Origin of the sequence: Psychrobacter sp. LV10R520-6, assembly GCF_900182925.1 — a bacterium.
Taxonomy (GTDB): Bacteria; Pseudomonadota; Gammaproteobacteria; order Pseudomonadales; family Moraxellaceae; genus Psychrobacter.
The window spans coordinates 3170760-3218993 of record NZ_LT900024.1; the positions used below are offsets into that span (position 1 = coordinate 3170760).

General features: G+C 44.3%; 39 protein-coding genes, 1 other RNA gene and 2 pseudogenes (1 of these 42 cut by a window edge). 34 read left to right on the forward strand and 8 right to left on the reverse strand.

What is annotated here, in order from left to right; all coding sequences use genetic code 11:
* The 7 genes from U1P77_RS13285 to U1P77_RS13315 all read left to right on the forward strand — a co-directional run.
* Nucleotides 1-301 carry the 3' end of a transporter substrate-binding domain-containing protein gene (locus U1P77_RS13285; protein ID WP_321155427.1) on the forward strand. It extends 644 nt beyond the left edge of the window, so the window shows 301 of its 945 coding nt (coding positions 645-945); its start codon lies beyond the left edge, outside the window; it ends in the stop codon at nucleotides 299-301.
* 144 nt (nucleotides 302-445) lie between these two features.
* Nucleotides 446-1273, forward strand: a complete 828-nt coding sequence (locus U1P77_RS13290; RefSeq protein WP_414479097.1) for an ABC transporter substrate-binding protein — start codon at nucleotides 446-448, stop codon at nucleotides 1271-1273.
* Nucleotides 1274-1654: 381 nt separating this feature from the next.
* Complete coding sequence (locus U1P77_RS13295; RefSeq protein ID WP_321155428.1) at nucleotides 1655-2374, forward strand: ABC transporter permease; 720 nt, start codon at nucleotides 1655-1657, stop codon at nucleotides 2372-2374.
* A 13-nt stretch (nucleotides 2375-2387) separates the two neighbouring features.
* Nucleotides 2388-3113 (forward strand): ABC transporter permease, encoded by a 726-nt coding sequence (locus U1P77_RS13300; RefSeq protein ID WP_321155429.1) that lies wholly within the window; start codon nucleotides 2388-2390, stop codon nucleotides 3111-3113.
* A 66-nt stretch (nucleotides 3114-3179) separates the two neighbouring features.
* Nucleotides 3180-3896: a fumarylacetoacetate hydrolase family protein gene (locus tag U1P77_RS13305; protein ID WP_321155430.1), complete on the forward strand. Its 717-nt coding sequence runs from the start codon at nucleotides 3180-3182 to the stop codon at nucleotides 3894-3896.
* Nucleotides 3897-4186: 290 nt separating this feature from the next.
* Nucleotides 4187-6394 carry a PhoX family protein gene (locus U1P77_RS13310; RefSeq protein ID WP_321155431.1) on the forward strand — a complete coding sequence of 736 codons (2208 nt, stop codon included), beginning with the start codon at nucleotides 4187-4189 and terminating at the stop codon, nucleotides 6392-6394.
* Nucleotides 6395-6559: 165 nt separating this feature from the next.
* A complete protein-coding gene (locus tag U1P77_RS13315) occupies nucleotides 6560-8074 on the forward strand; it encodes an alpha/beta fold hydrolase (RefSeq protein WP_321155432.1) in 1515 nt (504 codons plus the stop codon).
* Between the two features lie 137 nt (nucleotides 8075-8211).
* Here the strand turns inward: U1P77_RS13315 and U1P77_RS13320 are convergent, their stop codons facing one another.
* Nucleotides 8212-9183 (reverse strand): Hsp33 family molecular chaperone HslO, encoded by a 972-nt coding sequence (locus tag U1P77_RS13320; RefSeq protein ID WP_321155433.1) that lies wholly within the window; start codon nucleotides 9181-9183, stop codon nucleotides 8212-8214.
* A 397-nt stretch (nucleotides 9184-9580) separates the two neighbouring features.
* Between U1P77_RS13320 and U1P77_RS13325 the strand changes: the two genes are divergently transcribed.
* From U1P77_RS13325 to U1P77_RS13380, 12 genes are all read left to right on the forward strand, one after another.
* Entirely contained in the window at nucleotides 9581-10561 is a 981-nt protein-coding gene (locus U1P77_RS13325; protein ID WP_321155434.1) for a glutamate/aspartate ABC transporter substrate-binding protein, read from the forward strand.
* A gap of 100 nt (nucleotides 10562-10661) precedes the next feature.
* Nucleotides 10662-11408: an amino acid ABC transporter permease gene (locus U1P77_RS13330; protein ID WP_201556788.1), complete on the forward strand. Its 747-nt coding sequence runs from the start codon at nucleotides 10662-10664 to the stop codon at nucleotides 11406-11408.
* Nucleotides 11405-12076, forward strand: a complete 672-nt coding sequence (locus U1P77_RS13335; protein ID WP_321155435.1) for an ABC transporter permease subunit — start codon at nucleotides 11405-11407, stop codon at nucleotides 12074-12076. Before U1P77_RS13330 ends, U1P77_RS13335 begins: the two co-directional genes overlap by 4 nt.
* A gap of 141 nt (nucleotides 12077-12217) precedes the next feature.
* Nucleotides 12218-12937 (forward strand): amino acid ABC transporter ATP-binding protein, encoded by a 720-nt coding sequence (locus U1P77_RS13340; RefSeq protein WP_321156711.1) that lies wholly within the window; start codon nucleotides 12218-12220, stop codon nucleotides 12935-12937.
* 189 nt (nucleotides 12938-13126) lie between these two features.
* Entirely contained in the window at nucleotides 13127-14335 is a 1209-nt protein-coding gene (locus tag U1P77_RS13345; protein ID WP_321155436.1) for an FAD-dependent oxidoreductase, read from the forward strand.
* Nucleotides 14336-14709: 374 nt separating this feature from the next.
* Nucleotides 14710-16467: an AMP-binding protein gene (locus tag U1P77_RS13350; RefSeq protein WP_321155437.1), complete on the forward strand. Its 1758-nt coding sequence runs from the start codon at nucleotides 14710-14712 to the stop codon at nucleotides 16465-16467.
* A 344-nt stretch (nucleotides 16468-16811) separates the two neighbouring features.
* Entirely contained in the window at nucleotides 16812-18569 is a 1758-nt protein-coding gene (locus tag U1P77_RS13355) for an AMP-binding protein (protein WP_321155438.1), read from the forward strand.
* Between the two features lie 80 nt (nucleotides 18570-18649).
* On the forward strand, nucleotides 18650-20260 hold the full coding sequence (locus U1P77_RS13360) for a carboxyl transferase domain-containing protein (protein WP_321155439.1): 1611 nt from the start codon (nucleotides 18650-18652) through the stop codon (nucleotides 20258-20260).
* A gap of 76 nt (nucleotides 20261-20336) precedes the next feature.
* Nucleotides 20337-21155 carry an enoyl-CoA hydratase/isomerase family protein gene (locus tag U1P77_RS13365; protein WP_321155440.1) on the forward strand — a complete coding sequence of 273 codons (819 nt, stop codon included), beginning with the start codon at nucleotides 20337-20339 and terminating at the stop codon, nucleotides 21153-21155.
* Between the two features lie 126 nt (nucleotides 21156-21281).
* Nucleotides 21282-23417 carry an acetyl/propionyl/methylcrotonyl-CoA carboxylase subunit alpha gene (locus tag U1P77_RS13370; RefSeq protein ID WP_321155441.1) on the forward strand — a complete coding sequence of 712 codons (2136 nt, stop codon included), beginning with the start codon at nucleotides 21282-21284 and terminating at the stop codon, nucleotides 23415-23417.
* A 149-nt stretch (nucleotides 23418-23566) separates the two neighbouring features.
* Entirely contained in the window at nucleotides 23567-24487 is a 921-nt protein-coding gene (locus U1P77_RS13375; protein WP_321155442.1) for a hydroxymethylglutaryl-CoA lyase, read from the forward strand.
* 82 nt (nucleotides 24488-24569) lie between these two features.
* On the forward strand, nucleotides 24570-25757 hold the full coding sequence (locus U1P77_RS13380; RefSeq protein WP_321155443.1) for an isovaleryl-CoA dehydrogenase: 1188 nt from the start codon (nucleotides 24570-24572) through the stop codon (nucleotides 25755-25757).
* A 162-nt stretch (nucleotides 25758-25919) separates the two neighbouring features.
* Here U1P77_RS13380 and U1P77_RS13385 read toward each other — a convergent pair whose 3' ends face one another.
* Both U1P77_RS13385 and U1P77_RS13390 read right to left on the reverse strand, forming a co-directional pair.
* Nucleotides 25920-26648, reverse strand: a complete 729-nt coding sequence (locus U1P77_RS13385) for a pantothenate kinase (protein WP_321155444.1) — start codon at nucleotides 26646-26648, stop codon at nucleotides 25920-25922.
* A 36-nt stretch (nucleotides 26649-26684) separates the two neighbouring features.
* On the reverse strand, nucleotides 26685-27677 hold the full coding sequence (locus U1P77_RS13390) for a biotin--[acetyl-CoA-carboxylase] ligase (RefSeq protein ID WP_321155445.1): 993 nt from the start codon (nucleotides 27675-27677) through the stop codon (nucleotides 26685-26687).
* Between the two features lie 213 nt (nucleotides 27678-27890).
* Between U1P77_RS13390 and U1P77_RS13395 the strand changes: the two genes are divergently transcribed.
* From U1P77_RS13395 to U1P77_RS13415, 5 genes are all read left to right on the forward strand, one after another.
* The gene (locus U1P77_RS13395; protein ID WP_321156712.1) at nucleotides 27891-28694 is read left to right on the forward strand and encodes a sulfite exporter TauE/SafE family protein; all 804 of its coding nucleotides are present in this window, start codon (nucleotides 27891-27893) and stop codon (nucleotides 28692-28694) included.
* A gap of 109 nt (nucleotides 28695-28803) precedes the next feature.
* A complete protein-coding gene (locus tag U1P77_RS13400; RefSeq protein ID WP_321155446.1) occupies nucleotides 28804-32754 on the forward strand; it encodes an AAA family ATPase in 3951 nt (1316 codons plus the stop codon).
* A gap of 201 nt (nucleotides 32755-32955) precedes the next feature.
* The gene (locus tag U1P77_RS13405; RefSeq protein ID WP_321155447.1) at nucleotides 32956-33975 is read left to right on the forward strand and encodes a cell division protein ZipA; all 1020 of its coding nucleotides are present in this window, start codon (nucleotides 32956-32958) and stop codon (nucleotides 33973-33975) included.
* A 276-nt stretch (nucleotides 33976-34251) separates the two neighbouring features.
* A complete protein-coding gene (gene ligA / locus U1P77_RS13410) occupies nucleotides 34252-36243 on the forward strand; it encodes an NAD-dependent DNA ligase LigA (protein ID WP_414479098.1) in 1992 nt (663 codons plus the stop codon).
* A gap of 3 nt (nucleotides 36244-36246) precedes the next feature.
* Nucleotides 36247-37971: a tetratricopeptide repeat protein gene (locus tag U1P77_RS13415; protein ID WP_321155449.1), complete on the forward strand. Its 1725-nt coding sequence runs from the start codon at nucleotides 36247-36249 to the stop codon at nucleotides 37969-37971.
* A 74-nt stretch (nucleotides 37972-38045) separates the two neighbouring features.
* Here the strand turns inward: U1P77_RS13415 and U1P77_RS13420 are convergent, their stop codons facing one another.
* The 3 genes and pseudogenes from U1P77_RS13420 to U1P77_RS13430 all read right to left on the reverse strand — a co-directional run.
* A complete protein-coding gene (locus U1P77_RS13420) occupies nucleotides 38046-38627 on the reverse strand; it encodes a hypothetical protein (protein ID WP_321155450.1) in 582 nt (193 codons plus the stop codon).
* Nucleotides 38628-38899: 272 nt separating this feature from the next.
* Nucleotides 38900-39307: a hypothetical protein gene (locus U1P77_RS13425; protein ID WP_321155451.1), complete on the reverse strand. Its 408-nt coding sequence runs from the start codon at nucleotides 39305-39307 to the stop codon at nucleotides 38900-38902.
* A 278-nt stretch (nucleotides 39308-39585) separates the two neighbouring features.
* Nucleotides 39586-40791, reverse strand: a pseudogene (locus U1P77_RS13430) (DUF3362 domain-containing protein); the annotation flags it as partial.
* Between the two features lie 168 nt (nucleotides 40792-40959).
* Between U1P77_RS13430 and U1P77_RS13435 the strand changes: the two are divergent.
* Nucleotides 40960-41346: a hypothetical protein gene (locus U1P77_RS13435; RefSeq protein ID WP_321155452.1), complete on the forward strand. Its 387-nt coding sequence runs from the start codon at nucleotides 40960-40962 to the stop codon at nucleotides 41344-41346.
* 36 nt (nucleotides 41347-41382) lie between these two features.
* Here U1P77_RS13435 and U1P77_RS13440 read toward each other — a convergent pair whose 3' ends face one another.
* Nucleotides 41383-41850: an Lrp/AsnC family transcriptional regulator gene (locus U1P77_RS13440; protein ID WP_321155453.1), complete on the reverse strand. Its 468-nt coding sequence runs from the start codon at nucleotides 41848-41850 to the stop codon at nucleotides 41383-41385.
* A 280-nt stretch (nucleotides 41851-42130) separates the two neighbouring features.
* On the opposite strand from U1P77_RS13440, the gene rarD reads away from it, so the two are divergent.
* Nucleotides 42131-43141 carry an EamA family transporter RarD gene (gene rarD / locus U1P77_RS13445; RefSeq protein ID WP_321155454.1) on the forward strand — a complete coding sequence of 337 codons (1011 nt, stop codon included), beginning with the start codon at nucleotides 42131-42133 and terminating at the stop codon, nucleotides 43139-43141.
* A 168-nt stretch (nucleotides 43142-43309) separates the two neighbouring features.
* Here rarD and smpB read toward each other — a convergent pair whose 3' ends face one another.
* Nucleotides 43310-43786 (reverse strand): SsrA-binding protein SmpB, encoded by a 477-nt coding sequence (smpB, locus tag U1P77_RS13450; protein WP_321155455.1) that lies wholly within the window; start codon nucleotides 43784-43786, stop codon nucleotides 43310-43312.
* Nucleotides 43787-44167: 381 nt separating this feature from the next.
* On the opposite strand from smpB, the gene coaD reads away from it, so the two are divergent.
* From coaD to rnpB, 8 genes and pseudogenes are all read left to right on the forward strand, one after another.
* Nucleotides 44168-44677: a pantetheine-phosphate adenylyltransferase gene (coaD, locus tag U1P77_RS13455; protein ID WP_321155456.1), complete on the forward strand. Its 510-nt coding sequence runs from the start codon at nucleotides 44168-44170 to the stop codon at nucleotides 44675-44677.
* 190 nt (nucleotides 44678-44867) lie between these two features.
* Nucleotides 44868-45116 carry a YfhL family 4Fe-4S dicluster ferredoxin gene (locus U1P77_RS13460; protein ID WP_201556718.1) on the forward strand — a complete coding sequence of 83 codons (249 nt, stop codon included), beginning with the start codon at nucleotides 44868-44870 and terminating at the stop codon, nucleotides 45114-45116.
* A 226-nt stretch (nucleotides 45117-45342) separates the two neighbouring features.
* Nucleotides 45343-45492: a hypothetical protein gene (locus U1P77_RS13600; RefSeq protein WP_414479020.1), complete on the forward strand. Its 150-nt coding sequence runs from the start codon at nucleotides 45343-45345 to the stop codon at nucleotides 45490-45492.
* A 5-nt stretch (nucleotides 45493-45497) separates the two neighbouring features.
* Complete coding sequence (locus U1P77_RS13605; protein WP_414479021.1) at nucleotides 45498-45971, forward strand: aminotransferase class III-fold pyridoxal phosphate-dependent enzyme; 474 nt, start codon at nucleotides 45498-45500, stop codon at nucleotides 45969-45971.
* Nucleotides 45972-45994: 23 nt separating this feature from the next.
* Nucleotides 45995-46333: an aminotransferase class III-fold pyridoxal phosphate-dependent enzyme gene (locus U1P77_RS13610; protein WP_414479099.1), complete on the forward strand. Its 339-nt coding sequence runs from the start codon at nucleotides 45995-45997 to the stop codon at nucleotides 46331-46333.
* A gap of 34 nt (nucleotides 46334-46367) precedes the next feature.
* The gene (locus tag U1P77_RS13615) at nucleotides 46368-46667 is read left to right on the forward strand and encodes an aminotransferase class III-fold pyridoxal phosphate-dependent enzyme (protein ID WP_414479022.1); all 300 of its coding nucleotides are present in this window, start codon (nucleotides 46368-46370) and stop codon (nucleotides 46665-46667) included.
* Between the two features lie 213 nt (nucleotides 46668-46880).
* Nucleotides 46881-47617, forward strand: a pseudogene (bioD, locus tag U1P77_RS13470) (dethiobiotin synthase).
* Between the two features lie 99 nt (nucleotides 47618-47716).
* Nucleotides 47717-48094: RNase P RNA component class A (gene rnpB / locus U1P77_RS13475), an RNA gene on the forward strand.
* Nucleotides 48095-48234 lie beyond the last annotated feature (140 nt).

Genomic DNA, 48234 nt, shown 5'->3' on the forward strand with positions numbered 1-48234 from the left:
CAAAGACTATGAAGTTAAAGGTCAAGAGATCAGTACTGACGAAGACGCGATGGGTATTGCTTTCCGTAAAGGCGATCCTTTAGTTGCCAAATTTAATAAAGCGTTGGCTGAGCTAAAAGACAACGGCACGTATGATCAAATCACTGGCAGCTACTTTGGTACCAGTTCAACTGCTGCCGCGCAAAAAGCCGTTGCAACAGGTGGTGTGGAAAAGGTACTGGTCATCGAAGGTGATAACGTCGACGTTGATGCTAATGCTACCATTGCTGCAGAAGAGCAAGCAGAAGCAGCTGCTAACTAAGTGGCTGCTAGCTGATACCGGTAAGCGGCATTTTTACTAAGTTTATTAAGGAAGTCAAAGATGACCATGAGCAAAAATCTGGCCCCGAACATAGCAATCACTCCTGTCATAACGAGACGTCGTTTATTAACGCCCTTGCTAGCGATGGCTGCTGTATTCACATTAGCAGGTTGTAGCAATGGTCAAGAAAGTGCCAATGATGCTGCCAGTACAGACGCCGCGACTACAGCTGTAGCAACGGATAATGTGCTACGTATCGGTACAGAAGGGGCATATGCGCCCTTTAATTATACCAATGCTGATGGCACGCTTGGCGGCTTTGATGTCGATATGGCCAACGCCATCTGTGCGGACATGCAAGTTACTTGTGAGATTACCGCCCAAGATTGGGACGGTATCATTCCCGGTCTCAAAGCCGGTAAATACGATGCCATCGTGGCGGCCATGTCAGTGACACCTGAGCGGGCACAACAAGTCAGCTTCACTGACCCATACTTTAGTAACAGCTTAATATTTTTGGCCAAAAAAGACAGCCCTTTTGATCCTAGTAATAGCGGCGATATCAACGCACATTCTATCGCCGCCCAGCGCTCTACGGTTTCTTCACAGTGGTTGGAAGGCGCGTATCCAAAAGCGAACATGAAGTTATATGACACCTTGAGTAATGCCTTTTTGGACTTAGGATCAGGTCGCGTTGATGCCATGATATCTGATAAACTTCCTGCTATAGAATGGCTCAGTTCACCATCAGGTAGTGATTACGTGCTCAAAGGTGATGAGATTGACATCAACGATAATTTTGCAATAGCAGTACGTCCTGGTGATGCGCTGCAAGCCAAAATTAATCAGTCGTTGGCCAATCTAAAAGCCAATGGCACTTATGATAAAATTAATCAAAAGTACTTTGCAGTTCCAGTAGCCAGTACCACGGTAGTGACCACTGACCCTGTAAAAGAGGCTGCCACGCAGTAGTTGTCTGTCGTTAGACAATCGTATTAATAATAAAAAGGATGTCACCAGCGAGGTGGTGTCCTTTTTGCTGTTCTGATAAAAAACAAACTATTCTTATCAGCGTTTGACTGGCCAATGTTGCCAAACCTATCTGCTTTGTGTCGTTATTTGATAAATAGAGACTCATTTAGACCCAGCTTTTATAGGCAGTAACATAGTTCGCACCGATTATGATAAAATCACGGGTTATTTTTACCGAGTTAATCGGCTGTGGTCTACACGTGGCTTTCTTATATGAGAATAACGTGCAGCGCTATGATAAATGGCATAAGACTACGGATACTGATTCTTGCAACCGATATTTTGCTAACTGGCTAATATAAAGAGACTGAGTGAACCATTGTGTTTGATTTACAAGGATTTGGCGCGCTATTACTGAGCGGCGCAACCGTCACCATCAAGCTTGCCGTGACTAGCCTAATTATAGGTATGATCTTGGGGCTACTCGGTGCTACTGCTAAGCTGTCGAATATTTGGCTGCTGCGTAAGATTGCGACTTTATATACGGCGACGATGCGCGGTATTCCTGAACTGTTACTGGTACTGTTCATTTATTATGGCGGCTCTATCCTGCTGATGAGTATCCTCAAAAAGTTCGGCTACAACGACTACGTCGAAATTAGCGCATTTTGGGGCGGGGTAATGGCATTGTCTATTGCTTTCGGAGCCTATGCGACCGAAATCTTTCGGATGTCGATTCAAGAGATTCCGATAGGACAAAGCGAAGCGGCGCAAGCGATTGGCATGCGTCCCTTACAGACTTTTTATCGCATCACGTTACCGCAAGTGTGGCAAATTGCGCTGCCGGGTCTGGGTAATTTGTTCTTAGTGCTGCTTAAAGATACTGCCTTAGTCTCAGTCATTGGTCTTAAAGACATCATGTATCAATCATCGCGCGCCGCGCAGTCAACCCAGCAGCCGTTTACCTTTTATATGGCAGCGGCTGTTATTTATTTAGGGCTAACGATGTTGATCACTGGTTTTATGATATGGCTTGAATGGCGTGCCAACCCAGCAGCGCGCTATGCCAAAAAACTAACCCGTCAATCGACCACAGGGTAAAGGAGAGATACTCATGGATTGGAATTGGCAGGTTATCTTTGATCATATCCCAGACTTATTAGGCGGTGCAGTATTGACCGTACAGTTGGTGGTCATCTCCGGTATCATCGGACTGTTTCTGGGCTTAATTTTAGCGCAACTGCGCTTGTCTAAAAGCTGGGTGGTACAAACACTACCTTTTCTCTATATTTTCTTTTTCCGTGGTACGCCGCTGTTAGTACAGATATTTTTGATTTATTATGGACTGGGGCAGTTTGAAGCCGTACGTAACTCATTCTTATGGGAACCGATACTCAGTCAGGCCTATTGGTGTGCCATCATTGCCTTCACTATGAACACCAGTGCTTATTTAGCTGAGATTATTCGCGGCGCTATTCAGACCATTCCGGTCGGTGAACTTGAGGCTGCCGACGCTATTGGCATGTCAAAGTGGCAGAAGCTCACACGCATTACCTTGCCGCGAGCTTTTGGCATTGTGATTCCTGCTTATAGTAATGAAGTTATCTTTATGCTCAAAGGCAGTGCACTGGCCTCAACCATCGCGTTGATGGATATCACTGGTGTGGCACGTACGATCAGTGCGCGGACTTATACCCTAATGGAGTTGTTCTTCGCGGCTGGTATCGTCTATTTGCTATTATCGTGGGTTATTCTATTCAGCTTTAGACTGTTTGAAAAAAGAATGAACCGTTATATGACTTATGTACCGCCAGATGTGGTCACGCACACCATTACCTAGCTACTTATTGCTAAATACTGTTCTATGTATTATCAAAACTAATAACCTTCACTGTGAAAGCTTACTATGAGTCAATCGCCACATATGTCGTTAGTTAGTCCCCTTGCTGCTAGCGTCAATAAAAATGAAAGCGATAAAAATTCTAATCGCACTGCACGTGAGTCTATTGGTAAAATAGTATGCGTTGGACGCAATTACGCCGCTCATGCTCGTGAGTTGGGTAATGACGTACCAACCTCACCAATATTATTTATGAAGCCAGCGTCATCTATTGTGAGCGTAGGTAATGACATTGTCCGTCCAGACCCAACCCGCTATGGCGATACTCACTATGAAGCGGAGCTTTGCATTCAGCTATCAGCTGATTTGAGCAATGCCACTATCGAACAGGCACAGCAAGCGATTGGCAGGGTTACTTTAGGGTTAGATTTGACCTTACGCGACTTGCAGAGTCAGCTCAAGGACAAAGGCCAACCGTGGGAACGCGCCAAGTGCTTTGATGGCGCTTGTGTATTGGCTAATTGGATTGATCCGCAGGCGTTTGGTGACTTTAGCCAAGTGCAATATCAGCTAACTATTAATGATGAGCTTAAGCAAGATGGCGATAGTGGTTTGATGCTATTTCCAGTGTATGAGTTACTCGCTGAGATTAGCCATGCCTTCAGTCTACAAGCGGGTGATGTCATCATGACCGGCACGCCAAGTGGTGTTGGTGTACTGCAGGCTGGTGATCGGTTAAGGCTTAAACTCGGTGAGCACGAATGGCAGGCACAGGTACAGTAAACACGCTGAGTTAATGAGCCCGCTTCAAAAAATCCCAAGCTTCGGCTTGGGATTTTTTTGTTTAATAAGCCACCTCTACAACAAAGCCTTCATTGCAAAAAATTCATGTCTACAAAAAAGCCTTGTCAATTTGTCACAATAAAGCCTTGTCATCAAACGGTCATCTGTTTTTCAACGTACTGTCATAAATGCTCAGTACACTCAAGCATGTTTACGATTTAAGGGCTTCATAAGCCTAGATACCAGAACGCCCTTTATGATAATCCAGCCTAACAGCAAGGTGACCGATAATGACATTAAGCAATAAGAAACAAAACCTCGCCCATGAAGTCGTTGAAGACTCCAACCCTACCAATAATATCGACTTTCAGACCATTATTAGTCGCCGCCTGAATCGCCGTAGTATCTTAAAAGGCGGTACAGGATTGACCGCCGCTGCCTTCTTTGGCGCTTTGCCATTAGTGGGGCGTACTGAGGATGACAATGGTAGCTCTATCGTTAATAATGACAGTAATGCGGCTATCCCAGCAACGGGTGAATTAAAACGGCCTGAGAGCTTAAAGTTCACTGCCGTCCCACACTCGACTTCTGATGAGATGAGCGTGGCTGCAGGTTATAAAGCCGAGATGATATTACCACTGGGCACACCGCTGATTTCTGGTATTGATGAGTGGAAAGACAACCGTGAGCAGTCTGCTGAGTCGTTCGAACGGCGCATGGGTGACAACCATGATGGCATGTGGTTCTTTGGTAAAAAGGGCAGAGCATATGATGCTAAAGCCTCAGAAAATGGCCTGCTGGTCATGAATCATGAGTACGTCAATAGTGCCGAGCTAAGTCCTTTTGGCTATGATGTGACAGAAGATAAGAATGCTGCGCCTATATTTCAAAACTGCCGCCGCGCCAGCGACGTACGCCGTGAAGTCAACTGCCATGGGGTTGCTGTGGTAGAGATGAAACGCCGTACGGATGGTATGGGCTATGAGATGGTACGCAACTCAAAATACAATCGCCGCATCACTAGCAGCACGACCGCGCAATTGACCGGCCCTGTTGCTGGTTCTGATTTGGTTAAGACCAAGTTTGACCCGACAGGCTTTCAGACCCGTGGTATTAATAATAACTGCGGCGCAGGACTGTCGCCTTGGGGCACGTATCTGACCACAGAAGAGAATTTCCTCGGGGTCTTTGCCCGTGGTCAAGATGCCAGCCAATTGAGTGCCGCGGAGAACTACGGTCGTGATCGTTATGGCGCAACAGAGGATCATGCCAGCTGGGGCTATCTATGGCACACGCCTGCAGCCACAGACGCCAAGATTGCTGATGAATTCTCACGCTGGGACATGACCGCAGTTGGTGCAACGGCGGCTGATGACTATCGTAATGGCTTCAATACCTTTGGTTATATCACCGAAATCGACCCTTTTGACCAAAAATCTATGCCACAAAAGCGTACGGCACTGGGTCGTTTTGCCCATGAAAACTGCGCCTTTGCACCCGTTGAACAAGGTAAGCCAGTGGTCTTTTATATGGGTGATGATTCACGCGGCGAATATATCTATAAGTTTGTCTCCAACGCCATGTGGTCAAATAGTGATATCGGTGGCGGCCTAAAAGCCGGTGACAAGTATATGAATAAGGGCACACTATACGTCGCTATCTTCAATGAAGATGGTAGCGGTAAGTGGAAGCCCTTGATTCACGGTCAAAACGGATTGGACGCCTCTAATAGCGTGCTGCCCTTTAGTGGACAAGATGAGGTCTTGGTTTTTGCCCGCGCCGCGGCTGACGTGGTAGGTGCGACCAAGATGGATCGCCCTGAATGGGTGTCGGTCAGTCCTCTGACTGGCGAAGTCTATGTGACCTTGACCAATAATAAATATCGCGGTGTGCGTGATGATCAGCCAGTCTCAGCGCCCAACCCACGCAGCTATGACGCTGATGGCAAAGCGAGCGGCAATGACAATGGCCATATCATTCGCTGGGCAGAAACAGACGGCGACCATGCCGCAACAAGTTTTGAGTGGGATATTTATTTGTTTGCCGCGCCGAGTGATTTGTCCGCAGAGAACCTATCAGAATTGAATGACAGCAATGACTTGTCATCGCCAGATGGGCTATACTTCGATCCACGCGGCGTGTTGTGGATTCAGACTGACGATGGCGCATACACGGATACCACCAACTGCATGTTACTGGCAGCACTGCCGGGTGATGTGAGTGACGGCGCGTCCACAGTAACCTCGGCAAGGCAGCAGACTCGAGTCGGTATGTCCGCCAGTAATGATAATATCAAACGCTTTTTTGTCGGTCCTGAGGGCTGCGAGGTCACAGGCATTACTATGACCCCAGACTTTAAAACACTGTTTATTAATATTCAGCATCCCGGTAATACTTGGGGTGCAGTCGCTGGCGGCAGTACTCCGCGCTCAGCAACGGTCATGATTACCAAGGAAGATGGTGATGTGATACTGGCAGAGTCATTTGTACCGGCATAAATAAAAGGCCATATGTTTTTCTTTGGTTAAATTAAAAATAAATATAAAAAATCCCAAGCTACGGCTTGGGATTTTTGTTTTTAATAAGTTAAATCCTTCTCTTCTGTTTATCCCATTTACGAGATAGTATATAAAACTATCTTTATTGCTGAACACATCAAAATTATGCTTAGTCCAAAGTCGTTCGATACCATCCATGACCTGTTCGCCACTACTCGGCGTGACCCTGATGCTAGCTCTGATGCTAGCTCTGATGCTAGCCCGCAATTTCAGGGTGACGTGTATGAACAGCTGGCTCAGCTTGAATATATTTACGTGGATGAACTAACTCGGTTAAATGTGGATGACAGCGACGCTATGACCAATCGCGAGCCTATCTCTCTGGTTGATTTCTTTGAAGGATTGGCTCAGCTTGCGACTATGGGTGTGGTTGAAGTTACCGATATTGTAGAAGCCGTCCACCGTGAGATTATTTTACGTCCATTAGGACGGTTCAATGAAGGCAATGTAACGAGATGGCAACGCGGTATCACTGGACGAATCTATAGCACGGTACGCCAGGTGATGTTATTGGTAGGCAATAATCTCGCATCAGGGCTGCAAATGTATAACAATATGCGCAATCCAAAAGAAGTTCAACCGCTACCTATAAATTTGCGACGGCTAGTCAATATCTTAAATGGCGTGATGGGTGATCACCTTATTAATCATCATAATCCATTGGCTGTCTCGATGGTTCTATATGATAGCTCTTTACACAATAGCTCCTTATATAACAGGCATGGTCATTTACAACGTGATGCGCTATCAGGGCGCATTATTATTTTATGTCATGGGCTTTGTATGAGTCATTTAAGCTGGCAGTTATCCAAGAGTAACAATCTAGGTGAACAGCTTATCCGCAGTCAGCCAACTTCCACCGTTTTGTACCTCAATTATAATACGGGACGACGCATTTCAAGTAACGGTCGCAACTTCTCTAAAGTATTACAGGAGCTAGTAGATAATAATCCAGACATCACTCAGATTGATTTAGTTGGTCATAGCATGGGCGGTTTGATCGCTCGTAGCGCGCTGTTTTATAGTAAAGAACAAGGCTTCGACTGGGTGAAGCGAGTGGGTAATCTCATCACTCTAGGCTCACCACATCATGGTGCCAGTCTTGAACGTATTGGCAATTTTGTGCAAGATAGGATCGCGAAACTTCCTTTTGCGGGCTCATTAGCCAAACTAGGCGATTTACGTAGTGCGGGTATTATTGATCTACGTTATGGCAGTATTCGTGATGCTGACTGGAAGTCTCTAGAGGGTCGAGGTGTACTCCCAGCAGACTTTCACCATCCTGCTCGTCTGCCTTTGCATGTTCGTACCTACTTTATAGCGGCCACATTGGTCGAGACTCATTACGATTCTAAGGCAACCAGCTTGTTGGGTGATGGTCTGGTCACGATAGACTCTGCGCTAGGGGAGCATACTGGTGAGCGGGCGTTGTCTGTACCGGAAGGACATAAGGCTGTTTTTTATGGGGTAAGTCATTACAACTTACTGTACAACGAAAGGGTACATAAGAAAGTGGTCGCATGGTTATTAGATAACGGGCAGAGTGAATTGAATCAAGAAGGTCAGGAGCTTAGCTCTCGTGTATATTCCTATCCTGATGATTTAAATTTGATGGTTTGAGGGTTATAAAGTTTAGCTTTTGAGTAATAGTAGGCTGAGTCTGTAGTCCGGATTTTAATTTTCCAAAAAAACCCTCAAGCATTACACTCAAGGGTTTTAGATAACTTATAAGGCTTGATTGAACTAATTAGCAGAAGCTACTCAGCAAATAACGCCGTGATATCCTGTTTATTAAACTTATACACCGAAGCGCAAAAGCCGCAGTCCATCTCAAATTGACCGCCTTGCTCTTCACAGACTTCCAGCATCTCATCTTGACCGATCTGCATTATTGCCGTCTCACATTTCTCAGTTGAGCAGGTACAGCCAAATTCTAGCGCTTTTGCTTCAGGCAATACCACTTCTTCTTCATTATATAAGCGATATAAAAGTTCAGTGGCGGGTAGGGACGTTAGCTCTTTAGATTTAATGGTGCGCGTTAGCACAGACAGACGTGGCCATAGATCGTTATCGACATGCTCTTGTTCTTCATCGTCACGGCGCGGTAATAACTGTACCAATATGCCGCCCGCTTGTAGACCATCCGAGGCTAAGTTAATCAACGTTGGAATTTGTGCCGATTGTTTTTGATAATGTGCCAAGCAATCTGCTAAATTATCATGGCTACGCTCGACGATACTTTGATAAGGATCGCCGTCTTCGGGTTGTATATTAATAAACAATAAGCCTTGACCGGCAGCACCAAGCTCAGCAAAGGCGTCATTGGCGCTAGCCATATTTTCCCACGCTTGTACTTGCTCATCGCTATCGGCTTTCCAGCTGGCAAGCCCGCGGATGATACCGTTATGGTCGCATTCGGCCATTGCCCAATTGAGTAGGCTATCGCTATCGGATGATTGCAATTGGATGGACAGACGACCATCAATCTTGACCGTACCAATTAATAAACTTGCGGCAGTGAGCATCTCACCAAGTAAGCGTTTGATAGCTTCAGGATAAGGTCTTTGAGCGATAGCAGTCGCATAGCTGCGCGATAAACGAACGACGTCGCCCCGCACGGGTGAGCCTTGAATAAAAAAGCGTTGACGCACATCGTTATCAATAGTGTTGGTGTTCGGCTGATGATTATCAGTATTTGGCGTTTGGTTTTTTTGATTTGCTTGAGTCATAAGTCATTTATAGTGTTAAGAAGTTATTAGCTTTATGGGGATTATTTGCAGTTTATCAATAATAAGGCGGGCAGTATTGTCTAATAAATCACCGGTTTAACTGCTAGTTGAGTCTTAGGTTAACAAATGAAGTGCGGTCTTAAACCAGTAAGGATTAAGTAAACTATTAATATGAAAGAACTTCACTAAATACTGATAATAAAGGATATAGAGCGTATTAATAAAAACTAAATATTTACTCTTTGTAAAAAACATTACTAACGCCGATAAAAGTGTTGTACAGTAACATTAAGTTGCATTATGATTACTGAAGGTAACAGAAAAATATATGGCAGTGATGCGAATCGCGCCTAGACTTTTCTCAATTTCGTAATGATGTTATAAAAGGATGTATTTCATGGCTTACTCACTCTCCAAACCTTTAACTTTCGCCGCTTTCATGGCACTAGGTCTCGCAGGCTGTAACAATAGCAGTGAGACGGCCGCTGATGCTACGCCAGCAGATGGCGCGACCACCGAGGCAGCTGCCAACGCTAATGGCACGCTACAAAAAATCAAAGACTCCGGCACCATTGTTGTCGGTTATCGTGACTCCTCTATTCCGTTTTCTTATATCGCTGACGATCCCAATCAGCCTATGGGCTATGCGCACGATTTAGAAATGAAAGTGGTTGAAGCCGTTAAACAAAAGTTAAATATGCCAGATCTGAACGTTCGTTATAACCTGATTACCTCGCAAACCCGTATCCCCTTAGTACAAAACGGTACCGTAGATTTTGAGTGTGGTTCGACTACTAATAACGTAGAACGCCAAAAACAAGTGGCTTTCTCGAACGGATTTTTTGAGATTGGTACGCGTCTATTGACCAAAGTAGACTCCGGTATCAATGACTTTGAAGACCTAAAAGGTAAAAATCTAGTTACGACAGCGGGTACCACCTCAGAGCGTTATATTCGTCAATACAACGACGAGAACAAGATGGATATCGATATCATCTCGGCAAAAGATCATGGTGAAGGCTTCTTGATGTTAGAGAAAGGTCGCGCTGCTGCCTTTATGATGGATGATGTCTTGCTTGCTGGCGAAAAAGCCAAAGCGAAAAATCCTGATGAATGGGTCATTGTAGGTGAACCGCAATCGTTTGAGATTTATGGCTGTATGATGCGTAAAAATGATCCTGAATTTAAGGCCGTTGTCGACGAAGCGCTCGCTAATGTCTTTAGTTCAGGCGATATCAATAGCATTTATGACAAGTGGTTCTTAAATCCAATTCCACCTAAGAATGTCAATATGAACTTTGAGATGTCAGACAACTTAAAAACACTCCTTGCTGCTCCACACGATAGTGCCGAGCCTAAAGCAGCTGTTGCTCAGTAACGGTATTTTGTCCCTCAATATAGCTCGCTCATGCGTCTAGGCAAGTGTTTAAAATTGACCTGACGTATGAGCCTATCAATCGCTGCTCGGAGAGACAATAATGAACTATAGCTGGAACTGGGGTGTGCTGTTCGAGCATACCGGCATCGGTAATGAGCTGTATATTCACTGGATGATTACAGGTCTTGGCTGGCTGCTATTGATCGGTAGTATCGCGTGGGCAATCGCTATGGTCATTGGTACCATTTTTGGTATCATGCGCACCTTACCGAACAAATTTGCCCGCGGTATCGGTACCGCTTATGTGACATTTTTTCGTAATATTCCTCTGCTCGTTCAGCTATTCTTTTGGTTTTATATCGCCCCTGGCTGGTTGACGCCTGCCGTACAAGACTGGTGGTATAAGGAATTGTCTCCAAATACTTCAGCTATGCTTTCAGCGAGTATAGGCTTAGGTCTATTTACCGCTGCGCGTATCGTCGAGCAGGTGCGTACCGGCATTGAATCGCTACCTGAAGGACAAATCAATGCAGCTTACGCCTTAGGTTTTAGTATTCCACAAGCTTATAAAGAAGTACTGCTGCCGCAAGCCTTCCGTATTATTCTACCGCCACTTAGCTCTGAGCTGACCAACTGCTTTAAAAACGCATCGGTAGCTTCTCTAGTGGGGGTGATGGAGCTGATTAGCCAAACCAAAACCATCAGCGAGTATACCCAAAATAGCATTGAGATTTATACTTATGCGACCATCATTTATTTGGTGTTTAATCTGTCGCTAATTGCCATTATGGGGCTGATTGAGCGCAAACTACGCGTACCAGGGCTTATTGCAGGGGGTCAGAAATGAATATGATGACCGAACTTACCACGGCCTATCCAGGCTTGATGGGCGGTATGCTAACCACCATGAAGGTGCTGTTTTTAGCTATTCTTGGTGGTATTAGTTTAGGAACGGTGCTGGCGTTGATGCGCCTATCTGGTATCAAAGCATTAGAGATACCAGCCAAATTATACGTCAATTATTTCCGATCAGTACCCTTGCTACTGGTGCTGCTATGGTTTTACTTTGCCGTACCGATGATTTACTTTTGGATAGCGGGTAAATACTTACAACTAGATGCTGCTTTTGCCTCTTGTGTGTTGGCGTTTATGATGTTTGAGGCGGCTTACTTCTCTGAGGTAGTGCGCGCCGGTATTCAGTCTATTGGTAGTGGGCAGGTTGATGCTGCCAAAGCGTTGGGGATGACTTACGGGCAATCCATGCGCTTGGTCATTTTGCCGCAAGCTTTTCGTAAGATGCTGCCGCTGATTTTGCAGCAATGTATTATTTTATTCCAAGATACAACTTTAGTCTTTGCTATCGGCTTAACAGACTTCTTCCGTGCGGCTTATGTACGCGGTGAGTTGATGGGCCTATTGACACCCTATATCCTAGGGGCTGGTGCCGTATATTTTATTATCAGTCTAAGCGCGTCTATAGGCGTACAGCAAGTACAAAAACGTCTAAGGTTTTAGTAACAGGTTCTCGAGCTCAATGTAATTATCAATGAATGCGAAAGCTAGGAGACAGCAATGAGTAATGCTGATACGTACTTAAATGACTTTGGCGGCCTAGTCACTAATAATGGTCATGCTAGTGATGAAATTGTCATCGAGATGAACGATGTCAGCAAATGGTATGGTGACTTTCAGGTGCTAAAAGAATGTACCTCGCATGTGTACAAAGGTGATGTGGTGGTAGTATGTGGACCGTCGGGCAGTGGTAAGTCAACACTCATTAAAACGGTCAACGGTTTGGAGTCTTTTCAAAAAGGCCAGATAATGGTCAATGGTATTTCTGTCGGTGCGGCAAAGACCAATCTACCCAAGCTACGCAGTCGAGTCGGTATGGTGTTCCAGCATTTTGAACTGTTTCCGCATCTCACCATTATTGATAATTTGACAGTCGCCCAAGTTAAAGTGTTAGGCCGTAAGGAATCTGAAGCCAAGAAAAAGGCCATGGCCTATCTGGATCGAGTGGGACTGACCGTGCAAGCGGCAAAATACCCGGCTGAGCTATCTGGTGGTCAGCAGCAGCGCGTTGCGATTGCCCGTGCTTTAGCGATGGACCCGGTGGCTATGCTGTTCGATGAGCCAACCTCAGCGTTAGATCCTGAGATGATTCAGGAAGTGCTCGATGTGATGGTGGAGCTAACCCGTGAAGGCATGACCATGATGTGTGTCACCCATGAAATGGGCTTTGCCAGTCAAGTGGCCAATCGCGTTGTGTTTATGGATGAGGGACATATCGTTGAAAACTGTAGTAAAAATGAATTCTTTGAAGAGGCAAAAAGTGAACGCGCCCAGATGTTCTTATCGAAAATTCTCAATCATTAATCATTAATCATTAACTCTATTCTTCTCATAAAAAATGCGCCTATTATAGGTGCTTTTTTTTGGCATTTTTTATGAATGAATTTATGAATTCAATATTCATGTTGCTGTGAGTGACTATCTGTTTACTGATACAATAGCTGTCATTATTTATGATAATTAAAAGAATTCATAATCTATATTGGAGTCAATATGAGCGCAGAAAATTCTAATACGCAATCAGGTATCGTCATTATTGGTGCAGGCTTAGCAGGCTGGCATGTCATTGATGCGATTCGCAGTAAAGATAAAGATATTCCTGTGACCTTAGTTACTGCAGATAACGGCGATCGCTATCATAAGCCTATGCTGACGATGGCTATCAGCCAAAATAAAAGCGCAGCAGATTTAGTTCGGGCTACTGGCGAAGCAGCAGCAGAAGCCGCGGGTGTAACGTTACTGGCCAATACCCATGTCAAAGATATAGACGCTGTGAATCAAAAATTACAACTTACCTCTACTGCTCAGTCTGATACGACTGCTATTGGCTACGACAAGCTGGTACTTGCAATGGGCGCGCATCCTATCTTTCCAAAGAGCTTGCCGCAGGATTTAGTCTGGCATGTCAATCATATTGAGCGCTTCGGGCAGTTGCAAGAACAGTTGGCGACCGGTAGTCAACATGTTGCCATCATTGGTGCAGGTATGGTCGGCACCGAGATTGCAGAGGATTTGTTAAAAGCGGGTCATAAAGTCACGTTAATTGATCTGAATGATGCGCCACTATCGCAAATGCTACCACCGCAAGCAACGGCGCGCATTGCTCAGGCAGTCCAGTCACAAGGCATTGAGTTTTTGGGTGGCTATCAAGTGACTGACGTTACTCGTGTCGATTCTGATACTGATGATAGTAAGCTGCTTGTCAGCTATGAGCCACTAGCGAGAGAAAACGATGAAGCTAAAACTTATGAGCCTCTGATCGTCGATCATGTGATTGCCAGTGCTGGTCTACTTGTCGATGACAAACTGCCTACTGCCGCTGGTGTTGAGTTTGATCGTCGTACTGGCATCGTGGTCGATGCACCGACATTGCGTACCAACAATGCAAATATCTATGCTATTGGTGACTGCATGTCAATCAACGGGGTAGCGTGTCGTTATGTAGCCCCACTACGAGCGCAGGCGGCAACGATTGCCGATGATATTTTAGGGAATGAACATGCGGGTTATGATCACAAGCCGCCTATGATTCGTCTAAAAAATAAAGCTATCTCGGTGATGGTCACTGGCGTACCACAGGCGTCTGGCAACTGGCAAGTAAAAAGTGATAGTGCGGATGAGTTGATCATGGATTTACTTGACGACAAAGAGGTAGTGAGCGCTACGGTAACGATTAAAGCGCCTATCATAGCTAAGGCGTAGCCACTGTTAGATTAATTAATATCTAGCAAGTTACTTAAAATTTAGTAAGTTACTTAAAATTTAGTAAGTTACTTAAAATTTAAAGCCAGCGTCGCATTATAAGACATGCCGCTGGCTTTTTTTATTTTTACAGTATAAATGAAGAGCTATTCATTTTATTAAGTGATACAGGTTGTATCAATAAAATTGACAGTCTTTCATCGAAGGCATTATAGTACATAGGGTTATAGCAAATATATTTAAGGAAGAATATGGCAGGTTAATAATCTATAACCATTAGCATATTAAGCGCTCACACGGCAATATCTGCTATGAATACGGCTACATGGCAATACAAGTAAGTAAACCAATAAAGCAAAACGAAAGGACTCGTTATGACACAATCCTCCTATTTTGATACTATTCTTAATAATGTTCCCCACGTTAATATGGGTGCCCGCTCTGCTAATGCGCCCTTAACTCAAAGCTATGATAAAGGCCCTGATGTGCCGTTAATCGAAGCGACTATCGGCGACCTTTTTGATGCTATTGTAGATAAATATCCTGAACGTGAAGCGCTGGTATCCCGTCATCAAAATATCCGCTGGACCTATCAAGAACTGCAGCAGCAGGTGAATCAGCTGGCAAGCGCCATTATTGAGATGGGGCTTGAGATTGGTGATCGCATCGGGATTTGGTCACATAACAATGCTGAATGGCTGCTTATGCAGCTAGCAACCGCAAAAGTTGGGATAATTTTAGTTAATATCAATCCAGCCTATCGTACCTTTGAGTTGCAGTACGCGTTAAATAAGTTAGGCTGCACAGCATTAGTATTGATGCGTCATTTTAAAGATAGTGACTATGCGAAGATGATTGGCGAGCTGTGCCCTGAGATTTATCATAAAAGCTATCACCAGCTGGACCTGATCGAAATACCCACTGTTGAGCGCATTATTTGGATTGATGAACCTGATAGTAATGAAGATTTCAACTTCATGCAAAAGTTCTCGGCATGGATAGCAGAGGGCAGTGCCAATGATCCGCGAGTAGCCGAACGCCAAGCACAGCTCAAAAACACGGATGCTATTAGTGTTCAGTTCACTAGCGGTACCACAGGTACGCCCAAAGGCGCGACCTTAACCCATCGTAATATTCTAAATAACGGCTACTTTCTCGGCGAGTCGATGAACCTAACTGAGAAAGACAGGCTATGTATTCCGTTGCCGCTTTATCACTGCTTTGGAATGGTAGGCGGTAATTTGGCCGCCTTGACTCATGGCAGCTGCATGGTCTATCCAAACGATGGTTTTGATCCACTGACCGTATTGCAAACGGTAGAAGCGGAGCGATGTACTGGTTTGCTTGGCGTACCGACCATGTTTATTGCTGAGCTTGATCATCCAGAGTTTGATAACTTTGATTTATCCAGCCTGCGAACAGGCGTTATGGGCGGCTCCAGCTGCCCGATTGAGGTCATGCGCCGGGTCATGGATAAAATGCATATGAGCGGGGTCACCATTGCTTATGGCATGACGGAGACCAGTCCGGCATCTTGCCAGACCAATGAGCATACCCCGCTTGAAAAGAGAGTATCTACAGTAGGACTGGTGCTACCGGCACTTGAAGTTAAAATTATTGATACCGAAACCGGTGATATCGTAGCGATTGGAGAAACTGGCGAGCTGCTAACGCGAGGTTATGCCGTCATGAAAGGCTATTGGGGCAGTCAATTTAAAACACGTGCGGCTATTAAAGACGGCTGGATGTATACCGGCGATCTTGCGACTATGGACGAAGAGGGTTATATTAACGTTGTTGGTCGCCGCAAAGATATGGTTATTCGCGGCGGTGAAAATATCTATCCGGTAGAAGTTGAGAATTATCTGTACCGTCATCCTAAAATCCGAGATGTCCAAATAGTTGGTATACCGGATGAGCGTTATGGTGAGGTACTGGCGGCGTGGATAATACCTAAGCAGCCAAACAGCTTGACTGAGGATGAGGTTCGACAGTTCTGTCGTGAGCATATCGCCCATTATAAGGTGCCTACCTATTTTCGCTTCGTCACTGAATATCCAATGACCGTGACTGGTAAAATTCAAAAATATAAAATCGTTGAACAAATGAAAGCGGAGTTAGGCCTAAAATAGTTTAATCGCGTCATAACGACGTGCTCATTAATTAAACAAGACTTCAAGTAATAAAAAAGCCAGCTGCCCACTATCATAGTGTATGGCTGGCTTTTCCCTTTTGACTTTCTATATTTATGATACTTTAACTCTCCATATATTTTGACTGGTTATAGTTTTTTAAATATTTATAATATTTTGCTTGAGTCTTATTTAAGTAATACATATTGTATCGATGTCATTGACAGTCTTTCACTGAAGGCGTTATAGTAGTTAGCATGATACAAAATAGGTTCAAGGAAGAATAGAACCTATCAGCAGGCTATAGTAAAGTAAAACAATAAAGTAAAACGAAAGGACTCGTTATGACCAATCCCTCCTATTTTGATACCATTCTTAATAACATCCCTAGCATCAATATGGGTGCGCGCTCTGCTAATGCGCCACTCACCCAAAGCTATGATAAAGGTCCTGATGTGCCGCTTATTGAGGCCACTATCGGCGACTTTTTTGATGCTATTGCGGATAAATATCCTGAGCGTGAAGCATTGGTATCACGCCATCAAAATATCCGCTGGACGTATCGTGAGCTACAGCAACAGGCCAATCAACTGGCTAGTAGCATGATTGAGATGGGACTTGAGATTGGCGATCGCATCGGTATCTGGTCGCACAACAATGCTGAATGGTTATTAATGCAGCTAGCAACCGCAAAAGTCGGGGTGATCTTAGTCAATATTAACCCGGCGTATCGCACCTTTGAGTTGCAGTATGCGTTAAACAAGTTAGGCTGCTCGGCTCTAGTATTGATGCGTCATTTTAAAAGCAGCGATTACGCGCAGATGATCGGCGAGTTATGTCCTGAGATTTACCATAAAAGCTATCAACAGCTAGATCTGATCGAAATACCTACCATTGAGCGTATTGTTTGGATTGATGAGCCTGATAGCGATGAAGATTTTGGCTATATGCAGAAATTCTCGTCATGGATGGCCGAGGGTGATGCCAATGATCCGCGGGTAGCTGAGCGGCAAGTGCAGCTTAAAAATACTGATGCTATCAATGTGCAGTTTACCAGTGGCACTACTGGCACCCCAAAAGGCGCTACCTTAACTCACCGTAATATTCTAAATAATGGCTATTTTATCGGTGAGGCCATGAACCTAACCGAAGAAGATAGATTGTGTATTCCAGTACCGTTATATCATTGCTTTGGGATGGTGCTCGGTAACTTAGCGGTCTTAACCCATGGCGGTTGTATCCTTTATCCCAACGATGGCTTCGATGCATTGACGGTTTTAAAAACAGTTGAAGAAGAGAAATGTACCGCTTTGCATGGCGTGCCGACCATGTTTATCGCTATGCTAGACCATCCTGAGTTTGAAAACTTTGATTTGTCCACTTTACGTACGGGCATTATGGCCGGCTCTAGCTGTCCGATTGAGGTAATGCGCCGGGTCATTGATAAGATGCATATGAGCGAAGTCACTATTGCTTATGGGATGACTGAGACCAGTCCGGTCTCTTGCCAGACTAATGAGCATACCCCACTTGATAAGCAAGTTTCTACCGTCGGACTGGTACAGCCCGCACTTGAAGTGAAGGTTATCGATAGCGAAACTGGCGATATTGTGCCGATAGGTGAAACCGGTGAGCTATTAACGCGCGGCTATTCGGTGATGCAAGGCTATTGGGGCAGTCGCTTCAAATCGCGTGAGGCCATTCAAGATGGTTGGATGCATACTGGTGATTTGGCCACTATAGATGAAGACGGTTATGTCAAAATCGTTGGGCGTAGCAAAGATATGGTCATTCGTGGCGGTGAAAATATCTATCCCGTTGAGATTGAAAATTATCTCTACCGCCATCCTAATATCCGTGACGTCCAAATCGTTGGTATACCCGATGAGCGTTATGGTGAAGTGTTGGCGGCCTGGATTATTCCCAAGCAAGAAGGTAGCTTGACCGAGGAAGAGGTACGGCTGTTCTGTAGTGAGCATATCGCCCATTATAAAGTACCGACTTATTATCGTTTTGTCAGCGAATATCCAATGACCATTACTGGTAAAATCCAGAAATTTAAAATCGTTGAACATATGAAAGAAGAGCTGGGCTTAAAATAGCGAAGCAGCTAAGCACAGTCAAAGAAAAATAAGTTATAAATAAAAGACCAGCATAAAAGCCAATTATAGAAAGGGATATCATGAGCGCCATCATAACCAGTAAATTGAGTCCAAACGCCGCTGAATTTCAGCAAAATAGCGCCGCTATGCAAGTGATAGTAGATGATCTATATGAGCATTTGCACAAAATTGCACAAGGTGGCACAGAGCGCTCGCGTGCTAGGCATTTGGCACGTGGCAAACTGCTACCACGCGAGCGTGTTGAACGTCTGCTCGATGTAGGAACCCCCTTCTTAGAGATAGCCCCGATGGCGGCATACGATATGTATGACGAAGATATCCCAGCTGCTGGCGTGATTGCTGGTATCGGTCGTGTGAACGGCACTGAATGTTTGATTATCTGTAATGACGCTACTGTAAAAGGCGGCACTTATTTTCCGATGACCGTTAAAAAACATCTTCGGGCGCAAGAAATTGCACAAGAAAACAATCTGCCTTGTATCTATCTAGTGGATTCAGGTGGTGCAAATTTACCCAATCAAGACGAAGTGTTTCCTGATAAAGAGCATTTTGGCCGTATTTTCTTTAACCAAGCCAATCTTAGCGCGGCCGGTGTTCCACAAATTGCTGTAGTGATGGGCAGCTGTACCGCAGGTGGCGCTTATGTCCCAGCGATGAGTGATGAGTCTATTATTGTAAAAGACCAAGGGACTATCTTTCTAGGTGGCCCGCCGCTGGTAAAAGCGGCTACGGGTGAAGAAGTGACCGCCGAAGACTTAGGCGGAAGTGATGTGCATACGCGTCTATCAGGAGTGGTGGATCATCTGGCGCAAAACGATACCCATGCGTTGTCGCTGGCACGTAATATTGTTAGTCATTTTAACCGGCCAGCCAAGCACATTCCCAATCAAATTACCCCACGTCCGCCGCGTTATGAGGCCAAAGAGCTATACGGCATTATTCCCAATGATACCCGCCAGCCGTTCGATATCAGAGAAATTATTGCGCGTATTGTTGATGATAGTGAGTTTGATGAATTTAAAGCCCGCTTTGGCACTACCTTAGTCTGCGGTTTTGCCCATATTGAAGGCATGCCAGTTGGTATTATTGCCAATAACGGTATTTTATTCAGTGAGTCGGCACAAAAAGGCACGCACTTTATCGAGCTGTGCTGTAAGCGCAAAATCCCTCTGGTATTTTTGCAGAATATCACTGGCTTTATGGTGGGGCGTAAGTACGAAAACGAAGGTATCGCCCGCCACGGAGCAAAGATGGTGATGGCCGTTGCCAATGCTAAAGTGCCTAAATTTACCGTTATTGTTGGCGGCTCATTTGGTGCGGGTAACTATGGTATGTGTGGCCGCGCTTATAGTCCCCGCTTCTTATGGATGTGGCCGAACGCGCGCATTTCTGTAATGGGCGGTGAGCAAGCGGCCTCCGTACTCGCGACCGTCAAGCGTGATAACTTTGACCGCAAAGGTGAGGCGTGGAGTAAGGAGGATGAAGAAGCCTTTAAAACGCCTATCCGCGAGATGTATGAAGAGCAGGGGCATCCGTATTATGCGACTGCCCGATTATGGGATGACGGCGTGATTGACCCTGCTGATACCCGCAAGGTGTTGGCACTAGGACTTAGCGCGGCTCATAACGCTCCGATTGAAGAGACTACGTTCGGTGTCTTTAGAATGTAGGACAAGAATTTAGAATAAGCTTGGTGCGGTGATAATTAACGTGCTGAGCCTGACTGATATTTAAAAAGAGAAAATTATGCAAAATGATACGGTAAAAGATATCAATAATTATAAAAGCCTACTGGTCACTATTGAACAGCACGTCGCTACCGTCACCTTAAACTGTCCTGAAAAGCGTAACGCTTTTAATGATGAGATGATAAGTGAGCTGACCGCAGCGTTTAAACAGTTAGGCGCAAACGATGACGTTCGCGTTATTGTACTGGCTGCCGCAGGTAAGGCGTTTTGTGCTGGTGCGGATTTGAACTGGATGCGCGCCATGGCGGATTACAGCTATGAAGAAAACTTAGCGGATGCTGATAAATTAGCGCAAATGCTCAAGACCATTTATGAATGTCCAAAGCCAACTATCGCTGCTATTCAAGGCGATGTTTATGCCGGCGGTATGGGCTTAGTAGCCGCATGTGATGTTGCATTTGCCGTTAAGATTGCTAATTTTTGTTTAAGTGAAGTGCGACTGGGTCTCGCGCCAGCAACTATCAGCCCTTACGTCATTCGCGCAATGGGTGCCCGAGCAGCACAGCGTTACTTTTTGAGTGCGGAAGTTTTTGACGCTAAAAAAGCGCGTCAGCTGGGCTTTATTCATGAGCGCGTCAGCGAAGAGTCACTAAATGATGTGGTAGCAACTTTCTGTGCCAAAGTCGTCAAAAACAGCCCTGATGCGATGAGAACTTGTAAAACCTTACTGCATGAAGTGGCTGGACAACCCATGACGGCAGAGCTTATTAATGACACAGTCAAAAGTATCGCTGATATCCGTGCCTCAGAACAAGGTAAAGAAGGCGTGCAAGCCTTTTTACAAAAACGTCGCCCCGCATGGCAGACAGAAGACTAGCTGTTAAAGACTAATTGTTGATAGCAGCAAAAGTGATACTAAACGGACAGCATCAAACAGTCAGGTCAGGGTTCCAACCATAACTGATGCTACGATAAAAATATAAGGCAAAAGACAAGGATAGTTATGTTTTCTAAAATTTTGATTGCCAACCGTGGCGAGATTGCTTGCCGAGTGGCAGCGACTGCAAAGCGTATGGGTGTTAGCACCGTCGCTGTCTATTCCGATGCTGACCGTCATGCCAAGCATGTGGCTGTCTGTGACGAAGCCGTTTATTTGGGTGGTTCTGCCCCAAAAGACAGTTACCTCAAAGGTGATGCTATTATTGCGATCGCTAAAGAAACTGGCGCGCAAGCCATTCATCCTGGTTATGGATTCCTGAGTGAAAATGCTGAATTTGCTCAGGCTTGTCAGGATGCTGGCTTAGTATTTATCGGTCCATCGGCTGCTGCTATCCGTGCCATGGGCGGTAAGTCTGAATCTAAACGCTTGATGGAAACCGCTGGCGTACCACTAATTCCTGGCTATCATGGCGACAATCAAGATGGCGCATTCTTACGGGCGCAAGCTGATGAGATCGGCTATCCAGTACTGATTAAAGCCAGTGCTGGTGGCGGTGGTAAAGGCATGCGTATCGTCGAGCAAAGCGCTGACTTTATCGGCTTATTAGAGTCTTGCCGCCGTGAAGCGACTACCAGCTTCGGTAATGATCAAGTATTGGTTGAAAAATACGCCCTAAAACCGCGTCATATCGAAATCCAAGTATTTGGCGATAGCCACGGCAACTATGTGCATTTATTTGAGCGAGATTGCTCGGTACAGCGTCGCCATCAAAAAGTTCTTGAAGAAGCGCCAGCACCCGGCGTTGATATCAGCATGCGAGAGGAAATGGGCGCAGCAGCTATCGAGGCGGCGCGGGCAGTAAATTATGTCGGCGCAGGAACGGTTGAATTTATCGTTGAACAGCGTGAGACCTCCATGAATTTTTACTTCATGGAGATGAATACGCGTTTGCAAGTTGAGCATCCGGTTACTGAAGCAATTACTGGTTTAGATTTGGTTGAATGGCAGCTATTGGTTGCTGCCGGCAAGCCGCTACCTAAAACCCAAGATCAGCTGGTTATCAATGGTCATGCTATTGAGGCGCGTATCTGCGCTGAAAACCCTGACAATGATTTTCTACCAGCGACGGGGACGTTATTTACTTATCAAAAGCCCGAGCACAGTACCTTTAACATTACTGACGTGCGCCTTGATGACGGTGTCCGCGAAGGCGATGTTATTAGCCCTTTTTATGATTCGATGATTGCCAAATTAATCGTCCATGCGCCAACCCGCGAGCAAGCGTTAGCCAAGCTTGATCGCGCACTGGCACAAACGCGTATCGTTGGCCTACCGAACAATGTGGCATTCTTACGTTATATTATTAATACCGATTCATTCAGTCATGCCAATCTAGATACCGCATTAATTGAGCGTGAGCGGGCCGACCTTTTTGACCAACAGCCTCTTGAGCTATCAACGCTCATTGGCACTGCTATTGTTCAGCAGCTGGCCACTGAGTCGGTCGATACGGGTAGCAATGCTTTTGACCCTTTTGCTCAGACCTCAGGGTTTCGCGCTTATACTGATTATACGCGGCAGTTTAGTTTGATTTATGATGAGCAGCCTTATTTAGCGCATATTAGTGATTGGCACAATGGTGCTACATGCTCAGATAGTGGTTTCAATAAGTCTAGCGATAAAGCCAGCCGCTTTAATATGGTCATTGAGCATGATACGACCAATAATGATGGCAAAGACACAGACCAGCAAGCTGGCGGCCAAACTACTAAGCAAGCCGATCCTCTATACAAGGGTAGTGTCAGCTACACAAGTAGCGATGCGCACAACCATGTTTTATGGTTAGACGGTACACGTATTAGCGCTCAGAGCTGGCTACATAACGAGACTGTGTATGTCTTTACTGATGCTGGGCGTGATCAGATAACGTTGATCGATATTATGGCGCACGTCGGCGAAGAGAACGCTGCCGTTGGTAGTTTAAAATCGCCTATGCCAGGGCAAGTGATTGCCTTTAAGGTAGCGGTAGGCGATACGGTCAAGCAAGGCGAGCCGCTAGCTGTTATTGAAGCGATGAAAATTGAGCATACTATTACCGCACCCACTGATGGCGTAGTCGCAGAGCTGCTATTTAAAGCTGGCGATTTGGTGGCGGATGGTGATGAGCTATTGCGGATTGATGCTACTGAAGAAGGATAATGATAACGACAGTTAAATAGCATTGCGGTTTTTGGAAATACCTGTTCCCGAAATTGGCTTTTTTAAAATTTTAGCACAGCAGTTTTTAGCCCGCTAACCAAACTAACAGTTAGATCAGTAAAAACAGACCAATAAAAAGGATGGCAATCATGAAACACTCGTATCCAGATCAGGTATTGATCGTTGACGTTAGTCCGCGTGATGGTTTGCAAAATGAGTCTAAAACTGTACCGACTGCCATCAAGCAAGCCCTGATTGAAGACCTGATGGCAGCAGGAATTAAAAAGCTCGAAGCGACTAGTTTCGTCTCGCCTAAATGGGTACCGCAAATGGGTGATAATAGCCAGCTGTTGGACGCGCTTAAGCCAACACGAAATGATGATGTTTGTTATTCGGTATTGGTACCCAATATGCGCGGCTTTGAAAATGCGATTGTACATCGTCCTGATGAAATCGTGATATTTGGCTCAGCAAGTGAAACCTTTAGCCAAAAAAATATCAACTGTAGCATCGATGAGAGTATCGAGCGCTTTGCTCCAGTTGCTGCTGCTGCTAAAGCCCAAGGTATCAAAGTTCGCGGTGTCATTTCATGTACGGTCGGCTGTCCTTATGAAGGCGAAATTGATCCCAGTCAAGTGGCTTATGTGACCGAACGTTTGGTCGAGATTGGGGCAGAACAGATTGGCATTGCCGATACTATTGGTGTTGGTACACCGATTAAAGTTCAGCGTGCCATACAAGCAGCGCTTGAGCATGTTGATATATCAGCGATATCGGGTCACTTTCACGACACTTATGGTCAAGCCTTAAGCAATACTTTAGCAGCACTACAATTAGGGGTACGTGAATTTGATACCTCGGTTGCCGGACTTGGTGGCTGTCCCTATGCTAAAGGCGCCACTGGTAATGTGGCGACTGAAGATGTGGTTTATATGCTGCACGGTATGGGTATCCGTACCGGTATTGATCTAGATAAGTTGGTCAGTGCGGGCGAGCGTATCAGTGCGTTTTTAGAGCGTCCTAATGGCTCAAATGTCACGCGTGCATTAATCAGTCAACGTCAGTCTTAGCTATAAATTAATAAAAGCACCCTGCGCGCTAATAACCTTTAAAAATATTAATAGATTAGAACCTAAAATATAAGGAATAATTATGAGTTTACCCGGATTAAACTTTCAGCTTGGCGAAGATATCGATGCGCTACGTGATATGGTGCAAAAATTTGCGGCGAATGAAATTGCCCCGCGTGCCGCTGAGATTGATTCTAGCGATGAATTCCCAATGGATTTATGGCAAAAAATGGGTGATTTAGGCCTTCATGGTATCACCGTTCCAGAAGCTTACGGCGGTGTCGATATGGGCTACGTCGCGCATATGGTCGTGATGGAAGAGATCAGCCGCGCGTCTGCGTCGGTTGCGCTCAGTTATGGTGCCCATTCAAACTTATGTATCAATCAGATTAAGCGTAACGGCAATGAAGAACAAAAGCAGAAATACCTGCCTAAGCTGCTCAGTGGTGAATTTATCGGTGCGCTTGCCATGAGTGAAACCGGTGCTGGTTCCGATGTTACCAGTATGAAACTTAAAGCCGAAGAAAAAGACGGTCATTATATTTTAAACGGCAGCAAAATGTGGATTACCAATGGCCCTGATGCTGATGTGATGGTGGTTTATGCCAAAACCAATCCTGAGCTTGGTGCGAAAGGTATGACCGCCTTTATCGTTGAAAAAGGTATGGCAGGCTTTGGTACCGCACAAAAGCTCGATAAATTAGGTATGCGTGGCAGCCATACTGGCGAGATGACCTTTAATAATGTTGAAGTGCCTAAAGAAAATATTTTAGGTGAATTGAATACTGGCGTTAAAGTATTGATGAGCGGCTTAGACTATGAGCGCGCGGTATTGGCTGCTGGTCCGATTGGTATCATGCAATCAGTTATGGATAATGTAGTGCCTTATATCCATGACCGTCAGCAGTTCGGCCAAGCCATCGGTGAGTTTCAGTTGATTCAAGGTAAAGTCGCAGATATGTACACCGTGCTACAAGCAGGGCGTAGCTTTTTATATACGGTCGGTAAAAACCTCGACATGTTGGACCAACGCGGTGCTGGACACAGTCGCCAAGTTCGTAAAGATTGCGCCAGTGTCATTTTATGGTGTGCAGAAAAAGCCACGTGGATGGCAGGCGAAGGCATTCAAATATTTGGCGGTAATGGCTATACCAATGAATATCCGCTTGGTCGTTTATGGCGCGATGCCAAGCTGTATGAGATTGGCGCGGGCACCAGTGAAATCCGCCGTATGCTAATCGGTCGTGAATTGTTTAATGAAACCAAATAACCGCAGTATAATGTGATTTAATCAGCCTGTAATAATAAGTTTATGACTACAGGCTGATATGAAAAATTAGTCAATAAAAAAGCAGTAGGTCTAAGACTTACTGCTTTTTTTGTTAATCACTTATTGGCTTTTTTTACTGGGTATCTATTTTATTTGGCATGTTTATTTGGCATGACTGTGATCAAAATATCGCGCTAAGCCATTTAATAGTAAGTCTTCACGCAGTCGCACCGGACGATTGACATGCTGGGCAATCATAGCCGCATCGCCACCAGTCATGATTAGCTCAAAGTTTGGGTGACGGTTGGTAATCTCGTTCACCGCGCCAACTATAGATAACAAGATACCCCGATGTACCGCATCCTGTGTGGTGATGCCTTGGGTAATGCTATCAAAGGTGCCGTTAGAGATGGTAATTTGCTTAGTGCCTGAAAAAAGGGACTCACGCTGAAGATAGATATTAGGGAAGATATAGCCGCCTAAATGCTCCGCATGATCAATAAGATCAATAGTCACTGCCGTGCCGCAGCCAATCACACATTGGCGCTTTTTCTTATCTACGGCGCCCAGCATCTGTAGCCAGCGGTCGCATCCTAATTGGTCAGCGTTATAAGCGCTACCCATTAATGGATGAGCGGCATCAACATCGACAAACTCAAAGGGAATATCCAGCCGACTTAAGGTTTCTGAGACCTTTACGTTTAATTCGTCACCCAGCACTGACGAGATACCGATAAAGTCAGGGGCATAGCGCTCAAAGCGATCCGTCAAACCCATAAGCAATTCGGCAGGCGCTTGCAAATGTTGCTTGGCATCATGCGAGACAATCTGCCCAATATCATCGGTCAGCCAGTATTTAAGACGGGTGTTTCCCAAGTCAAGCCAGAGCATAAATATCCTTATATAAGTGCCCGTTGTATATGCCGTTTAAGTATCATTAATAACGTCAATACGACCAGTAAAAAGCGCGATAAGCTTACCGTTATCTTGCCTTAATTGCAAACAACCATACGTATCAATACCACAAGCATAACCAGTGGTAATATGCAGTTTATCATTATCATTATCATTATCGTTATCGTTATGGTTTTGGGTCACACGCAGCCGTAATCCTACCAGCGCATCCATTGTGGCAAACTGGGTCATAAATTCGTCGGTATAACGAGTTTGTGCCGTCGTCTTTTCTTTAGCCAATTGCTCAAAGCTTGTCATTGCTGCGACCAAAGCCTGACTGATTTGCCCATACAGCGCTTGTAAGTCTGGCAAGGCAGTCCTGTTTTCTTGCTGAGACAGCTCAGTCGCGCGTGAGGCATCGACAGGGTGTAGTTTTTCATAAATGTCTTGTAAGCTAATTGCCTGATAGCTCATCCCTTCACTCGTTTGCGTGGTTAGCGCTGGTGTCGCTCGTATATTTAAGCCAACCCCCATCACCACGCCAATTAGTTTACCGGCACGCCATACCGGCTCAATCAAAATGCCAGCCAGTTTATTAAAGTCATTAATGTTTGAATGGCTATCCTCTGTTTCAGCATTATTTTTACATTGAGATGATGGAGAATAAAACCCCAAGTCATTGGCCCATTTTACCCCAATAGGTGCTAATCCTTGCGCACGCAGTTGCTCATTAAGCGTTTGTATGACGGGAATTTTTGCCAGCTCAACGCCGATGACTAAGGACAGTAGACCGCTGATCGGCACTTGTACCGGATGATATAGTGACAGATAAACATTGCCGCGCGGTGACTGCCACGAGCGCTCACGTTGTCCACGACCTGCAGTTTGGGTTTCAGTAGTCAACAGGTGGGGCTCATCTACGCTAAGAGATTCGTTTTGTATGGCGTCAATCAGCTCGCTATTGGTTGATGGACTGCTGATAACGTGGCGATGATTGAGGTTTGTTAAGAGGACTGATAGCGGCATAAGTTTAGTCGATGTGGTTAATGTAGCGTGGGTAATCTTTGATATACTGAGGCGATTGTGGAAAACAAAAGAAAGTAGGCGTCACGGATGGAACAGTAAGAGCGTCATCTTATTATCATATAAAAATAAGCTCAATAAAAGTTAAGTAAGATAATTCAGTACAATAAAAGCAAGCATAATAAAAGATGAGTACATTAAAAGGTAAACTCGATGATGTTATATGTATGGTTTGTGATTGCAGGAGCGTTCGCAGGAGTCAGCGCTGGCTTATTTGGTGTGGGCGGCGGGATGATTATTGTGCCGGCGTTAGTGTGGATTTTCACGGCCTATAATTTCCCGCCTGAAGTAGTCACTCATTTAGCGATTGGTACGTCCCTTGCGACCATCGTTGTGACTTCAATCAGTTCAATGACGGCGCATAATAAGCGTGGCGGTGTGCGCTGGGAAGTTTGGCGCAGCATGGCAATTGGTTTGGTCATTGGTAGCTTGATTGGGGCGGGCATTGCTGACGCGATTAATGGTCAAGCACTGCAAGCCATTATCGGTGTAGGAGCCTTGTTGGTCGCCTTAAAAATGCTATTCTTCTCTACTAAAGAACAAGTGGGTAAGCCGTTACCGCCTACTGGCGTGCAGTTTGGCGCGGGTACCGGGATTGGTTTGGCCTCGTCTATTTTTGGTATCGGCGGCGGTAGTTTGACCGTCCCGTATTTGAATTGGGCAGGACTCCCGATGAAGCAATCGGTGGGCACATCTGCTGCGTGTGGACTCCCGATTGCTATTGCAGGGGCACTGGGCTTTGCCTGGTTTGGTCAAGGTGAGGTCAATCTACCGGATGGCACGATAGGCTTTGTACATATCTCTGGATTTTTATGTATTTCAGTCATCAGTTTTATTATGGCAAAAGTCGGTGCCAAGCTTGCACATCAATTGCCAGCCCTAATGCTAAAACGCGCCTTCGGAGTATTGCTATTGTTCGCTGGTGGACAGTTGCTATTGAGTGGTATTGGGGTGTTGTAGGGATACTTGCACTGATAATGGTAAGCGGCTTAAAAAATATAAACCCCAAAAAAACCACACAATTTCAGGTAGAATAGCCGCCTGTTTTTGCTGATGTTACTGATCATTCATGCGTTTAAAATCTCTAAAATTAGCAGGCTTTAAGTCCTTTGCTAACTCAACCACTTTTACCTTTCCCCGTGGCATTACTGCCATTGTCGGACCGAATGGCTGTGGCAAATCAAATGTGATTGATGCTATCCGTTGGGTGCTAGGTGAAACTTCTGCCAAGCAGCTGCGTGGTGGGGCGATGAGCGATGTCATTTTTGCAGGCACGCAAGATAAAGCGGCAAAAAGTGTCGCTAGTGTCGAACTGACCTTTGAGCATACCCAAGATGAGCAAACCGGCATTCGGCATGAGTTTAATCTATATCAAGAGCTGTCTGTCCGCCGTCAGGTTAATTTAGAGGGGCGTTCCGATTACTTTATCAATGGTACGCGTTGCCGACGTCGAGATGTGATTGATGTGTTTTTGGGTACAGGGCTGGGCGCACGCAGTTATGCGGTCATCGAGCAGGGCATGATTGGCCGCATCGTTGATTCTAATCCATTGCAGCTACGTGAATTTATCGAAGAGGCGGCAGGGGTCTCGCGCTATCAAGCAAGACGTGCGGAAACGCAAAAGAAGCTTGAGAAAACCAAAGAAAATCTAGCGCGCCTGTATGATATGCAAAGCGAGCTGGAACGCCAACAAAAGACCCTATCAAAACAAGCGACCAGTGCCCAGCGCTATAATGAGCTGACCGAAACCCTTGCTGATATCAAGCAGCAATTGGCTATTCAGCAGTTATATCAAGCCAAACACACACAGCAGCAGCATAAAGTCGAGCATGAGCGAAGCGCTACAGCAGTAACTACGCTACAAGCTGATTATGAAACCCTCAAAGCCAAGCAAGATAAGCTCACCGCACAAATTAACCAACAGCAGTGGCTCAAAGACGATACTCAAAGCGCGCACTATCAGCAGCAACTAAGCTACCAACAAGCTGAGCATCAACTAAACGATGGGCAAACACAGCTAACCCAAATTAAGCAGCAATTGACCAATTTGAATGAGCAGCGAGAGCAAACGATAGCTGAGATTGATAAGCTGAAAATAGAACAAGAAGAGCAACAGACGGCGCTAGAAAAACTGCGCCCACAACTTGCTGAGATAACTACTAAACGCGACGCGCATAAATGTAATGAGCAGCCGTTACAGCAAGCATGGCATGAGGCGCAAAATCAGCTGTCACGTCTGCAAGATAACGAGCGCAGGCTTGAGCAGCAACAAGCTATTAACACCCAAGCGCAAAAGCGCCACCAGCTTAGTCGAGATAAATGGGCCCGCCGCCAGCACAGTTGGCAGACGTTGTGGGAGCAGTTGCAACAGTCTACGCGTGCCTCTGATGTGAGTAACACACAAGATTTAGACTCCCAAGCTATAAACTCTCAAACGTTGAACCTACAAATTTTAAATAGACCATCAAGCACGCAAATAGCTGAGCTTAATAGTCAGTTGCAGCAGCTTGTACGGCAACAAGACAGTGTAGAAGAACGCCTATCGGAGCTACAGCCGCAACAGCGTACGTTACAGCAGCGTTTGATTGAGCAGCAACGCGATGTAGCTGAACATGAAAAACGCCATGCGCTACTGGCTGGTGAGTACGATACCTTGCACCAGATATTACATCCTAAGCCATCCAAAACATTAGAACATACATCAGAAAACACTACGCAGTCTACTTCTCAAAGCGATAATAATTCCACATTAAGCACCTATCAACAGTTGCCTATTACTACCTTACGTGAGCAGATTGAACTGAGTGTACAAGGGCAGCAGTACGCACAATTACTCGATAGCCTGTTGGCGATTTGGCTCGATAGTCATGTGTTCTTACCAAGCCAACATAACGTTAATGATAATGCTCAACAAGCAGCTAATCTGCCGTCACAATTTGAGCGCTATTTGCCGGAGTTGCTGGCTTATCAAAATGGTCAAAACCCGCAGGAAGGTTTGCTGACTGAAACTAGCCATAGTTTATGGTTGCCAGCTGCTCAAGCAGCCACTCAAAGTAGTAGCGAAAAAAATGCTTTTATTAATCACTTACCAAATGAGCTTAAAGAGAAAATTTTCCCTTTATCGCAGTTAATTGCTCGTCCAGCATTGGCGTTATGGCAGCAGTGTTATTTATATATGGCTCAAAATGATAACAAGACCAACGTTGAGCAAACCGAAGAACTCGTAGAGATTCTCAAAGCATTACCGCCATCAGCATTGCTATTGACCACCGATGGTTGGTTAATCAGTAGCAAGGGCACGATCAATCTCAGTAAATTTACTGGCGCAACGAAGGGACAGGACGATAACCAGAGCAATAGTCAATTTCTAACCCAGCGGCTTAGTCAGCGTACGCGTTTAGAAAAATTAGAAGTATTGCTTGATGAGGGTGAGGCGCAAATAACAACGCAACAGCAGAGCATCAATCAAAACCAGCGTGATTATGATGCGTTAGCCATAAGCCTTGAAGAAACTCGTGCCCAAGCTGAACAGCTAACAGGCGATCAATATAAACTTCAACAGCAATTGACCACCCAGCAAGCTGCCTATGAGCGCTTGCAAGCTGATGAGCAACGCTTAAATGCTGATAAAGCAGCACTTACTGAAGAACAGCAAGAGTTAGAACATGAGCAAAAAGCCTTGGATAGCGAGCAGCAGAAAATTCAAGAGGATATTGAAGCGCTGACCCCAAAACTAACTGAAGCGCAGGCTAATCGTCAGCAGTTACAAGTCGCACGCAACGAACTCAGCCGCGCTCGTCAAGCAGATGATGAGGCATGGCAAGCCTTACAGCTTAGCATCCAGCAGAGTGAAATGCGTTTAGAGCACAGTACGAGTAGTCTCGCGCGTGCGACCGAACAACATGATAGATCGATGCAAAATGAACAGGCCTTGATAACACGACTCGAGAACTATCAGCAGCAACTGCCAGGCTTGCAAGCCGTATTACAAACGGCGCAAACGGCACGTGATGAGCAGCAACTATTATTGACTGAGCGAGAAACGGTGTTGACCGCGCTCAAGCTTGAGTATAGTGAGCAGCAGTTCGCACTGGATGCGTTGCAAACTGAATTGCAAACCAAACAAAGCAAGCTGGCGAGTGATGCGACCGAGCTGGCGTTGAGTGAAGCACGGTTAAACGATGCCAGCACTCACGCGCACTATGCTTTAGTAGAATATTCTCAGCTTAGTAATAAGTATGATAAGGGACAAGCGCTACAGACTGTCAGTGTCTCAAGCTTATTAACTGACTTTATTATTCATGAACGCCGTGTGCGTCCGGACAAAATCGCTGAGCTACAGACTGAGCAAAGCCAACTTGAGCAGCAGCTGAGTAAAATTGGTGCGGTAAATTTAGCTGCCGTGGCTGAGCTGGCTGAGGTTAATGAGCGCTTAGCACCGCTGGCCCAGCAGACTGAGGATATTGCTGCTAGCATGGATACCTTGACGGATGCGATCGCCTCTATTGATGAGACCACCAAGACCCTGTTTATGCAAACGCTGGAGGCGGTCAATACTGATCTTGCTGATTTATTTGCCAAGGTATTCGGCGGTGGTCATGCCAGCTTAAGTTTGAACTTAGATGAGTTGCCGACTAATACACCAAAGTCAGAACAATGGCGCGCAGGATTAACCTTAATGGCGCAACCAAAAGGCAAGCGTAACAGTCGCCTAGCGTTGCTTTCAGGGGGCGAGAAGACATTGACCGCGCTCAGCTTAATTTTTGCTATCTTTAAGCAGCATCCAGCACCATTTTGTGTCCTTGATGAAGTGGATGCCCCGCTTGATGATGCTAATGTCGCACGCTTTACCAGTCTCATCCATGAGCTGGCAAGCGACTTGCAGTTTATATTTATCAGCCATAATAAGCTTTCTATGCAGATTGCCGATGAGCTTAAAGGTATCACTATGCCAAGCGCGGGTATTTCAACCTTAGTTAGCGTCTCCTTAGATGAGGCCGCGCGCTATATTGAAAGTTAGCATTGATTCATTATTGGAAGCTGGTATTGTTGTTTAGAGTTGATAGCTGATATTGAGCATTATAGATGCCTTAATATTGAGTAATAATGGTGGACGGACTATAAACCATCACAATGTGGTGACGACTTCAGTCAGCCATGCTAGAATATTGCCGTTCATACCATCTTTTATTTTTGTCATAGTTATTAGGATATATTTCTCATGACCGCTATTCAGTTTATATTGATTGCTATTGCTGCGTTTATCGTACTTGCAGGGCTGTTTATGGTCATTCGTAGCTTGAAGCGGCGCAAAAATACCGAAGCAGCGGCGGTCAATTATGATAAAAATGGTATTCCCATTATCCCACGTCATGAGCGCAACATCGTCGATCAGCCAGATTTTGACGATACCGTCGCTGGCGAGACCACTATTGGCCCCGATCGTGATTATTTAAATGCGGTAGTTGAAGACGAGCCTTTGACCCAGACCCACACCAATGTCGATGCGCAACTGACCGCAGGTCGCGGTGAAGCCGATCCTGATACAGATGCTGCCCCTGAGGCAGCTTATGCGCGCTGGCAAGCTGAGCAGCAACACGCAGATAAAGCTGAGTTTGCGTATGTCGCTGACCAGATGCAAACGAATAGTGATCAAGAGCCCGATGCTTTTTCTAGCCTAATGTCTGCCACTGACAACCTCATGCCATCGATAGATACCGCAGAAGAACCGAGATTTACGGATAACAGTCCGATACTTGACCAGCACCTGTTAGAGCCGGTTGACCAAGCACAAAACGGCCCATTGATTAATGCCAAAGACAATATTAATATCACCATCTTGCCGCATCAGTATCGCGACCGTCCAACAACGGTCATTCGTGGTCGTGACCTATTAGCGTTAATTGATAAATACGGTTTGCGCTTTGGCGCGATGAATATGTTTCATCGCTATGAGCAAAAAGACGGCACTGGCATGTTATGGTTTAGTATGATGGGCATCACTGATAACGGCATCGCGCCCTTTGATCCCCATAGCGTAGCGACCAATAATTATAGCGGCGTCGTGGTGTTTTTATCCTTACCGCATCCGCAAGCGTTGCGTAGCTTTGATAGTATGATGAGCATCGCCTATATGATGGCCAGCGACTTAGATGCGATAATGCTCGATGAGAATAACGAGCCTATCACTTCTGAATACAAGCAGCAGCTACGTAATCAAGTCCGTGATTACGAAGATTAAAATATTTAACAATCTGTATTCTTCAAAAATTAAATAGCTTAAAAGAGGCAAATAATGTGTTTCATTTCACGTTATTTGCCTTTATCAATTATCACAATATCCTATAAACTTGTTATGATATCGGCATCTTGAACAGTAAAGACGCCGACTATGACTGACTCACTCTTACCGCCTGATTCTCAACCAGCTACCTTTCAACCCGGTACTCCCCAAAAACCAGCTTCCCAAAATCCCATTTCAAATGAAATCGCAAACAATGATGCCATTATCGTACAAATGCGCGCGTTTATTGATGCGCTCAAGACTCATAATAACGCTTACTATGTGCTGGACAATCCGATCTTAGAAGACAGTGAATACGATCAATTGCGCCGCTCCTTGCTGGAGTTAGAAGAAGCGTATCCGGATTTAGTGCAGCCTGACAGCCCTGTCAATCAAGTCGGCGATACTCCGTTATCGGCCTTTACCCAAGTCACCCACGATATACAGATGCTATCGCTCGGTAATGTGTTTGAGTACGATGATTTGCGCGATTTTATGCGGCGGGTCAACGACCGTTTAAGTGTCGCTCAGCAAAACCCTGAATATGAGATGGAGCTAAAGCTTGATGGGTTAGCAGTGTCGCTAAAATATGTGCACGGTAAGTTTATGCAAGCGGTCACGCGCGGCGATGGGCAAACGGGTGAGGACATAACGCAAAATGCCAAAACCATTCGCAATCTACCGTTATGGTTAGCTATTGCGGCTGATATTGAGCTGTTAGAAGTGCGCGGTGAAGTGCTAATACCCAAAGCAGGATTTGAACGTCTTAATCGACTGGCACAGGAAAATGACGATAAAACCTTTGCCAATCCACGCAATGCGGCTGCTGGTAGCTTACGACAACTTGATCCGGCGGTCGCGGCAAGTCGTCCGCTAGCCTTCTATGGCTATTCGATTAATCAAGGTTTGCCGGATAGTATCAACACTCAATCGGCAGCCCTTGCTTGGTTGAAAGATATTGGTTTTACCGTTAGTGCAGTAGAAGTAGTACAGAACCCACGCGAGGCGCAAGCCTACTATGAGTCAGTGATTGAGGCACGCGCTGCGCTACCGTTTGAGATTGATGGCACAGTGATTAAAGTCAATAGTTTGGCACTGCAACAGCAATTGGGCTTTTTATCACGTGAGCCACGTTGGGCAACGGCTTATAAATTCCCTGCCGAAACGGTTATGACCCGCTTACAATCCATTGAGTGGCAAGTCGGGCGTACCGGACAAATCACCCCAGTCGGTAAACTAGAGCCGGTGAAAGTCGGCGGCGTTACGGTCAGTAATGTCACTTTGCATAACTTTGGCGAGATTCAGCGCCTTGATGTGCGCGCAGGCGATATGGTCAGCGTCCATCGCGCAGGCGATGTCATCCCCAAAGTCACACGCGTCTGGCACGATCAACGTCAAGAAGGTTCTGAGCCGGTCATGCTACCGTCTACCTGTCCAGTATGCGACTCTCCGGTTGTGCTACCCGAAGATGAAGCATTAGCTCGCTGTACTGGCGGTCTATTTTGTCCAGCACAACAGCAAGAAGCGTTGATTCACTTTGTCTCGCGGCGCGCGATGGATATCGATGGCTTGGGCGCAAGTTGGCTGATTGGCTTTTTTAATCATGGTTTGGTTAAGACCGTTGCTGACATCTATCAATTGCACAATCACCAAGAGGAGCTAATTACTTTAGAAAAATTAGGCGAAAAATCGGTACAAAATATTATTGCCGCTATCGAAGCCAGCAAACATACAACGCTGTCACGCTTTATCTACGCGCTTGGCATTCGCGGAGTGGGTGAAACCACCGCGCAAAACCTTGCTCAGCAATTCGGCGATCTGGATATTCTAATGGCTGCTGATATCGAAGCGTTGTTACTAACTCCTGATGTGGGTGCTATTACCGCTGAACTTACCTATAAATTCTTTCGTGCCCCGCATAATATTGAAGTTATTACTGCATTACGTGAAGCTGGGGTGTATTGGGATAAAGTCGAGCAAAAAGCTCCTAGCGACTTACCACTTGATGGGCAGACTTGGGTCATCACTGGCGCGCTGGCAAGTATGGCGCGTGATGAAGCTAAAGCCAAACTCCAAGCGCTTGGTGCAAAAGTATCCGGTAGTATCTCTGCTAAAACTACAGCGCTACTGGCAGGAGAAAAGGCTGGGTCGAAGATGGCTAAGGCTGAGAAGTTAGGGGTTAAAGTTGTTGGTGAGGATGAGTTTTTGACGTTGGTTGGGGAGTAGTTTATGGATGTTGATAATTTGAAAGATTTAGATGAAGCTACTCGGAAAGAGATTGAAGAATTAGAGAAGATTACGCGTGAGAAGGATAGCAGCGAAAGCTTTGCAAAAGCTAAATACTTAATAGCTGATATATTTAAAGAAGAAAATCAGCCTATAAAGGCTTTGAAAGCATGGGATGAAATTAGAAGAGAAGATAGTCCAATATGGTACGCTAAAGCGCAAATTGATAAGGGTTTAGTTTACTTTGATCTTGACCAATCTAAAAAATCTTATCAAGCTTTCAATAATATTGAGAAAACTGATAGTTTAATCCATTATATGATGGCTCAATATGGTATGGGGGCTTTGCTAACTAAAGATAATAATAGAGATGAAGCATTAATTGTTTGGAATAATTTGAAGGGAATAGGTAATTCCTCAGACACTGCCAAGTTAAAGTTTAAAATAGGGGGTGTTCTGGTAGGTGAAAAGTTTGCAAAGTATGATGAAGCAAAACAATTCTTTATAGAATCGTTGGAACACTACCCCTATGAAGCGTATTGTTATAAGAAAATATGTGATTTACTGATAGAGTCAGAATCTAAAACTGTTGGAGAAAAAGTTCTACAGCTTTTAGATAAGACTTTAGATATAGTGAATGTATTGAAGTTAGATTTTGGACAAGATGCTAATGAAGAGAAGTCTCCTGAAAGAAAGCTCGCTCACTATACAAATACTAGTATTACTAACTTACTTTTAGAAGCTGACAAAAACAATAGTCTACCAAGTTTTTTTCGCCTTAATACTATTAATAATGTGAATGATCCAAGTGAAGGTCATTTACTTACAAATCATCTAAACGGTTTAAAAGAAAGTTATTTTCGTGCTCCTGACTTCGATGGAAAACTACACGCTTTTATAAGTTGCTTCACATTCAACCATGACAGTTTAAATCAGTTTAGGTTATATGGTAAAGAAGGTGATAAAGAAGCCTCTGGTGTTAGTCTTGTATTCAAGAAGGAGTTTTTTCAATCAGATAACTCTTCAGGAGGGTTATCTTTTTTATCACTTGACAACAGTTTTCAAAATTCAAATAAAGACTTTAATTCTCAAAGCATTGATGAACAGTCTAGTGTAAACCAAAGCTCTGAAGGTAAGTTGAAAGTCAATAAACAACCAGTAATGAGGTGTGTATACCTTGATCCTACTTCTAATTATATCCAGCTGGCTCAGCGTAATCGAGTAACATTTTTTCGAGAGTTCGGTAATGAGACTGTAGTAATAGAAGATATAGAAATAAGCAAAGCCGAACACGAATGGAAGAAGTATGAAGATTACATTGATGAAAAAACTAAAGATTTCAATGATGCTTTTATCATTCTAAAAAGCATTTATAAATTAATTATAAAAGAGAAGATAAGGATTAAGAAAAATAATTCTGAATTGTCAGATGATATTGAAATATTATTAGATGAAATTCTTCTACCTTTAAAATATCTAATTAAGCACTCAGCTTTTCAAGAAGAACAAGAGTGTCGAATGGTATATGTAACCTCGATTAATGCACCCGAAGTTATGATACAGTTTAAAAAACTTTTATTTGTTGAATATGAGGCAGGTATAAAGGAAAATCTTAATAAAATATATATAGCTCCTGCTGCAACTGAATACCAACTTTATTTAGCTTGGTTACTTCGTAACAGTGATACCAAAATCGAGCTTTCAAATAATCCTTATCGTCAGACTTAATAATTTCTTAAAACAGTAAAACCCACGTTATGGAAAGTTATCCGTGGGTTTTGCTATTACTGCGACTAAATTCTCTATTCTTCCGAACCACCATGCGGCTCAACTTCACTTTTCTTACCATCTGGCTGAATGACGATAGGCAGGACAAGTCCTTTGGCAAAGTCCTCCTCAAACACATAATCATAGCTGCTGGCTTTGATATCTGACGTGGTATGAATGATCAGCTCGATCTTTTCGCCATCGGTCAGCTCATGGGAAGTATAGCTATTATTGAGTTGATCCAATACTTTGGATAGTGCCTCATTACTCGCCATGCTGACGGTCAAGTTGTGCTGAGCAGTGGTATTATCGACTTTGAAGTAATCAGCGTAATCACGTACGTTTTGGCTATCGAGTGCAAACGGATAGGCATAATCAGCAAGTTCAGCAGGCATCTCATTAGTTGCTATGGCTGACCAATCGACAATACTTGGTGCTCTAGTATTTGCTGAATTAACACTGCTAGTCTCAGAGCTTTCAGGTGTCGTTGTGGTCTGCCCATTTAGTGCAGCCGTCTTGTTAGAAGTAGTATCGGTGTCCACGCCATTATCACAGCCGATTAGTGCCAACATACTCGCCGCACTTATTGTCATTATACCTATTAGGCGCTTCGCCATTGACCTGTCTCCCTTAGTATTATTTATAACTGCTATTATTCTGCCAGTTTTCTTCAGCTTTCTCTACTAAAACCTGTAATGCTAAAATTATGACGCTAAATTCATAATGTTAAACCCATAAAACTAAATTATTTGGTATAAAAAACAGGCATAAAAAAACAGCCATCGTTTGATGACTGTTTTTTATATCTATAACAACTGACTATTTATGAAGCTTAATGATGTATCTATTCATTAGAATAAGTCGTTATTTTCTCAATTAAAATGACGGTTTAGATTTGGCAATTAACTTGGTATTCTTTACCGTCTGCCCATTTCATGGCTAGGATACCTTTATCGCCTTTTATGTGCCATGCATAGACAATTTCTGGGTTAGAGTCGTTTACATAGCTTGCGGTATCGCCTTGCACGCCACCATTTAAAATGATTGGCTGTTCTGACCATTTAATTTTAGGTAGAGTGGCGTTTAACATGACTTCTTCTTTGTTGATAGACTGTTTTGCCATGATTTTAGCGTCGTCAGTACAAGTATAAGGCGCTGGTGCCATACGATCATAGGCAGCTTTAGTCACGCTTTCTGAAGGGGTACTAGTACTAGGTGCAGTAGGAGCGGTAGTAGCACAAGCGCTAAGTAGAGCAAGGGCTGGTAGGGCAGTAGCTAGTTTCATCATGGTATTCATGGTCTTCTCCAAAATATAAAAATCGTTGTGTCTTTAGTTTTAATAACGCATTAAGCGTATGGCGTTCATAGTATCGAAAAGCCAATCTGGACAATGTTAGAAATTGTTCCTTAGATGTTAGCTTCGTTGCTTAACTTACTGACTAATGTAATTGTTCAGATGAGCTAATAAAAGACCAATAAAAAGCGCACAACAGCTTAAGGGCTGATGTACGCTTTTTATCTGAGCTGATTTAACTTATTTCATTTATATTAGCTCATTTATGCTGATTTATAAGCTTACTTGGTTTTACGCGGTGGCAGTCCGGTATGCTGAGTTTGGAAATTACCTTTACTCACCCTTTTAGCGTTTTTGCCCACTGGACTTTTCGCAGCAGAAGCACCACTCTTGGTAGCGACATGGTTATTACGTTTTACAGAGTCATTACCAAGACGACTGTTCTTTTTACGCGCCGATTGATAGCTGTCCTGCGCCGCATCACGCCCTTCTAAACTGGCGTTAAATGGAGGTATTAGGCAGCCACGACCTTTGCCAATAAGATCGCCACGGCCCATACTCTTAAGCGCCTCACGTAGTAGTACCCCGTTTTTTGGGTCGTGATAGCGTAAGAATGCTTTGTGTAATTTGCGCTGCTTACCGGACTTGACGATATCCATATCACCTTCAGCACGGCTAACTTTATGCAGCGGATCTTTATGGGTGTGATACATGGTGGTGGCAGTGGCCATAGGACTGGGATAAAACGCTTGCACTTGATCTGCGCGGTAGCCATGGCTTTTGATCCAAAGCGCAAGATTCATCATGTCTTCGTCTTTGGTACCCGGATGGGCGGCGATAAAGTAAGGAATCAGGTACTGTTCTTTACCGGCTTCTTGGCTGAACTGTTCAAACATGGCTTTAAATTGATCGTAACTGCCCATGCCCGGCTTCATCATTTTCGATAGTACGCCTTCTTCTGAATGTTCAGGGGCAATTTTGAGATAGCCGCCAACATGATGGCTGACCAGCTCTTTGACATATTCAGGATCTTTAACCGCCAAATCATAACGCAGACCCGAGGCAATAAGGATTTTTTTGACGCCTTTGATATCACGTGCTTTACGATATAGTTTAGTCAAATTACTATGATCGGTAATTAAGTTCTCACAGACGTCAGGATAGACACAAGACGGTTTACGGCAATTCTTTTCAATCTTCTCATCTTTACAGCTGAGGCGGTACATATTGGCAGTGGGCCCGCCAAGGTCGGATATCACACCAGTAAAGTTGGGCGCAGTATCACGAATAGCCTCAACCTCGCGTAGAATGGATTCTTCTGAGCGGTTTTGAATAATGCGCCCTTCGTGCTCGGTAATGGAGCAAAAAGTACAGCCGCCAAAGCCGCCGCGCATGATGTTCACTGAGAATTTAATCATGTCATAAGCAGGGATGCGCGCATCGCCATAGCTCGGATGCGGTAGGCGTGCATAAGGCAAGTCAGAGACAGTATTTTATGAGAAATAGTGTTTGTAACGGCTAATTAGGTATAGTTGAACTGTTTTAGTTCAGTGTTTAACCATAATATACTTCAATGTTATGAGAGGGCCTGTCTCTTGAAGAAAGCAGCATTTAAAAACAGCATTTTCTGAAAACAACACTACCTAGGATTAGAAATGCCCAATCGAATAATAGCGTTTTTATTAATTTTGCTCATACCTCTATCAGCAAATGCTTCAGACATGATTGTATTAAATGGCTTTTTATCTATAGCTTATATGTTGTTCTTCATACCTCTAGCACTATTAATCCATTTGATAGTTACTGTCTATTTTCAAAAGAAAGGCTACTATCGCGGCAAATCTTTTACTATCAAATATCTGATAATCGCTATGTTAGTTCCTATAACGGGCATTGCTTTGCTCACCTTTGAATATTTGTCGAATATGAGTAGGGCAGGCATGCACGTTGGAACCTTTTTATCTATTCTGTTCGTACATGGGTTTCTATCTTTAATTTTTGCTATTCCTTATCTTCTTCATCTTACGGCTACCGAAAAATAGAAAAACTATTCACTTTTCAACAACTATCAATAGTTATCAATCGAGCATAATCTTCGTACCACTCTTAGTAAAGTTCATTACAAACTGACTCTTAAAATTGCGCACATTATTTTCATAAGTCAGCAAGCTGCGGGTGAACTGATGATAGTCGCTCATATTCTTAGCGTTGACCATCAACATAAAATCAAAATCGCCCGACACTTCATAGCAGCTCATCACTCGCGACTGCGCGTCCATTAAGCGCTCAAATCGATGCTGCATCGAAGTATTGGAGCGCTCCATCTCTATCATAACCACCGCTGTCAGACCGTAGCCAACCTTATCAGGATTGACGATAGCCACCTGCTTGGTAATCACGCCATTGTCTATCAGTGCTTGAATTCGGCGTTGCGCCGTGGCGATAGACACATGAACGTGTTCTGCCACTATTTTTAGTGGTAGCGTCACATCGTCTTGTAATAGATTTAAAATGGCTTTATCCGTATTGTCTAAAAGCTGACTCATAAGTGTGTGTCCTCTTAGATAAAATCTTTAATAAGGGCTGATATTCTCAATAAAAAATTGTACAGTATCGAGAGAATATAGCTTCGTTATCATAACAACTTAAAATCTAATAAAAAAAGCTATTATTGTTCTGTTTTTAGATAAATAAAATCATATGTTCGATAATACTGAGATATATTTCCACTGTATCGCTGTAAACTGAATCTTATCAGCCAATAAGCAAAAAAATAAAGCTGGTAACGGTCTCTTTCTATTTCTATCTCAATTTATGGTGCTCTGTATGTCTACGTCAATCCTATCTAATATGGTAGCGTCCACTTTGTCGCGGTGGCTATTACCTGCCGTCTGGACCACCAGTAATACGCAGCAGCGCACCTTGATGTTAGGGGTGGTGTTTGCCATAGTATCCAATGTGCTGTTTGGCGTGCTTTATGCGTACAGCAGTTTTTTGGCACCTTTATCAGGTACGCAAGTATTTATTTGGCGCATGTTGGCGATGTGGGCGGTATTGATCGGATATTTGCTTATCAGTAGTCGGCTCAATTTGCATATTGATAAGCTGCGTGCTTTGAAGTCAGTCAAACAATGGGCATGGTTGCTACTGCCAACGCCAATATTTTTAAGTCAGTTGTGGCTATTTATGTGGGCACCCGTCAATGGTCAAGGCGTACAGACGGCGATGGGATATTTCTTATTCCCCTTGATGATGGTGGTGTTCGGTTGCGTATTGTTTGGTGAAAAGCTCAGCCGCCTCCAGTGGTTGGCAGTCGCATTTGCAGCAGTCGGCGTGGGCAGTGAAATCATACGGACCCAAAGCGTGTCGTGGGCGACTTTATGGGTCTGCGGTACCTATCCAATATATTATATTGTACGCAGACTGCAAGGTATTGATGCGATTACCGGCATGTTGGTGGATTTGACTTTGTTTGCGCCCTTTGCGCTTGGCTATCTGTATCTAGTGGCACCCAGTAATTTGTCTATGGTGGCAGGTTCTGGGTTCTTTATGGTGATGCTGGCAGGTTTGGGTGTGCTGAGTGTGTTAGCAATGAAGACCAATATCGATGCCAGTCAAATGTTGCCTGTGAATGTATACGGAATGATGAGTTATTTGGAGCCGGCGTTATTGTTTATTTTAGCGGTAACCGTGCTGGGCAATCCATTTGAATCGGCGATGATATACAGCTATGGTTTGATTTGGTTAGGTATTGCCTTTTTAATTGCTCATGGTATCCGTCAGTTACGTCGTGCTCGTAGAGAGACGCGAAGGGTGTTAAATGAGCAGGTAGCTTAAATGAATAGAGAGCTTAATTTTAAAGTTATTTAAAAATTACTGAGCAAAACTAACCCTATAAAAGATCATAAAAAAACGGACGATTCAGCTATTATTTAAGCCGAATCGTCCGTTCTATCGTAAAGAAACAAGTGCGTTGTTAAACTAACACCTCTAATATAAAAGCGGCTAGTCTAAATGTTGCTTAAAACCGCGCTGTTTATCACGTTCCCAATCGCGGTCTTTTAAGGTTTTGCGTTTGTCGTGCTGTTTTTTACCTACCGCCAGCGCAATTTGGCATTTGACCATTGAGCGCTTCCAATAACAAGACAACGGTATGCAGGAATAGCCTTTTTGGTTGACTGCCCCAAATAGTTTTTCAATTTCGCGGCGATTGAGCAGCAGCTTGCGAGTCCGAATACTATCAGGGTCTACATGGGTCGAGCTTGAAAGTAGGGCTTGCACATGCGACCCAAATAAGAACGCTTCCCCATTACGGAAGGTAACGTAAGCTTCCGTAATCTTCATTTTACCGGCACGGATGGCTTTAACTTCCCAACCTTGGAGTGACAAACCTGCTTCAAACGTCTCTTCAATAAAGTACTCGTGGCGAGCCTTTTTATTGGCACAAATTTGATTGTCAGGCTTTTTTGATTTTTTTGACATGGCTTCCTCTTCTAGACATGGCGTCTTGGTCTGACCAGTTCCTCATCCTATCGTCAAACCTAACTATTTGGTTTTGACTACAAATACAGATGAGTCGAACCGCCTATTGTAGCAAAGCATCCAACGAAAATGTAAGTAGGCTGTTATGACAAATGTAGCGGCTGCGTTGTATAATGAACGAGTAACTTTGAAAATTTATGAGCGATAAAAACGAGGGTGTTTTGCTAAATTATATTAGCAATAACGGAAATTAAAAAATTAACAGCGCTGACTAGTATTTTTTATTGCCAGATAAATGGGAGATAAATGGGAGATAAGTGTTAAATTTAGGCAAAATTTGCTAGCATAGTCGGTAACATTAACGACCAAATTAGCACCGCTATGAGCCTTCCTGCGACTTCCTCAAAATTACATACTAAAATTTTATATCCGGGTACCTTTGACCCCATTACTAATGGTCATGTGGACTTAGTCACACGGGCGGTAAAACTGTTTGATGAAGTGGTTATTGCCGTTGCTTCTGGCCATCATAAAAAGCCTTTATTTAATTTTGAAGAGCGCGTAGCATTAGTCGAGACAGTATTTGCTGATTTACCGCAAGTATCCGTAATAGGCTTTGAAGGTCTATTAGTCGATTTTATGCGCGAAAAAAATGCCACCGCCGTACTGCGTGGTCTGCGAGCCATGTCAGACTTTGAATACGAGTTTCAGCTGGCCAATATGAACCGTGAGCTTGATGAAAACTTTGAAGCGGTATTTTTAACCCCTTCTCAGAATTACTCGTTTATCTCATCGACTATGATTCGCGAAATCGCTAAACTTGGTGGTGATGTCAGTAAATTCGTGCCGGATTGTGTTGCCGAAGCCTTTACGCAAAAGCTAGATGTATAGTCTATTTACCTTGAAATGACTACAGGGTGGCTGGGGAAAAATTTTGTAGCATCGAAAAGTGGCGTAGCCGCACAGCAAGCAAGAAAATTTTACCAGCCCCACGTAAATAAGACGTGTCTAATTCGGTTTTGTAGCAAATACTTAGAAGTTAAATATACAATAGCCAATTCCAACAAATAAGGAGCCGTTCATGGCGCTATTAATCACGGATGAATGCATCAACTGTGATGTGTGCGAGCCTGCTTGCCCAAATGATGCTATCTCAGAAGGCGATGATATTTATGTTATCGACCCTGACTTGTGCACCGAATGTGTCGGGCATTTTGACGAGCCACAGTGTGTAGTCATCTGTCCGGTTGACTGTATTCCTCATGACCCTAATTATGTCGAAACGAAAAGCGATTTGATGTCAAAATATAAACGTATTACTGGTAAATAAACTACTGGGCAATAAGTCACTATTAAACATGACTGTTAAAAACGACTACTCACATCTAACCACCATTTAAGAAGCATTCATTCTAATACTTTCTCTGAAAATCAAAGCCAACTAGGAAGACGAGTGCAAATGCTGTGTTCGTAGGTTGAGTGAGTCTGAGAGTATTGGCTTAGCTAAATTGTTTTTTGAAATTGGTATAAAGAGCTAATATTTTACGGACAAGACTATGACTATCAGTATGGACCAGTCTACAAGTGACTTTGACCAACAACATCTCTGGCATCCTTATGCCAGCCTGCCGCCCACTTATCCTAATATCGTTATTGACCATGCGATGGCATTTACATTGTCACCCAAGATGGCACGCGCCTTATAGATGGGATGTCTTCATGGTGGGCTAGCGTTCATGGTTATAACCACCCCACACTAAATGCCGCTATTGTTGAGCAGTTGGGTAAAATGGCGCATGTGATGTTTGGTGGCTTGACCCATCAGCCAGCGATAGATTTAGGCAAAAAATTACTAGATATTGTCCCAGCTGGATTAGATGCTATCTTTTATTCCGATAGTGGCAGTATTGCGGTGGAAGTAGCGCTTAAGATGGCGCTGCAATATCAAGTTGCCGCCAAATGCCCAAACAAGAAGCAATTTGCTTCCACCCATTCAGGATATTATGGCGATACTTGGCATGCAATGAGTGTCTGTGATCCGGTAGCGGGTATGCATAGTCTATATGGTAATCAATTGCCCATGCAGCATTTTGTACCTGCGCCGCCATTAGGCTTTGAGCGTGCGTTGATGGAAGATGAGCGCGATGAGTTAACCACTTTTTTGATAATAACAGCGACAAGTTAGCAGGCTTTATTATTGAGCCGATTATCCAAGGCGCTGGCGGTATGCGCTTCTATAGTCCTGAGTATTTGCAACTGTTACGTCAGCTGTGTGATGAGCATGATGTAGTATTAATTGCTGATGAAATTGCGACTGTTTTGGTCGTAGCGGTAAATTGTTTGCTTGCCGAGCATGCCAATATCAGTCCCGATATTATGACTGTCGGTAAAGCGTTGACTGGTGGCTATATGACCTTTGCGGCGACTTTATGTACGCGCAAAATTGCCGAGACTATTAGCCAGAGTGATTATCCAGCGCTGATGCACGGCCCTACTTTTATGGGCAATCCTCTGGCCTGTGCGGTCGCGTGTGCCTCAATTGATTGATAGTATCTTATGATATCCCTAATCGTACGCAAAGATGCAAGCCACTATGGAGCAGCAGCTTGCACTAGCCACGATGCTAGAGGGCGTTAAAGAAGTACGCTGCCTGGGCGCAGTAGCCGTTATTGAGCTATATGACGCTGTTGATATGCCTACCTTTCAATCCTTACTTATTGAAAATGGAATTTGGGTCAGGCCATTTGGTAAATTGGTCTATATCATGCCGCCTTATGTTATTACCGATTCCGAGCTTTGTGACTTTATGCCAAGCGTTGTTAAAAGTAGTCAGCACTTATTTGACTCAAATTCAAAACCAGCGATAGTAAATATTAAATGAAATAGATACGGGTCATAAAAATTGCAAGGCTGGCAAATTTTTATCGCTTGCTGTGCGGCTCCGCCACCCAGAGGCTTCAAAAAATTCACACAGCCATGCACACTGTATCCGTTTTAAGGTCGATATATCCACCCTGACGCTTAGTTGTGGTTTTTAATTTCATGATTAAGTCACTGTTGTATCGGTTAACAGTCTTCTGTTATAAGGTAGGTTATGAGCGTTCTATTTGTTTCTGGCATTGATACTGACATTGGTAAAACTTATGCCACTGGAATGATGCTAAAGCGTTGATGCAGCAGGGTATCAATGTCATGACCAAAAGCTGGTACAAACGGGTGTGGCGATTAATCCACTCAACGGCGAAATGGGTATTGCTGATGATATTGTTACTCATCGTCAATTGATGGATATCCCGCTACAGCCTTGTGATCTTGATTTTACAACCTGTCCTTATCGTTATCAGAAGCCTGCGTCACCGCATTTATCCGCTAAGCTTTCAGGACAAACTCTTGACCCTGAGTTGATTACTAGCGCCACTCAACGTTTGCAACCCGAGTATGAGGTAGTGTTATTAGAAGGAGCAGGTGGGTTACTCGTGCCGATAACTGAATCGTTATTAACCTTAGATTATATTGCTACTCAAGGCTATCCTGTCATTCTGGTCACCTCGGGGCGGCTTGGCAGTATCAATCATACTTACTCAGTTTGGAAGCCATAAAATCGCGCGGCCTACAGTCCATAGTGTTATCTATAATCATATTCATGATGCCAGTGCTAATACCGATGCTGAGATAGCTGGTAGTACCATTGATTTTTTGCGAAACTACCTTCAGCAGCATTATCCCAGTGCGCATTGGTTACAGCTGCCGCATTTAGCGATTAACACGCCAGCTAATACTAAAATGCTATCAGCAGAAGATTGTTTAACTTTGCCTAGTAACTTTGTTTGAGTCATTTATATATTAATTTACATATTTAATATTTTATTTTGAGCGGGCAAATAACTGGAAAAGACTTTCCCAAATAAGCGTAAGGTTTGTATAGCGCGCTTGGTAGACTAGGCAATCGCCGCTGCACACTGGCAACAGACATGCAGGGGAGGAAAGTCCGGGCTACATAGGGCAGCGTGCCAGCTAACGGCTGGGCAGGGTAACTTGACGACCAGTGCAGCAGAGAGTAGACCGCCTTTGATTATTTAATTGTCGCAAGACGTTGATGTCATCGGTAAGGGTGAAAGGGTGCGGTAAGAGCGCACCGCGGCTAGCAACAGTCCACGGCATGGTAAACTCCACGCGTAGCAAGACCAAATAGGCATCGATGGCGCGGCCCGCGTTCGATGCGGGTAGGTTGCTTGAGCGTATTAGCGATGATACGCCTAGAGGAATGATTGTCCACGACAGAACCCGGCTTATCGGTTTACCAAACCTTTTTTGAAGTTTAAGTTACAAGTTTTCAAATTTCAGTATTTTAAGTGTTAAAACAGCCATAAGGGCTTGCTGTTTTAACGAATGGCTTTATTTTTAAAGTAAAACTATGCTTTTGTAAAAAGTTTTGTAAAAAAATTCTA

Coding starts and splice junctions, on each gene's coding strand:
- U1P77_RS13290 (WP_414479097.1), top strand. CDS start 446: ATGGCTGCTGTATTCACATTAGCAGGTTGTAGCAATGGTCAAGAAAGT.
- U1P77_RS13300 (WP_321155429.1), top strand. CDS start 2,388: ATGGATTGGAATTGGCAGGTTATCTTTGATCATATCCCAGACTTATTA.
- U1P77_RS13305 (WP_321155430.1), top strand. CDS start 3,180: ATGAGTCAATCGCCACATATGTCGTTAGTTAGTCCCCTTGCTGCTAGC.
- U1P77_RS13310 (WP_321155431.1), top strand. CDS start 4,187: ATGACATTAAGCAATAAGAAACAAAACCTCGCCCATGAAGTCGTTGAA.
- U1P77_RS13315 (WP_321155432.1), top strand. CDS start 6,560: ATGCTTAGTCCAAAGTCGTTCGATACCATCCATGACCTGTTCGCCACT.
- U1P77_RS13320 (WP_321155433.1), bottom strand. CDS start 9,183: ATGACTCAAGCAAATCAAAAAAACCAAACGCCAAATACTGATAATCAT.
- U1P77_RS13325 (WP_321155434.1), top strand. CDS start 9,581: ATGGCTTACTCACTCTCCAAACCTTTAACTTTCGCCGCTTTCATGGCA.
- U1P77_RS13330 (WP_201556788.1), top strand. CDS start 10,662: ATGAACTATAGCTGGAACTGGGGTGTGCTGTTCGAGCATACCGGCATC.
- U1P77_RS13335 (WP_321155435.1), top strand. CDS start 11,405: ATGAATATGATGACCGAACTTACCACGGCCTATCCAGGCTTGATGGGC.
- U1P77_RS13340 (WP_321156711.1), top strand. CDS start 12,218: ATGAACGATGTCAGCAAATGGTATGGTGACTTTCAGGTGCTAAAAGAA.
- U1P77_RS13345 (WP_321155436.1), top strand. CDS start 13,127: ATGAGCGCAGAAAATTCTAATACGCAATCAGGTATCGTCATTATTGGT.
- U1P77_RS13350 (WP_321155437.1), top strand. CDS start 14,710: ATGACACAATCCTCCTATTTTGATACTATTCTTAATAATGTTCCCCAC.
- U1P77_RS13355 (WP_321155438.1), top strand. CDS start 16,812: ATGACCAATCCCTCCTATTTTGATACCATTCTTAATAACATCCCTAGC.
- U1P77_RS13360 (WP_321155439.1), top strand. CDS start 18,650: ATGAGCGCCATCATAACCAGTAAATTGAGTCCAAACGCCGCTGAATTT.
- U1P77_RS13365 (WP_321155440.1), top strand. CDS start 20,337: ATGCAAAATGATACGGTAAAAGATATCAATAATTATAAAAGCCTACTG.
- U1P77_RS13370 (WP_321155441.1), top strand. CDS start 21,282: ATGTTTTCTAAAATTTTGATTGCCAACCGTGGCGAGATTGCTTGCCGA.
- U1P77_RS13375 (WP_321155442.1), top strand. CDS start 23,567: ATGAAACACTCGTATCCAGATCAGGTATTGATCGTTGACGTTAGTCCG.
- U1P77_RS13380 (WP_321155443.1), top strand. CDS start 24,570: ATGAGTTTACCCGGATTAAACTTTCAGCTTGGCGAAGATATCGATGCG.
- U1P77_RS13385 (WP_321155444.1), bottom strand. CDS start 26,648: ATGCTCTGGCTTGACTTGGGAAACACCCGTCTTAAATACTGGCTGACC.
- U1P77_RS13390 (WP_321155445.1), bottom strand. CDS start 27,677: ATGCCGCTATCAGTCCTCTTAACAAACCTCAATCATCGCCACGTTATC.
- U1P77_RS13395 (WP_321156712.1), top strand. CDS start 27,891: ATGTTATATGTATGGTTTGTGATTGCAGGAGCGTTCGCAGGAGTCAGC.
- U1P77_RS13400 (WP_321155446.1), top strand. CDS start 28,804: ATGCGTTTAAAATCTCTAAAATTAGCAGGCTTTAAGTCCTTTGCTAAC.
- U1P77_RS13405 (WP_321155447.1), top strand. CDS start 32,956: ATGACCGCTATTCAGTTTATATTGATTGCTATTGCTGCGTTTATCGTA.
- ligA (WP_414479098.1), top strand. CDS start 34,252: ATGCGCGCGTTTATTGATGCGCTCAAGACTCATAATAACGCTTACTAT.
- U1P77_RS13415 (WP_321155449.1), top strand. CDS start 36,247: ATGGATGTTGATAATTTGAAAGATTTAGATGAAGCTACTCGGAAAGAG.
- U1P77_RS13420 (WP_321155450.1), bottom strand. CDS start 38,627: ATGGCGAAGCGCCTAATAGGTATAATGACAATAAGTGCGGCGAGTATG.
- U1P77_RS13425 (WP_321155451.1), bottom strand. CDS start 39,307: ATGAATACCATGATGAAACTAGCTACTGCCCTACCAGCCCTTGCTCTA.
- U1P77_RS13435 (WP_321155452.1), top strand. CDS start 40,960: ATGCCCAATCGAATAATAGCGTTTTTATTAATTTTGCTCATACCTCTA.
- U1P77_RS13440 (WP_321155453.1), bottom strand. CDS start 41,850: ATGAGTCAGCTTTTAGACAATACGGATAAAGCCATTTTAAATCTATTA.
- rarD (WP_321155454.1), top strand. CDS start 42,131: ATGTCTACGTCAATCCTATCTAATATGGTAGCGTCCACTTTGTCGCGG.
- smpB (WP_321155455.1), bottom strand. CDS start 43,786: ATGTCAAAAAAATCAAAAAAGCCTGACAATCAAATTTGTGCCAATAAA.
- coaD (WP_321155456.1), top strand. CDS start 44,168: ATGAGCCTTCCTGCGACTTCCTCAAAATTACATACTAAAATTTTATAT.
- U1P77_RS13460 (WP_201556718.1), top strand. CDS start 44,868: ATGGCGCTATTAATCACGGATGAATGCATCAACTGTGATGTGTGCGAG.
- U1P77_RS13600 (WP_414479020.1), top strand. CDS start 45,343: ATGACTATCAGTATGGACCAGTCTACAAGTGACTTTGACCAACAACAT.
- U1P77_RS13605 (WP_414479021.1), top strand. CDS start 45,498: ATGTCTTCATGGTGGGCTAGCGTTCATGGTTATAACCACCCCACACTA.
- U1P77_RS13615 (WP_414479022.1), top strand. CDS start 46,368: ATGCAAGCCACTATGGAGCAGCAGCTTGCACTAGCCACGATGCTAGAG.